General features: G+C 70.5%; 43 protein-coding genes and 1 riboswitch. Of the genes, 32 read left to right on the forward strand and 11 right to left on the reverse strand.

The features are described 5' to 3' along the window. The 3 genes from FNH08_RS05770 to FNH08_RS05775 form a co-directional block, all read right to left on the reverse strand. Positions 1 to 2,221: Tex family protein (locus FNH08_RS05770; protein ID WP_322723785.1), on the reverse strand; the 2,221-nt coding region annotated here is incomplete at its 3' end. 87 nt (positions 2,222 to 2,308) lie between these two features. After that, complete coding sequence (locus FNH08_RS50610) at positions 2,309 to 2,452, reverse strand: LPFR motif small protein (protein ID WP_194238388.1); 144 nt, start codon at positions 2,450 to 2,452, stop codon at positions 2,309 to 2,311. Positions 2,453 to 2,561: 109 nt separating this feature from the next. After that, positions 2,562 to 3,428: an SCO6745 family protein gene (locus tag FNH08_RS05775; RefSeq protein WP_152770162.1), complete on the reverse strand. Its 867-nt coding sequence runs from the start codon at positions 3,426 to 3,428 to the stop codon at positions 2,562 to 2,564. Between the two features lie 136 nt (positions 3,429 to 3,564). Between FNH08_RS05775 and FNH08_RS05780 the strand changes: the two genes are divergently transcribed. Both FNH08_RS05780 and FNH08_RS05785 read left to right on the forward strand, forming a co-directional pair. Continuing rightward, positions 3,565 to 4,524 (forward strand): GlxA family transcriptional regulator, encoded by a 960-nt coding sequence (locus FNH08_RS05780; protein ID WP_152770163.1) that lies wholly within the window; start codon positions 3,565 to 3,567, stop codon positions 4,522 to 4,524. Positions 4,525 to 4,563: 39 nt separating this feature from the next. After that, positions 4,564 to 5,199, forward strand: coding sequence for a DJ-1/PfpI family protein (locus FNH08_RS05785; protein WP_152770164.1), 636 nt, complete (start codon positions 4,564 to 4,566; stop codon positions 5,197 to 5,199). A gap of 11 nt (positions 5,200 to 5,210) precedes the next feature. Here FNH08_RS05785 and FNH08_RS05790 read toward each other — a convergent pair whose 3' ends face one another. Beyond that, complete coding sequence (locus FNH08_RS05790; protein WP_152770165.1) at positions 5,211 to 5,948, reverse strand: enoyl-CoA hydratase/isomerase family protein; 738 nt, start codon at positions 5,946 to 5,948, stop codon at positions 5,211 to 5,213. A 65-nt stretch (positions 5,949 to 6,013) separates the two neighbouring features. Between FNH08_RS05790 and FNH08_RS05795 the strand changes: the two genes are divergently transcribed. Continuing rightward, on the forward strand, positions 6,014 to 6,634 hold the full coding sequence (locus FNH08_RS05795) for an HdeD family acid-resistance protein (RefSeq protein WP_152770166.1): 621 nt from the start codon (positions 6,014 to 6,016) through the stop codon (positions 6,632 to 6,634). A gap of 174 nt (positions 6,635 to 6,808) precedes the next feature. Beyond that, entirely contained in the window at positions 6,809 to 7,342 is a 534-nt protein-coding gene (locus tag FNH08_RS05800; protein ID WP_152770189.1) for an ATP-binding protein, read from the forward strand. A 13-nt stretch (positions 7,343 to 7,355) separates the two neighbouring features. Here FNH08_RS05800 and idi read toward each other — a convergent pair whose 3' ends face one another. The 3 genes from idi to galE all read right to left on the reverse strand — a co-directional run bounded on the left by idi (position 7,356) and on the right by galE (position 10,122). Beyond that, a complete protein-coding gene (idi, locus tag FNH08_RS05805; RefSeq protein ID WP_152770167.1) occupies positions 7,356 to 7,949 on the reverse strand; it encodes an isopentenyl-diphosphate Delta-isomerase in 594 nt (197 codons plus the stop codon). Positions 7,950 to 8,080: 131 nt separating this feature from the next. Further along, complete coding sequence (locus FNH08_RS05810) at positions 8,081 to 9,019, reverse strand: cation diffusion facilitator family transporter (protein WP_152770168.1); 939 nt, start codon at positions 9,017 to 9,019, stop codon at positions 8,081 to 8,083. Between the two features lie 134 nt (positions 9,020 to 9,153). Beyond that, positions 9,154 to 10,122 carry a UDP-glucose 4-epimerase GalE gene (gene galE, locus FNH08_RS05815; protein ID WP_152770169.1) on the reverse strand — a complete coding sequence of 323 codons (969 nt, stop codon included), beginning with the start codon at positions 10,120 to 10,122 and terminating at the stop codon, positions 9,154 to 9,156. A gap of 289 nt (positions 10,123 to 10,411) precedes the next feature. Here galE and FNH08_RS05820 point away from each other — a divergent pair, with 289 nt between their 5' ends. The 20 genes from FNH08_RS05820 (at position 10,412) to FNH08_RS05910 (ending at position 31,751) form a co-directional block, all read left to right on the forward strand. Beyond that, the gene (locus tag FNH08_RS05820) at positions 10,412 to 12,235 is read left to right on the forward strand and encodes a DUF5941 domain-containing protein (protein WP_152770170.1); all 1,824 of its coding nucleotides are present in this window, start codon (positions 10,412 to 10,414) and stop codon (positions 12,233 to 12,235) included. Then, complete coding sequence (locus FNH08_RS05825) at positions 12,232 to 12,984, forward strand: phosphocholine cytidylyltransferase family protein (protein WP_152770171.1); 753 nt, start codon at positions 12,232 to 12,234, stop codon at positions 12,982 to 12,984. Before FNH08_RS05820 ends, FNH08_RS05825 begins: the two co-directional genes overlap by 4 nt. After that, complete coding sequence (locus FNH08_RS05830) at positions 12,972 to 14,033, forward strand: iron-containing alcohol dehydrogenase family protein (protein ID WP_322723788.1); 1,062 nt, start codon at positions 12,972 to 12,974, stop codon at positions 14,031 to 14,033. The genes FNH08_RS05825 and FNH08_RS05830 overlap by 13 nt, the downstream gene beginning before the upstream one ends. 28 nt (positions 14,034 to 14,061) lie before the next feature. Further along, positions 14,062 to 14,790, forward strand: coding sequence for a CDP-alcohol phosphatidyltransferase family protein (locus FNH08_RS05835; RefSeq protein WP_407704338.1), 729 nt, complete (start codon positions 14,062 to 14,064; stop codon positions 14,788 to 14,790). A gap of 8 nt (positions 14,791 to 14,798) precedes the next feature. Beyond that, on the forward strand, positions 14,799 to 15,671 hold the full coding sequence (locus FNH08_RS05840; RefSeq protein ID WP_152770190.1) for a glycosyltransferase family 2 protein: 873 nt from the start codon (positions 14,799 to 14,801) through the stop codon (positions 15,669 to 15,671). 102 nt (positions 15,672 to 15,773) lie between these two features. Beyond that, on the forward strand, positions 15,774 to 16,703 hold the full coding sequence (locus FNH08_RS05845) for an ABC transporter permease (protein WP_322723790.1): 930 nt from the start codon (positions 15,774 to 15,776) through the stop codon (positions 16,701 to 16,703). Continuing rightward, complete coding sequence (locus FNH08_RS05850; protein ID WP_322723792.1) at positions 16,696 to 17,463, forward strand: ABC transporter ATP-binding protein; 768 nt, start codon at positions 16,696 to 16,698, stop codon at positions 17,461 to 17,463. The genes FNH08_RS05845 and FNH08_RS05850 overlap by 8 nt, the downstream gene beginning before the upstream one ends. A gap of 419 nt (positions 17,464 to 17,882) precedes the next feature. Beyond that, positions 17,883 to 18,785, forward strand: coding sequence for a squalene synthase HpnC (gene hpnC / locus FNH08_RS05855; protein ID WP_322723793.1), 903 nt, complete (start codon positions 17,883 to 17,885; stop codon positions 18,783 to 18,785). Continuing rightward, positions 18,782 to 19,744 (forward strand): presqualene diphosphate synthase HpnD, encoded by a 963-nt coding sequence (hpnD, locus tag FNH08_RS05860; protein ID WP_322723794.1) that lies wholly within the window; start codon positions 18,782 to 18,784, stop codon positions 19,742 to 19,744. The genes hpnC and hpnD overlap by 4 nt, the downstream gene beginning before the upstream one ends. Next, positions 19,744 to 19,884 carry a DUF6380 family protein gene (locus FNH08_RS53925; protein ID WP_228033926.1) on the forward strand — a complete coding sequence of 47 codons (141 nt, stop codon included), beginning with the start codon at positions 19,744 to 19,746 and terminating at the stop codon, positions 19,882 to 19,884. The genes hpnD and FNH08_RS53925 overlap by 1 nt, the downstream gene beginning before the upstream one ends. Continuing rightward, on the forward strand, positions 19,881 to 21,308 hold the full coding sequence (gene hpnE / locus FNH08_RS05865; RefSeq protein ID WP_152770173.1) for a hydroxysqualene dehydroxylase HpnE: 1,428 nt from the start codon (positions 19,881 to 19,883) through the stop codon (positions 21,306 to 21,308). Before FNH08_RS53925 ends, hpnE begins: the two co-directional genes overlap by 4 nt. After that, positions 21,308 to 22,444: a polyprenyl synthetase family protein gene (locus tag FNH08_RS05870; protein WP_152770174.1), complete on the forward strand. Its 1,137-nt coding sequence runs from the start codon at positions 21,308 to 21,310 to the stop codon at positions 22,442 to 22,444. Before hpnE ends, FNH08_RS05870 begins: the two co-directional genes overlap by 1 nt. 136 nt (positions 22,445 to 22,580) lie before the next feature. Beyond that, entirely contained in the window at positions 22,581 to 24,671 is a 2,091-nt protein-coding gene (shc, locus tag FNH08_RS05875) for a squalene--hopene cyclase (protein WP_152770175.1), read from the forward strand. Position 24,672: 1 nt separating this feature from the next. Continuing rightward, positions 24,673 to 25,317 (forward strand): phosphorylase family protein, encoded by a 645-nt coding sequence (locus tag FNH08_RS05880; protein WP_322723796.1) that lies wholly within the window; start codon positions 24,673 to 24,675, stop codon positions 25,315 to 25,317. A 5-nt stretch (positions 25,318 to 25,322) separates the two neighbouring features. Next, positions 25,323 to 26,345 (forward strand): adenosyl-hopene transferase HpnH, encoded by a 1,023-nt coding sequence (hpnH, locus tag FNH08_RS05885; protein WP_152770176.1) that lies wholly within the window; start codon positions 25,323 to 25,325, stop codon positions 26,343 to 26,345. A 4-nt stretch (positions 26,346 to 26,349) separates the two neighbouring features. Continuing rightward, positions 26,350 to 27,507 (forward strand): flavodoxin-dependent (E)-4-hydroxy-3-methylbut-2-enyl-diphosphate synthase, encoded by a 1,158-nt coding sequence (gene ispG / locus FNH08_RS05890; RefSeq protein WP_152770177.1) that lies wholly within the window; start codon positions 26,350 to 26,352, stop codon positions 27,505 to 27,507. 57 nt (positions 27,508 to 27,564) lie between these two features. Continuing rightward, the gene (gene dxs, locus FNH08_RS05895; RefSeq protein ID WP_322723798.1) at positions 27,565 to 29,478 is read left to right on the forward strand and encodes a 1-deoxy-D-xylulose-5-phosphate synthase; all 1,914 of its coding nucleotides are present in this window, start codon (positions 27,565 to 27,567) and stop codon (positions 29,476 to 29,478) included. Continuing rightward, positions 29,475 to 30,884: an aspartate aminotransferase family protein gene (locus tag FNH08_RS05900; RefSeq protein WP_152770178.1), complete on the forward strand. Its 1,410-nt coding sequence runs from the start codon at positions 29,475 to 29,477 to the stop codon at positions 30,882 to 30,884. Before dxs ends, FNH08_RS05900 begins: the two co-directional genes overlap by 4 nt. Positions 30,885 to 30,951: 67 nt before the next feature. Continuing rightward, positions 30,952 to 31,632, forward strand: a complete 681-nt coding sequence (locus FNH08_RS05905; RefSeq protein ID WP_152770179.1) for a helix-turn-helix domain-containing protein — start codon at positions 30,952 to 30,954, stop codon at positions 31,630 to 31,632. Further along, positions 31,629 to 31,751 (forward strand): DUF6126 family protein, encoded by a 123-nt coding sequence (locus FNH08_RS05910; protein WP_322723800.1) that lies wholly within the window; start codon positions 31,629 to 31,631, stop codon positions 31,749 to 31,751. Before FNH08_RS05905 ends, FNH08_RS05910 begins: the two co-directional genes overlap by 4 nt. A gap of 18 nt (positions 31,752 to 31,769) precedes the next feature. On the opposite strand, the gene FNH08_RS05915 is transcribed toward FNH08_RS05910, so the two are convergent. Continuing rightward, a complete protein-coding gene (locus FNH08_RS05915) occupies positions 31,770 to 32,567 on the reverse strand; it encodes a tyrosine-protein phosphatase (protein WP_322723801.1) in 798 nt (265 codons plus the stop codon). A 202-nt stretch (positions 32,568 to 32,769) separates the two neighbouring features. Between FNH08_RS05915 and FNH08_RS05920 the strand changes: the two genes are divergently transcribed. The 4 genes from FNH08_RS05920 to FNH08_RS05935 all read left to right on the forward strand — a co-directional run bounded on the left by FNH08_RS05920 (position 32,770) and on the right by FNH08_RS05935 (position 38,104). Next, entirely contained in the window at positions 32,770 to 34,842 is a 2,073-nt protein-coding gene (locus FNH08_RS05920; protein WP_152770181.1) for an alpha-galactosidase, read from the forward strand. 301 nt (positions 34,843 to 35,143) lie between these two features. After that, a riboswitch (cyclic di-AMP (ydaO/yuaA leader) is annotated at positions 35,144 to 35,304 on the forward strand. A 2-nt stretch (positions 35,305 to 35,306) separates the two neighbouring features. Beyond that, a complete protein-coding gene (locus FNH08_RS05925; protein WP_152770182.1) occupies positions 35,307 to 36,260 on the forward strand; it encodes a M23 family metallopeptidase in 954 nt (317 codons plus the stop codon). Between the two features lie 196 nt (positions 36,261 to 36,456). Continuing rightward, positions 36,457 to 37,173 (forward strand): DUF6250 domain-containing protein, encoded by a 717-nt coding sequence (locus tag FNH08_RS05930; protein ID WP_152770183.1) that lies wholly within the window; start codon positions 36,457 to 36,459, stop codon positions 37,171 to 37,173. A 145-nt stretch (positions 37,174 to 37,318) separates the two neighbouring features. Then, positions 37,319 to 38,104, forward strand: coding sequence for an SGNH/GDSL hydrolase family protein (locus tag FNH08_RS05935; RefSeq protein WP_322723803.1), 786 nt, complete (start codon positions 37,319 to 37,321; stop codon positions 38,102 to 38,104). A gap of 84 nt (positions 38,105 to 38,188) precedes the next feature. On the opposite strand, the gene FNH08_RS05940 is transcribed toward FNH08_RS05935, so the two are convergent. The 3 genes from FNH08_RS05940 to FNH08_RS05950 form a co-directional block, all read right to left on the reverse strand. Next, the gene (locus FNH08_RS05940) at positions 38,189 to 39,616 is read right to left on the reverse strand and encodes an alkaline phosphatase family protein (RefSeq protein ID WP_152770184.1); all 1,428 of its coding nucleotides are present in this window, start codon (positions 39,614 to 39,616) and stop codon (positions 38,189 to 38,191) included. A 317-nt stretch (positions 39,617 to 39,933) separates the two neighbouring features. After that, positions 39,934 to 40,554, reverse strand: coding sequence for a TetR/AcrR family transcriptional regulator (locus FNH08_RS05945; protein WP_322723805.1), 621 nt, complete (start codon positions 40,552 to 40,554; stop codon positions 39,934 to 39,936). Positions 40,555 to 40,596: 42 nt separating this feature from the next. Then, positions 40,597 to 41,787, reverse strand: a complete 1,191-nt coding sequence (locus tag FNH08_RS05950) for a glutamate dehydrogenase (RefSeq protein WP_152770185.1) — start codon at positions 41,785 to 41,787, stop codon at positions 40,597 to 40,599. 140 nt (positions 41,788 to 41,927) lie between these two features. On the opposite strand from FNH08_RS05950, the gene FNH08_RS05955 reads away from it, so the two are divergent. The 4 genes from FNH08_RS05955 to FNH08_RS05970 form a co-directional block, all read left to right on the forward strand. Then, positions 41,928 to 43,154, forward strand: coding sequence for an MBL fold metallo-hydrolase (locus tag FNH08_RS05955; RefSeq protein ID WP_322723810.1), 1,227 nt, complete (start codon positions 41,928 to 41,930; stop codon positions 43,152 to 43,154). A gap of 398 nt (positions 43,155 to 43,552) precedes the next feature. After that, entirely contained in the window at positions 43,553 to 44,344 is a 792-nt protein-coding gene (locus FNH08_RS05960) for a GNAT family N-acetyltransferase (RefSeq protein WP_152770187.1), read from the forward strand. After that, the gene (infA, locus tag FNH08_RS05965) at positions 44,341 to 44,565 is read left to right on the forward strand and encodes a translation initiation factor IF-1 (RefSeq protein WP_010981942.1); all 225 of its coding nucleotides are present in this window, start codon (positions 44,341 to 44,343) and stop codon (positions 44,563 to 44,565) included. Before FNH08_RS05960 ends, infA begins: the two co-directional genes overlap by 4 nt. Positions 44,566 to 45,186: 621 nt before the next feature. Then, positions 45,187 to 46,495 (forward strand): sensor histidine kinase (locus FNH08_RS05970; protein WP_152770188.1); only part of this gene is annotated, 1,309 nt, incomplete at its 3' end.

Consider the following 46,495-nt stretch of genomic DNA (forward strand, 5'->3'; position numbering starts at 1 on the left):
GGGGACGCCCGGAGCCCTGCCCCGCCTTCCCCTGCGGAGCAGCCTCGTCGTCCAGCCGCAGTGTCAGCGAGATCCGCTTGCGCGGGATGTCGACGTCCAGCACCTTCACCTTGACGATGTCCCCGGGCTTCACCACGTCCCGCGGGTCCTTGACGAACGTCTTCGACATCGCGGAGACGTGCACGAGCCCGTCCTGGTGGACACCGACGTCCACGAACGCCCCGAAGGCCGCGACGTTCGTGACGACGCCTTCCAGCACCATCCCGGACGACAGGTCGGAGATCTTCTCGACGCCCTCCTTGAAGGTGGCCGTCTTGAAGGCGGGCCGCGGGTCACGCCCCGGCTTCTCCAGCTCCTTCAGGATGTCCGACACGGTCGGCAGACCGAACGTCTCGTCCACGAAGTCACCCGGCTTCAGCGACCGCAGCACCGACGTGTTGCCGATCAGCGACGCGACCTCGCTGCCCGACTGCTTCACCATCCGCCGGACCACCGGATACGCCTCGGGGTGCACGCTGGAGCCGTCCAGCGGGTCGGTACCGCCCCGGATCCGCAGGAAGCCCGCGCACTGCTCGTACGCCTTGGGACCGAGCCGCGCCACGCCCTTCAGCTCCGAGCGGGACGTGAACGGCCCGTTCGAGTCGCGGTGCGCCACGATGTTCTCCGCCAGCCCGGACGAGATGCCGGAGACCCGGGCGAGCAACGGCGCGGAGGCCGTGTTGACGTCCACGCCCACGCCGTTCACACAGTCCTCGACCACCGCGTCCAGCGACCGCGACAGCTTCACCTCGGACAGGTCGTGCTGGTACTGCCCGACACCGATCGACTTCGGGTCGATCTTCACCAGTTCGGCGAGCGGGTCCTGGAGCCGCCGCGCGATCGAGACGGCACCGCGCAGCGAGACGTCCATGCCCGGCAGTTCCTGCGAGGCGAACGCCGACGCCGAGTACACGGACGCTCCCGCCTCGGACACCATCACCTTCGTGAGCTTCAACTCCGGGTGCCGGCCGATCAGTTCCCCCGCGAGCTTGTCCGTCTCGCGCGACGCCGTGCCGTTACCGATCGCGATCAGCTCGACGGCGTGCTCCTTGGCGAGCCGCGCGAGCTTGGCGAGGGCCTCGTCCCACTTGTTGGCGGGGACGTGCGGGTAGATCACGTCGGTGGCGACGACCTTGCCGGTCGCGTCGACCACGGCGACCTTCACGCCTGTACGGAAGCCCGGGTCGAGCCCCAGCGTCGAGCGCGTCCCCGCCGGGGCGGCGAGCAGCAGGTCCCGCAGGTTCGCCGCGAACACGTCGACCGCCTCGTCCTCGGCGGCCGTACGCAGCCTGAGGCGCAGGTCGATACCGAGGTGCACGAGGATCCTGGTGCGCCAGGCCCAGCGGACCGTGTCCGTCAGCCACTTGTCGGCGGGGCGCCCGCGGTCGGCGATCCCGAAGCGGTGCGCCACGATCCCCTCGTACGACGACGGGCCGTCCGTGGGCTCCTCGGGCTCCAGGACCAGGTCGAGGACATCCTCCTTCTCGCCGCGCAGCATGGCGAGGATGCGGTGGGAGGGCAGCTCGGTGAAGGGCTCGGCGAAGTCGAAGTAGTCGGCGAACTTGGCGCCCGCCTCCTCCTTGCCCTCCTTGACCTTCGCGGCCAGCCGCCCGCGCACCCACATGCGCTCACGCACCTCGCCGATCAGGTCGGCGTCCTCCGAGAACCGCTCGGTGAGGATCGCCCGGGCGCCGTCCAGCGCGGCCTGCGGGTCGGCGACCCCCTTGTCGGCGTCCACGAACGCCGCGGCCGCGGCGAGAGGCTCCACAGTCGCGTCGCCCAGGAGCCCCTCGGCCAGCGGCTCGAGCCCCGCCTCGCGAGCGATCTGCGCCTTGGTGCGCCGCTTCGGCTTGAACGGAAGATAGATGTCCTCCAGCCGCGCCTTGGTCTCGGCACCACGGATCTGCGCCTCGACCTCGGGCGTCAGCTTGCCCTGCTCACGCACCGAGTCGAGGATCGCCGTCCGCCGCTCCTCCAGCTCCCGCAGATAGCGCAGCCGCTCCTCGAGCGTGCGCAGCTGCGCGTCGTCGAGCATCTCGGTCGCTTCCTTGCGGTAGCGGGCGATGAAGGGCACGGTCGAACCGCCGTCGAGCAGCTCTACCGCGGCCTTCACCTGCCGCTCCCGTACGCCGAGCTCCTCGGCGATCCTGCCTTCGATGGACCCTACGAGGGGTGTCGTCACGATCCCGTACCGCCTTCTTCACTGAGGTTGCGCGGCAATTGTGGCAGGCGGCACCGACAACGGAGGAGCAGGGCGTGGTGACAGCCGTCAGACGCGGCGAGCCCGTCCACCGCGTCGCGCGGACCCCGAGAGCCCGCTGAGGAGCCGGGCAACGGCGCGGAACGGCAGCGTCACCACGGTGGCGATCGCCGCCCCGATCTGCCGCAACACGTCTGCGATCGCACGGAACACGTCAAACCCCTTTCGTCTCCCGGCCGTTACGGCCGGAAGGACACCGGGTACCGCGGATCGTCCCGGCCATGCCCGAGAGCCCGCCGCAAGAGGCCGGCTCTCCGCCGCCTCAGCCCTTGCCGACCATGCCCTCCGGGAACGCGCCCGCGGCGAGCACCGCCGTCAGGAGCCCGCCGGCCAGCTCGGTGAGCCGTTCGACGCCCGCCGCGCCCAGGTGCTCGTACGGCGCCCGGTCGAGCCGGTCCGTCTCGGTCTCGATCTCCTGGCGCAACGCGACGCCCGCCTCCGTCAGCTCGCCCTCGGAGTCCAGCACGCCCCGTTCCCGCAGCCGCGCCACGGCCGTGTCCCAGTCGTGCCGCGCCCAGCCGCGCGTCCTCAGCGCCCACTTCGGCGCCATGCCCTTGCCCGTCGCCGTATGGCTCACCAGGGCCTCCACCGGGTCGAGGCCCGCGTCGAGCAGTACCGCCAGATGACCGTCGCCCCGGTGCTCGCGCAGCAGCGTCGCCCCGTGCCACAACGCGAGGTGCGGCTCGTCCGGCACCGGCAGATCGGCGTGCGCGGCATACAGGGGGCGCGCGGTCCTGCCGCACGCTTCGGCCGCACGCAGCGCCAGCTCCGCCGCCTCGGCCACCTCCTTGGAGGCGAGTACCTCCTCGCCGAGCAGCCTCCGCAGCGTGGCGTCCACGGCACGCGCGCGTGCCGCGAGCACGACCGACGGGGACGCGCTCTCCCACACCGCGGGAACGTGCCGCGCCACCAGCTCGTGCCGGAAGTTGTAGAACGTGGCCGTCACGACGCCCGCGGTCACCGGCCCCATCGCGGCGGCCCGCACCGCGAAGTACGCCGCGCCGGGGTCCTCGACCCCGACAGCGGCCAACTCGCGCCCGAGATCCGGTGAGAAGTAGTGCGTGGAGTGGAGGGGGTTGAGGACGTTGTGACAGCGCCGGCCCGCTCGTTCAGGGAGAGGTGTGGTCATACGCCAAGGCTACCGACTGGTTGGTATGTCAGTAAACACCGGCAAACACATGGCAGGACACCTGGCAGAACACATGGCAGAAAAGGTGGGGAACTCGTCATTGCGGCCATGACCCCGCCCGCCAACAATCGAAGGCATGCGAACCGTGCTGGTCGTCCTCTTCGACGACGTACAGAGCCTCGACGTCACGGGCCCCGTCGAGGTCTTCAACGGCGCCGAACTCCACCACCCCGGGACGTACCGCATCACGACGGCCTCGCTGGACGGCGCCCCCGTACCCACCACCAGCGGCCTCACGCTCGTCCCGGAGCACGCCCTCGCCGACGCCCCCGTCCCGCACACCCTGCTCGTCCCCGGCGGCCAGGGCACCCGGCGCCCCGCACCCGAACTCGTCGCGTGGCTGCGCGAGCACGGCCCGCGCGCGGAGCGGCTCGTCTCGGTGTGCACCGGCGCGATCCTGCTCGCGGAGGCGGGCTTCCTGGACGGGCGCCGCGCGACGACCCACTGGGCGTACTGCGACAAGCTCGCCCGGGACCACCCGGAGATCGAGGTCGACCCGGACCCCATCTACGTACGCGACGGAAACGTCGCCACCTCCGCGGGCGTCACCTCGGGCATCGACCTCGCCCTCGCGCTCGTCGAGGAGGACCTCGGCCGGGACACCGCGCTCTCCGTAGCTCGTCACCTTGTCGTCTTCCTCCGGCGGCCCGGAAACCAGGCCCAGTTCAGCGCCCAGCTCGCGGTGCAGACGGCCCAGCGGGAGCCGTTGCGCGAGGTGCAGCAGTGGATCACCGAACACCCGGGCGGCGATCTGTCCGTCGAGTCGCTCGCCGCCCGCGCCCGTCTCTCGCCGCGCCACTTCGCGCGCGCGTTCCAGGCCGAGACCGGTATGACGCCCGGCCGGTACGTCGACCGCGTCCGCCTCGAACACGCCCGCCGCCTCCTGGAGGACACCGCCGACGGCGTCGAGGAGATCTCCCGCGCCTGCGGCTACGGCACGCCCGAAGCCATGCGGCGCGCCTTCCTCAGGACGCTCGGGGCGGGCCCGGCGGAGTACCGGCGCCGCTTCCGCCCGGCACCCGCACCCACCCTCTGAAGCTCACCGAAGCACATCGAAGCTCACGGAAGGAACCCCATGCAGATCGCGATCGTCCTCTTCGACCGCTTCACCGCTCTGGACGCCGTCGGCCCGTACGAGATCCTGAGCCGTGTCCCGGACGCGGAGACCGTCTTCGTCGCCGAGGAGGCCGGCCCGGTCCGTACCGACACCGGATCCCTGGCGATCACGGCCGACAGGAGCCTCGCGGACGTGCCGAACCCCGACATCGTGCTGGTCCCGGGCGGCCCCGGCCAGAGCGACCAGATGGAGAACGAGACCCTTCTGAACTGGCTGCGCGCCGCCGACGGCTCCAGCACCTGGACGACCTCCGTGTGCACCGGTTCCCTGCTGCTCGCCGCCGCAGGGCTCCTGGAGGGCCGCCGGGCGACCTCGCACTGGCTGGCGCTGGAGCAGCTCACGAAGTTCGGTGCCGAGCCCACGGGGGAGCGGGTGGTCTTCGACGGCAAGTACGTCACCGCGGCCGGCGTCTCTTCCGGCATCGACATGGGGCTCACCCTGCTGGGCCGGATCGCGGGCGACGAACACGCCCAGACCATCCAGCTGGTGACGGAGTACGACCCGCGGCCGCCCTACGACGCCGGGTCCCCGCAGAAGGCACCCGCGCACATCGTCGACGCCCTGCGCGCGAGGAGCCGCTTCGTCCTCACATAGGAAACCGGAGTTCACAGGCTCCAGGTGAACCGCGGCGCCCGGCGCTCCAGGAACGCGGCGACGCCCTCCGCGGTGTCGCCGCTCCCGCGCGCCTGCTCGGCCCAGTGGGCGTCCCGGTCCGTCCGGCCGTTGGCGAACTCCTTGGCCGCCGCCTGTGTCAACTGTGAGCGGGAGACCAGTACCCGGGCGAACTCCCCGACCCGCTTGCCGAGTTCGCCCTCCGACAGCACCTCGTCCACCAGGCCGGTCCGCAGTGCCCGCGCCGCGTCGATCAACTCTCCCGAGAACAACAGGTACTTGGCGGCCCCGGGCCCCACCAGCGACACCAGCCGCCGTGTGGAGGACGCCGGATAGACGATCCCCAGCTTCGCCGGAGTCACCCCGAACAGTGAGCCCTCCTCCGCGAACCGCAGGTCGCAGGCCGCCGCGAGCTGGGACCCGCCGCCCACGCAGTACCCGCGGATCGCCGCGAGGGAAGGCTTCGGGAAGGCGGCGAGCGCCTCCTCCGCGAGCTCGGCCAGCCCCTGCGCCTCGTCCGGTGAGCCCCGCAGCGTCGATATGTCGGCACCGGCGCAGAAGGTGTCACCCTCGCCGGTGAGCACGAGCGCCCGTACGGCGCGGTCCGCGGCCAGCTCGTCGAGCAGTGGCGGCAGCGCCCGCCACATCCCGGCCGTCATGGCGTTGCGCTTGGCCGGATGGTGGATGACGACGGTGGCGACCCCGTCCGTGACGCTGTGCAGCAGCTCCATACGCGGATGCTATCCGGCACCCGCGCACGTACGATCAAGGAGGGGCCCGGCGTGAGGAGGCCCCGATGACACGGACGAAGCATGACGAGGCCGCCGGTCTGCGCCGCGGCTTCAGCTGGATCGGCGCACTCGGCGTGATCCTGGTAGCCGCGGGACTCGTGGGACTCCTCTACACCGCTTTCGCCACCCTGACCACGATGCTCCTGTTCGGCTGGCTGCTGCTGGCCGGCGGCGTGGTCGGCCTGCTGCACGCGGTCCAGGCCCGCGGCACCAATTTCTTCTGGCTCGGCGTGGTGGTCGCCGCCCTGAACATCGCGGCCGGTGTGGTCCTCATCCGCAGGCCCGAGGCGGGTGCCGAGGCCCTCGCCATGTTCGGCGCGCTGCTGTTCCTGGCCGGCGGGCTGTTCCGGGTGGTCGGCAGCCTCATCGTGGTGCGTGGCCCGCAGTTCGGCTGGACCCTGGTCCAGGGCGCCTTCGGGCTGCTCCTCGGCATCGTGGTGCTGGCCTCCTGGCCGAGCAGCAAGTACGTCATGGGTACGTTGTTCTCCCTCGCGCTGCTCTTCGACGGGCTCGGCCTGATCGCGACCGGGTTCGGCGGGCGGCGCCTCGTCGGCATGGTCTCGGACCGGCTGACCGCCGAGAAGAAGACGGACGACCCCGGCGCCAAACGCGTACAACCCGAATAACTCCAAAGGCGGCACGAGGCGAACAGGTGCGGTCGCGGCGCCGACTGTGCCGTTCACAGACGGGTGGAAAGCCGTCGATACACGCTGACTTCTGTTCAGTGTCCCGGTCTGCCTTTATGCGTTCCCAACACTCGACGTGTGGTGACAATCGAGCGCAAGGGTGGCGACCGGACGATGGACGACCAGGGGCGAGGGCCGAGCCCGCGCCCTGAGGGCGGCGGGGTACCGACCCCCGACCGCCGATCGCCGGGACCACTGCCGTACGAAGGGGTCTGGCGGTTCACCGCTCCGGCCGTCGACGCCTCGGTGCCGCAGGCGCGGCGCGCCGTCCGTGACCTGCTCGCCCGCCAGGGCGTGCCCGTCACGGACGACCTGGGTCATGGGCTGCTGCTGATCGTCTCCGAGCTGGTGACCAACGCGGTCAAACACGCGGCGGTGCTGTCGCCGACGATCGCCGTGGAGGTCGCCGTCGGAGCCGACTGGGTGCGCGTCGCGGTGGAGGACAACCACCCCTACCGCCCGACCGCCCTGGAGACGGACCACGCCCGCACCGGCGGCCGGGGACTGCTGCTCGTCCGGGAGATCACCCGGGAGGCGGGCGGCGTGTACGACGTGGAGCACACGGCCGGCGGCGGCAAGGTGATCTGGACCACCCTGCCGCTGCACCCCGTACGCCTCGTCCCTCCAGGGCCCGAGGGCCTGTTCTGAGGGCCGGTCCGGCTCACCAGCCCGCGGCCGCGCCCGTCAGTTCCCTGACCGCCGGGCGGGCCGCGTCCAGGACGGTCATGAACCAGGCGGAGAAGGGGTCCTTCGCATGCCGCTCCGCCAGCTCGGTGGGCGTCACGAAGGCCGTCTCCCCGACCTCCTCGGGATCGGGCCGCAGCGGGGACTGCACCAGTCCCACGAAGAGGTGGTTGAACTCCTGCTCCACCAGGCCCGAGTGCGGGTCCGGGTGGTTGTAGCGGACGGTGCCCGCCTCGGCGAGCAGCGACGGGGAGACCCCGAGCTCCTCGTACGTCCGCCGGGCCGCCGCCGCGAAGGGCGCCTCGCCCGGGTACGGGTGGCCGCAGCAGGTGTTGGACCAGACACCGGGGGAGTGGTACTTGCCCAGGGCGCGTTGCTGGAGCAGCAGCCGCCCGCGTTCGTCGAAGAGGAAGACGGAGAACGCCCGGTGCAGTTGCCCGGGCGGTTGGTGGGCGGCGAGCTTCTCCGCCGTGCCGATGGTGGTGCCGTCCTCGTCGACCAGTTCCAGCAGGATCGCTTCCGTGGTGCTGTTCTGTGAACTGTGCATCGCGGTGGCAGGTGTGATCGGCATACCCATCCTTCGCCTCGTACGTCGAACCTCAAGTCTGCCGTACGAAACCGGCACACCCGGCACTTCGCGCCGCTCCGCATGTCCCGCCGAGCCGGATGCCGTACACCGGATGCCCGAGAACATGCATCAACTCAGTGGCAGAGCTTCGCCTCGTGCTCCGCGTGACCGCTCGGTTCCAGCTGGAAGGTGCAGTGCTCGACGTCGAAGTGGTCGCCGAGGCAGCCCTGGAGCTCGTGCAGCATCTTCTCGTGGCCGATGGCGCCCAGCGTCTCGAAGCTGACGACCACGTGCGCGGAGAGGACCGGCATACCGGAGGTGATGGTCCAGGCGTGCAGGTCGTGGACGTCCTCGACGCCGGGCAACGCCAGGATGTGCGTACGCACCTCGGCCATGTCGACGTTCTTGGGCGCCGACTCCAGCAGCACGTCGAGGGTCTCGCGCAGCAGCTTCACCGTACGGGGGACGATCATCAGGCCGATGACGAGCGAGGCGATCGGGTCGGCTGCCTGCCAGCCGGTCGTCAGGATGACCAGTCCGGCGACCAGCACCGCCACGGAGCCCAGCGCGTCCGCCACCACCTCCAGGAACGCGCCCCGCACGTTCAGGCTCTCCTTCTGTCCCCGCATCAGCAGCGTGAGCGAGATCATGTTCGCCACCAGACCCACCAGCGCGAACGCGATGGCGAGCCCGCCCTTGGTCTCGGCCGGTGTGACGAAGCGCTCGACGGCCTCGAACAGGAGGAAGCCGCCGACACCGAGCAGCAGCACGCAGTTGGCGAGCGCGGCGAGGATCTCGGCGCGTGCGTACCCGAACGTGCGCCGGTCGCTCGCCGGGCGGCCCGCGAAGTGGATCGCGAGCAGTGCCATGGCCAGCCCCACGGCGTCGGTGGCCATGTGGGCCGCGTCCGCGATGAGCGCGAGCGAATCGGCGAGGACGCCGCCGACGATCTGGAGCACCATGACGGTGAGCGTGATCGACAGCGCGACCCGCAGCTTCCCGCGGTACGCCGCCGTCGCCGTACCGCCGGCGGGCGCTCCGTGCGCGTGCCCGTGATCGTGCCCTGCCCCCATGATTCCGCCCTTCCGTGTTCGTTCGGGATCACCAGTGAACTACGGGTGGGGGGTATGAGGCAACGCGGCACTGAACACCGTTGTCATGTGCCCTGACCTGCGGAAACGAATCGCAGGTCAGGGCGTCGTAGAGATCATCCGCCGTGGTGCAGGCGCCATCCGGCCCAGGCCGATTCGACCATCTCGCGTACCCCGCGCCGGGCCGTCCAGCCCAGCTCCCGGGCGGCCAGTTCGGCCGAGGCGACCGCGCGCGGCGAGTCCCCCGGGCGGCGCGGCTCGACGAGCGGGGGCCGGCGGTCACCGCTCACCTCGCCGATGAGCGTGATGAGTTCGCGGACCGAAACGCCCTCGCCGCGGCCGATGTTGACCGTCAGATCGCCCGTGGCGCCCCCGGTCAGCCGCCGGGCCGCCGCGACGTGCGCGTCGGCGAGGTCGGCGACGTGGATGTAGTCGCGGACGCAGGTGCCGTCCGGCGTCGGGTGGTCGTCGCCGAAGATGCGCGGAACCTCACCGCGGGTGAGCCGGTCGAAGACCATCGGGACTATGTTGAGGACACCGGTGTCGGCCAGCTCCGGCGCCGCCGTGCCCGCCACGTTGAAGTAGCGCAGACACACGGTCGCGATGCCGTGGGCCCGGCCCGCCGCCCGCACCAGCCACTCCCCGGCGAGTTTCGTCTCGCCGTACGGGTTCACCGGCGCGCACGGGGTGTCCTCGGTGATGAGCTCCACATCCGGGTTGCCGTACACCGCCGCGGACGAGGAGAACAGGAACCGCCTGACGCCCGCCTCGGCCACCGCTTCCAGCAGTGTCGCGAGACCGCTCACGTTCTCCTGGTAGTAGCGCGTCGGCTGCGTCACGGACTCACCGACCTGCTTGCGGGCCGCGAGATGCGCCACACCCGTCACGGAGTGCTCGGCCAGCACCCGCTTCAGCAGGTCGCCGTCCAGCGCCGAACCCCGCACCAGCGGAATGTCCTCGGGGAGCCGGGTGGGCACCCCGGTCGACAGATCGTCGAGCGCGACCACGCGTTCCCCGGCACCGGCCATGGCCCGCGCTACGTGTGCCCCGATGTACCCGGCTCCGCCTGTGATCAGCCACGTCATGGCTCCCCACCCTATGCCGCGGCCCAAGCGCCGTACGCAATGCCACATATTGCCCTGATCTGCGATGACATGTGCGACGGCGGTTTGTCGCGCGGGGCCGGAATCCCCGATGATGATCGCAGCGGAGGTCCAGCAGACCGGGTTGAGCAGGCCATGAACGGCCGGTGAACGCTCCATTCCCATCATCCGATAGCCTCTGCCGACACGCCGCCCGGCCGCAGTGGGCCAGGGATGCCCCCACACGCACACGCCCGGCGCCACCGCGTCGGCACCCAGGGAGTGAGTTCGTCTGTCGACCGCCATCCTCACCGGTCAGCCGGTCCCCGGATCGTCGCTGGAGGGCGATCTGCGGTCGCTCGGCTTCGACGTGCGGGTCGCCTCCGACGCCGGTGACGCCGAGACGCTCCTCGCCCAGGTCCCCGCCGGACACCGGGTCGCCCTCGTCGACGCCCGCTTCGTGGGCCACGTCCACGCGCTGCGCCTGGGCCTGACCGACCCCCGCTTCCCGGCCGCCGCACTGCCGGGCGCCGTGACCGTCCAGCCCGCCGCCCGGCAGGCCCTGACCCGTGCGGTGGCCCGCGAGAGCTCCGCGACCACGGGCAGCACGGCCCTCGCCGTGGACAACCTCGCCGACGGCCTCGCCACCGCCCTCGACGCGGACGGCGTCCCCGTGCACCGCCCCGACCTCGGCACCCTCGTCGCCACGGTCCCCACCGACCCCCAGGCCCGCAACGAGGCTCGCCAGGCCGTGGCCGCCGTCGACGACGAGGCCGTCCGGCTGCGTACGGCCGTGAAGTCCCGCGACGGCTTCTTCACCACGTACTGCATCAGCCCGTACTCCCGCTACATCGCGCGCTGGTGCGCCCGCCGCGGTCTGACCCCGAACCAGGTCACCACCGCGTCCCTGCTCACCGCCCTGATCGCGGCGGGCTGCGCGGCCACCGGCACCCGCGGCGGCTTCGTCGCGGCCGGCGTGCTGCTCCTCTTCTCCTTCGTCCTCGACTGCACCGACGGACAGCTCGCCCGCTACTCGCTGCAGTACTCGACGCTCGGCGCCTGGCTCGACGCCACCTTCGACCGGGCCAAGGAGTACGCCTACTACGCCGGTCTCGCCCTCGGCGCGGCCCGCGGCGGCGACGACGTGTGGGCGCTCGCACTCGGCGCGATGGTCCTGCAGACGTGCCGTCACGTCGTCGACTTCTCCTTCAACGAGGCGAATCACGACGCGACCGCCAACACCAGCCCCACGGCGGCCCTTTCGGACAAGCTCGACAGCGTCGGCTGGACGGTGTGGATACGCCGGATGATCGTGCTGCCGATCGGCGAACGCTGGGCGATGATCGCCGTGTTGACGGCGGCCACGACTCCTCGTATCACCTTCTACGCACTGCTCATCGGGTGCGCGTTCGCTGCGACTTACACCACAGCGGGCCGTGTGCTGCGGTCACTTACGCGCAAGGCGCGGCGCACGGACCGCGCGGCCCAGGCCCTGGCGGACCTCGCGGACTCGGGACCGCTCGCCGAAGCGGTGGCGCACGCTCTGCGTCGCATCGGCGTCAAGGGGGAGAAGTTCGGCTCCGGGCTCTCGGGCGCGGCGGGTGCTGTCGTCCTCCTGGGCTTCTGGACCTGGGCGGAGTCCTACGGGAGTTGGCTGCCCGTCGTCTTCGCGGTGATCTACGTCCTCAACGCGGGCGCCGCCGTCGTGCGTCCCCTCAAGGGCGCCCTCGACTGGCTGATTCCGCCCTTCTTCCGTGCCGCCGAATACGGCACCGTCCTGCTACTGGCGGCCAAAGCCGATGTGAACGGGGCGCTTCCCGCGGCTTTCGGGCTGGTGGCGGCCGTCGCCTACCATCACTACGACACGGTGTACCGCATCCGCGGCGACGCCGGCGCGCCGCCGCACTGGCTGGTGCGGGCGATCGGCGGGCACGAAGGCAGGACGCTGCTGGTCACCGTCCTGGCCGCGCTGCTCGCGCCCACAGAGTTCACCGTCGCGCTCACGGCTCTCGCCGTGGCCGTGGCACTGGTGGTGCTCGTCGAGAGCATCCGCTTCTGGGTGACCGCCCATAAAACCGGCGCACCCGCCGTACACGATGAAGGAGAACCCGCATGATCGGCCTCGTGCTGGCGGCCGGCGCCGGACGGCGTCTGCGCCCCTACACCGACACGCTGCCCAAGGCACTCGTGCCGGTGGGACCGGAGGGCAACGAGGACAGCATCACTGTGCTCGACCTCACCCTCGGCAACTTCGCCGAGATCGGCCTGACCGAGGTCGCGATCATCGTCGGGTACCGCAAGGAGGCCGTGTACGAGCGGCGCGAGGCCCTGGAGCAGAAGTACGGCCTCAAGATCACCCTCATCGACAACGACAAGGCCGAGGAGTGGAACAACGCCTACTCCCTGTGGTGCGGCCGTGACGCCATCAAGCACTCGGTGATCCTCGCCAACGGCGACACCGTGCACCCGGTCTCCGTCGAGAAGACCCTGCTCGCCGCCCGTGGCGACGGCAAGAAGATCATCCTCGCCCTCGACACGGTGAAGTCCCTCGCCGACGAGGAGATGAAGGTCGTCGTCGGCCCTGAGGGCGGCATGACGAAGATCACCAAGCTGATGGACCCGGCCGAGGCGACCGGCGAGTACATCGGCGTCACCCTCATCGAGGGCGAGGCCGCCGACGAGCTGGCCGACGCGCTGAAGACCGTCTTCGAGACCGACCCGCAGCAGTTCTACGAGCACGGCTACCAGGAGCTCGTGAACCGCGGCTTCCGCATCGACGTCGCGCCCATCGGCGACGTCAAGTGGGTCGAGATCGACAACCACGACGACCTCGCCAAGGGACGCGTGATCGCGTGCCAGTACTGACGAGGCTCATCCCCTCGCCGATCGTCGTCGACATCCGCGCGGGCGCGCTCGACGACCTGGCGACGGTCCTCGCGGACCAGCGGATCTCGTCGTCCGGCCGGCTGGCCGTCGCGATCAGCGGCGGCTCCGGCGCCGTGCTGCGCGACCGGATCTCCCCGGCGCTGCCGGACGCCGACTGGTTCGAGGTCGGCGGCGGCACCCTGGACGACGCGATCAAGCTGGCCGACGCCATGAAGCGCGGCCGCTACGACGCGGTCGTGGGCCTGGGCGGCGGCAAGATCATCGACTGCGCCAAGTTCGCCGCCGCCCGGGTCGGGCTGCCGCTGGTCGCCGTCGCGACGAACCTGTCGCACGACGGCCTGTGCTCGCCCGTGGCGACGCTCGACAACGACGCGGGCCGCGGCTCCTACGGTGTGCCGAACCCGATCGCGGTCGTCATCGACCTCGACGTCATCCGCGAGGCCCCCGTCCGCTTCGTGCGCTCCGGTATCGGCGACGCCCTGTCCAACATCTCAGCGGTCGCGGACTGGGAGCTCGCGGCCCGCGAGAAGGGCGAGGCGATCGACGGTCTCGCGGCCGCCATGGCCCGCCAGGCCGGCGAGGCCGTACTGCGCCACCCCGGCGGCGTCGGTGACGATGGCTTCCTCCAGGTGTTGGCCGAGGGCCTGGTCCTCACCGGTATCTCGATGTCGGTCGCGGGCGATTCGCGTCCCGCCTCGGGTGCCTGCCACGAGATCAACCACGCCTTCGACCTGCTCTTCCCCAAGCGCGCCGCCAGCCACGGCGAGCAGTGCGGACTGGGCGCGGCCTTCGCGATGTACCTGCGCGGGGCGCACGAGGAGTCCGTGTTCATGGCCCAGGTGCTGCGCCGGCACGGTCTGCCGGTGACGCCGGAGGAGATCGGCTTCACGGTGGACGAGTTCGTCCAGGTCGTGGAGTTCGCCCCGCAGACCCGGCCCGGCCGCTACACGATCCTCGAACACCTCGACCTGTCCACCGACCAGATCAGGAACGCGTACGCCGACTATGCCAAAGCCATCGGTAGCTGAACTCCGGCCGGTCGTTCACCCCCCGGGTGTGAAGGACCGGCGGAGCGGCGAGCACTGGGCCGGCCGGCTCTACATGCGCGAGATCTCCCTGCGCATAGACCGGCACCTGGTGAACACGCGGGTCACGCCCAACCAGCTGACCTACCTGATGACCGTCTTCGGTGTCCTCGCGGCCCCGGCACTGCTGGTGCCGGGGATCCCGGGCGCCCTGCTCGGTGTGCTGATGGTTCAGCTCTATCTGCTGTTCGACTGTGTCGACGGCGAGATCGCGCGCTGGCGGAAGCAGTACTCGATCGCCGGGGTCTACGTGGACCGCGTCGGCGCCTACCTCTGCGACGCCGCCGTGCTGGTCGGCTTCGGCCTGCGCGCCGCCGACCTGTGGGGCACCGGGCGGATCGACTGGCTGTGGGCCTTCCTCGGCACCCTCGCCGCCCTCGGCGCCATCCTGATCAAGGCCGAGACGGACCTCGTCGGGGTCGCCCGGCACCAGACCGGGAAGCCGCCGGTCCAGGAGTCGGCCTCCGTGCCGCGTTCCTCCGGCGTGGCGCTGGCCCGCAAGGCCGCCGCCGCGCTGAAGTTCCACCGGCTCGTCCTGGGCGTCGAGGCGTCCCTGCTCATCCTGGTCCTCGCGGTCCTGGACCAGGCCCGGGGCGACCTGTTCTTCTCGCGGCTCGGCGTCGCCGTACTGGCCGGCATCGCGCTCCTGCAGACGCTGCTGCACCTGGTGTCGATCCTCGCCTCCAGCAGGCTCAAGTGAGCAGCGGCATGAAGGTCGGCGCGGTCATCATCACCATGGGCAACCGCCCCGACGAGCTGCGCGCCCTCCTCGACTCGGTCGCCAAGCAGGACGGCGACCGGGTCGAGGTGGTCGTCGTCGGCAACGGCTCTCCCGTGCCGGAGGTCCCCGAGGGCGTACGCACCGTCGACCTGCCCGAGAACCTCGGCATACCCGGCGGCCGCAACGTCGGCATCGAGGCCTTCGGCCCGGGCGGGACCGACGTCGACATCCTGCTGTTCCTCGACGACGACGGCCTGCTGGCCCGCAACGACACCGCCGAGCTGTGCCGCGGGGCCTTCGCGGCCGACCCCGAGCTCGGGATCGTCAGCTTCCGCATCGCCGACCCGGACACCGGCGTCACCCAGCGGCGCCACGTGCCCCGCCTGCGGGCCTCCGACCCGATGCGCTCCTCCCGGGTGACCACGTTCCTCGGCGGCGCCAACGCCGTTCGTACGAAGGTTCTCGCCGAAGTCGGCGGACTTCCGGACGAATTCTTCTACGCCCACGAGGAAACCGACCTGGCATGGCGGGCCCTCGACGCGGGCTGGATGATCGACTACCGGTCCGACATGGTGCTGAACCACCCCACGACCGCGCCCTCCCGGCACGCGGTCTACCACCGCATGGTCGCGCGCAACCGGGTCTGGCTCGCCCGCCGTAATCTCCCCGCGCCCCTGGTGCCGGTCTACCTGGGCGTCTGGGTGCTCCTGACACTGCTCCGCAGGCCCTCACGGCCCGCACTGAGGGCCTGGGTCGGCGGCTTCAAGGAAGGCTGGACGACCGCGTGCGGTCCCCGCCGGCCCATGAAGTGGCGTACGGTGTGGCGTCTGACCCGACTGGGCCGGCCTCCCGTCATCTGACAACCTCGACATCTGTCTGAGAGCATTCGGCGGTACCCGGGAACCGGGTTTCTGCCTGGGCCCGACCAGCCTGCGCACTTTTGAGGACGAAAGTTTCCACTTGTGAGTGAGACAACGCATGACGGCGGAGTCGCCGTGAGCGACCGACCGTCGCCCGATGAGGGACTCTCCGCCGCCGAGCTGGCCGCCAAGTACGGACTCGCGGTCAGCGGAGCCCGGCCCGGGCTCGGCGAGTACGTTCGCCAGCTCTGGGGGCGGCGCCACTTCATCCTCGCTTTCTCCCAGGCGAAGCTCACCGCCCAGTACAGCCAGGCCAAGCTCGGCCAGCTCTGGCAGGTGGCGACCCCGCTGCTGAACGCGCTGGTGTACTTCCTGGTCTTCGGGCTGATCCTCGGTGCGGACAAGGGCATGGGCCAGGAGGTCTACATCCCGTTCCTGGTCACGGGTGTCTTCGTCTTCACCTTCACGCAGAGCTCGGTGATGGCGGGCGTCCGCGCCATCTCCGGAAACCTCGGACTGGTGCGCGCGCTGCACTTCCCGCGCGCCTCACTGCCGATCTCGTTCTCGCTCCAGCAGCTCCAGCAGCTGCTCTTCTCGATGATCGTGCTGTTCATCGTGGCGGTTGCCTTCGGCAGCTACCCGCGCCTGTCCTGGGTGCTGATCCTCCCGGTCCTCGCCCTGCAGTTCCTCTTCAACACCGGTCTGGCGATGATCATGGCCCGGATGGGCGCCAAGACCCCGGACCTGGCGCAGCTGATGCCGTTCGTGATGCGCACCTGGATGTACGCGTCCGGTGTGATGTTCTCCATCCCGATCATGCTCAAGGGCAAGCCCGAGTGGATCGCCGACGTCCTCCAGTGGAACCCCGCCGCCATCTACATGGACCTGATGCGCTTCGCGCTCATCGACGGATACGGCTCCGAGAACCTGCCCCCGCACGTGTGGGCGGTCGCGGGCGGCTGGGCCGTCCTCGTCGCGCTCGGCGGCTTCGTGTACTTCTGGAAGGCGGAGGAGCGGTACGGCCGTGGCTGAGGCACTCATTCCCACCGTCATCGCGGACGAGCTGCACATCGTCTACCGCGTCAACGGCGCCAAGACCGGCAAGGGCAGCGCCACCGCCGCCCTCAGCCGCATCATCAAGCGTGGCGAGGAGCGCGGCGTACGCAAGGTGCACGCCGTCCGGGGCGTCTCCTTCACCTCCTACCGCGGCGAGGCCATCGGCCTGATCGGCTCCAACGGCTCCGGCAAGTCCACCCTGCTGCGCGCCATCGCCGGACTGCTCCCCGCCGAGAAGGGCAAGGTCTACACCGACGGCCAGCCCTCGCTCCTCGGCGTCAACGCCGCCCTGATGAACGATCTGACGGGCGAACGGAACGTCATATTGGGCGGGCTCGCGATGGGCATGTCCCGCGAGCAGATCAGGGAGCGCTACCAGGAGATCGTCGACTTCTCGGGCATCAACGAGAAGGGCGACTTCATCACGCTGCCCATGCGCACGTACTCCTCCGGCATGGCGGCCCGTCTGCGCTTCTCCATCGCGGCCGCCAAGGACCACGACGTCCTCATGATCGACGAGGCCCTCGCCACCGGTGACCGCAAGTTCCAGAAGCGCTCCGAGGCCCGCATCCGCGAGCTGCGCAAGGAGGCCGGCACGGTGTTCCTGGTGAGCCACAACAACAAGTCGATCCGCGACACCTGCGACCGCGTCCTGTGGCTGGAGCGCGGCGAGCTGCGGATGGACGGGCCCACGGAGGACGTCCTGAAGGAGTACGAGAAGTTCACCGGCAAGTAGTAGCCGGTACCTCTCACCACCAGCGCATACTCGACCCCGCCGGAACGCCTCCGGCGGGGTCCGCCGTGCGCAGGACGGCCAGGAGGAGCTGCAAGGAACGGCCCGGTACGGCAAAGAAGAGGCCAACTCCGGTTCCGCTTAGGAACCTTGGGGCCAATCGGTGTGTTGTTGTGATGTGCAGGACACCCCGACGGAACCTGTCACGTTGTACAACGTAAGCTGTACCGGTGCCGAATCACGGCAAGTAGGGCCATAATGCGCGACACCCGGCACCCGCCGCACCGAGCCGACAGCCGGGCGGCGTGTCCGAAATAGTGTGTATTGGTTCGGCAGTGTAGAACGGGAGATGTGACGGCAATGGCTACGGAAACTCCCCACCTCCGCGACGCTCGTGCCGTCCCCGCGCCGGGTGACGAGCGGTGACCGAAGCCGGGACGGCGCGCACCGGCGACCCGGAGCGCGACACCCTCGACAAGGCCACGTCCGAGAACTTCCCCGTGGCACCGTTCTTCCTGCCCAGGGCCTGGCGCGTCGACCTCATGGCCGTCTACGGCTTCGCCCGCCTCGTCGACGACATCGGTGACGGCGACCTCACGCCCGGCGGCGCCGACGCCCGACTGCTGGGCGTGTCCCCCGGGGAGGCGGAGGACCGGATGGTCCTGCTGGACGCCTTCGAGGCCGACCTGCGCCGCGTGTTCGACGGCAGCCCCCGTCACCCGCTGCTGCGCCGCCTCCAGCGCACCGTCCGTCGCCGCTCCCTGGCACCCGAGCCCTTCCTCGGCCTGATCGCCGCCAACCGTCAGGACCAGGTCGTCCAGCGGTACGAGACGTACGACGACCTCCTCGCCTACTGCGAACTGTCCGCCAACCCCGTCGGCCACCTCGTCCTCGCCGTCACCGGCACCTCCACCCCCGAGCGCGTACGCCGCTCCGACGCGATCTGCACGGCCCTGCAGATCGTCGAACACCTCCAGGACGTGGCCGAGGACCTCGGCCGCGACCGTGTCTATCTGCCCGCCGAGGACATGAAGCGCTTTCATGTCCAGGAGGCGGATCTCGCCGCGACCACGGCAGGCGCATCGGTGCGCGCACTGGTCGCATACGAAGCAGAACGCGCCCGTGACCTGCTGAATGAAGGCACCCCCCTGGTGGGTAGCGTCCACGGCAGGCTGAGGCTGCTGCTTGCGGGGTTCGTGGCGGGGGGAAGGGCGGCGATCCGTGCGATCGCCGCCGCCGAATACGACGTACTTCCCGGCCCGCCCAAGCCCGGCAAGCTCCGACTGCTGCGCGAGGTGGGCGTGACTCTGCGAGGAGAGGGGTGATCCGGACGGTGGAGCCAGAGCCACACGCGTCCGCACCGGTACTCGCCGCCTACAGCTACTGCGAGGCCGTCACCGGACAGCAGGCCCGAAACTTCGCGTACGGCATCAGACTGCTGCCGACGCCCAAGCGCCGCGCGATGTCCGCGGTCTACGCGTTCTCGCGACGCGTCGACGACATCGGCGACGGCGCGCTCTCCCCCGACGTCAAGGTGGCCCGACTCGAGGACACCCGGGCGCTGCTCGGCAGAGTCCGCGAGGGCGGTGTCGACGAGGACGAGACCGACCCCGTCGCGGTCGCCCTCGCGCACGCGAGCGAGCAGTTCCCGATCCCGCTCGGCGGCCTCGACGAACTCATCGACGGCGTCCTGATGGACGTCCGCGGCGAGACCTACGAGACCTGGGACGACCTCAAGGTCTACTGCCGCTGCGTGGCCGGAGCCATCGGCCGTGTCTCGCTGGGCGTGTTCGGTACGGAACCGGGAGCGCGCGGCGCCGAGCGCGCGCCCGAGTACGCCGACACGCTGGGCCTCGCGCTGCAACTCACCAACATCCTCAGGGACGTTCGCGAGGACGCCCAGGGCGGGCGCACCTATCTGCCCGCCGACGACCTCGCCAAGTTCGGCTGCTCGGCAGGATTCAGACGGCGGATCCCATCGCCCGACTCCGACTTCGCGGGCCTCGTCCACTTCGAAGTGCGCCGGGCCCGCGCTCTCTTCGCCGAGGGCTACCGGCTGCTGCCCATGCTCGACCGGCGCAGCGGCGCCTGTGTCGCCGCCATGGCCGGCATCTACCGCCGCCTCCTCGACCGTATCGAGCGCGAGCCGGAGGCCGTGCTGCGCGGCCGCGTCTCGCTGCCCGGGCGGGAGAAGGCGTACGTCGCCGTGCGCGGGCTGTCCGGGCTCGACGCCCGCCATGTGACCCGCCGGACCGTCAGCCGGGCCGTCAGGAGGCGCGTCTGATGGACAATCCGGTCCAAGGTGACTCCAGCGGTGAAAAGCGGCACGCAACCCTCCGCTGCCCGGCCGCGTCCCAGACTGCGACGGCCTGCCGTGGAGCGTTCACGCACCACGGTCGCGCCGCGGGGGAGGGCGCACGATGACCGACGGCACACGGCCCGAGGGGCCGCTCGACGCGGACAGCCCGGCCCGTCCCGTGAGGACGGCCGTGGTGGTCGGCGGCGGGCTCGCCGGGATCACCGCCGCGCTGTCGCTGGCGGACGCCGGAGTGCGGGTCGCCCTGCTCGAAGGGCGGCCACGGCTCGGCGGGCTCGCCTTCTCCTTCCAGCGCGGCGACCTGACCGTCGACAACGGACAGCACGTGTACCTGCGCTGCTGCACCGCCTACCGCTGGTTCCTCGACCGCGTCGACGGGAGTGCGCTCGCTCCCTTGCAGGACCGTCTCGACGTGCCCGTCCTCGATGCCGGGGCCCGCCCCGGGCGGCGGCTCGGGAGACTGCGGCGCGACGCGCTGCCCGTACCGCTGCATCTGGGGCGCAGCCTCGCCACGTACCCGCACCTCTCGCTCGCCGAGCGCGCCAGTGTGGGGCGTGCCGCACTGGCGCTCAAGGCGCTCGACCTCGCGGATCCCGCGCTGGACACGCAGGACTTCGGCAGCTGGCTGGCCGCGCACGGTCAGTCGGCGCGTGCCGTCGAGGCACTGTGGGACCTCGTGGGGGTCGCCACCCTCAACGCGGTGGCCGAGGACGCCTCCCTCGGGCTCGCCGCGATGGTGTTCAAGACGGGTCTGCTGTCCGCCCCGGGCGCGGCCGACATCGGCTGGGCACGCGTCCCACTGGGCGAAGTGCACGACCGCCTGGCCGGCAAGGCGCTCGACTCGGCGGGCGTCCGCACGGAACTCCGTACACGCGTCACCTCCATCTCCTCTCACGGAAACGGGCGTTGGGCGGTTCAGGTTCCCGGCGAGACCCTCGACGCGGACGCCGTCGTCCTCGCCGTACCGCAGCGCGAGGCGCACGACCTGCTGCCCGCGGGCGCACTGGACCACCCCGGGCGGCTGCTGGAGATCGGCACGGCGCCGATCCTCAACATCCATGTGGTGTACGGCCGGAAGGTGCTCGACAAGCCGTTCTTCGCGGCGCTCGGCACCCCGGTGCAGTGGGTCTTCGACCGGACCGCGGCGTCCGGGCTGAGCGAGGGCCAGTACCTGGCGCTGTCGCAGTCGGCGGCGCGGGACGAGATCGACGCACCCGTGTCCGTCCTGCGGGAGCGGTACCTGCCGGAGCTGGAGCGGCTGCTGCCCGCCACGCGCGGCGCGGGTGTGCGGGACTTCTTCGTGACCCGGGAGCGCACGGCGACGTTCGCTCCCACTCCCGGCGTCGGGCGGCTGCGGCCCGGCGCCCGCACCAAGGCCCCCGGTCTGTACCTGGCCGGAGCGTGGACCGCCACAGGGTGGCCCGCGACCATGGAGAGTGCGGTCCGCAGTGGCGTCAGCGCGGCGGACGCCGCACTGGGCGCCCTGGGCCGGCCTCGCGATCACCTCTTCGACGCAGAGGAGGCAGCTTGATGCTCGACGAGCGAAGCGAGGCAGACCCCCGCACCTTCCGCACCGCAACAAGAGGAGAGACTGTGCCCACTGTGCCCCCGGCCTCCACGGCCGCGCGAGAGACCGCGGTGGACGTGACCGCGCTCCTGGAGCGCGGCCGGACCCTGGCCACCCCGGTGCTGCGGGCGGCCGTCGACCGACTGGCGCCGCCCATGGACACGGTCGCCGCCTACCACTTCGGCTGGATCGACGCCGAGGGCAACCCCGCCGACGGCGACGGCGGCAAGGCCGTACGTCCCGCGCTCGCCGTGCTGTCCGCCGAGGTCACCGAGGCGGCCCCCGAGGTCGGCATCCCCGGCGCGGTCGCGGTCGAGCTGGTGCACAACTTCTCGCTGCTGCACGACGACCTGATGGACGGCGACGAGCAGCGCCGCCACCGCGACACCGTCTGGAAGGTGCACGGCCCGGCCCAGGCCATCCTCGTCGGCGACGCCCTCATGGCGCTCGCCAACGAGATCCTCCTGGAGCTCGGCACCGTCGAGGCCGGGCGTGCCACCCGTCGGCTGACCACGGCCACCCGCGCCCTCATCGACGGCCAGGCCCAGGACATCTCCTACGAGCACCGCGACCGCGTCAGCGTCGCGGAGTGCCTGGAGATGGAGGGCAACAAGACCGGCGCCCTCCTCGCCTGTGCCTGCTCGATCGGCGCGGTCCTGGGCGGCGCCGACGACCACACGGCCGACACGCTGGAGAAGTACGGCTACCACCTCGGCCTCGCCTTCCAGGCCGTCGACGACCTGCTGGGCATCTGGGGCGACCCGGTGGCCACCGGCAAGCAGACCTGGAGCGACCTGCGCCAGCGCAAGAAGTCCCTGCCGGTGGTGGCCGCGCTCGCGGCGGGCGGCCAGGCCTCCGAGCGGCTCGGTGAGATCCTCGCCGCCGACGCCAAGAGCAGCGACTTCGAGAACTTCTCCGAGGAGGAGTTCGCCGCCCGCGCGGCCCTCATCGAGGAGGCCGGAGGACGCGACTGGACCGCCGAGGAGGCGCGCCGCCAGCACCGGATCGCCCTCGACGCCCTGGACGAGATCCGGATGCCGGACCGCGTGCGAGCCCAGTTCGTCGCGCTGGCCGACTTCGTCGTCGTACGAAAGAGATGAGCACTACGGGGGAAGAGATGATCCCTATCGGTCGAATAAGCCTCGCGTAGTCGCCGGCCGGTGCCTCGGGCACGGGAAGAGCATCGGCCGACGGCGGACCCACAGCAGAGACATGCCACTGCACGAAGGGGAAGCCATGACAGCGACGACCGACGGAAGCACCGGGGCACCACCGCCCCGAGCTGCCTCGGCCAGCGAAACCGACTCCGAAACCGACATCGACCCCCCGGAGGCGGCAGGGGTCCCGGATGCCGCCGAGCGCGCCATGGGGCGCGCCACCGACTTCCTGCTCTCGCGCCAGGACGCCCAGGGCTGGTGGAAGGGCGACCTGGAGACCAACGTCACCATGGACGCCGAGGACCTGCTCCTCCGTCAGTTCCTGGGTATCCGCGACGAGAAGACCACGCACGCCGCGGCCCTCTTCATCCGCGGTGAGCAGCGCGAGGACGGCACCTGGACCACCTTCTTCGGCGGCCCCGGGGAACTCTCCACCACCATCGAGGCGTACGTCGCCCTGCGCCTCGCCGGAGACGCCCCGGACGCCCCGCACATGGCGAAGGCGTCCCAGTGGATCCGCGACCAGGGCGGCATCGCCGCGTCGCGCGTCTTCACCCGGATCTGGCTCGCCCTGTTCGGCTGGTGGAAGTGGGAGGACCTGCCCGAACTCCCGCCGGAGCTCATCTACTTCCCGAAGTGGATGCCGCTCAACATCTACGACTTCGGGTGCTGGGCGCGGCAGACCATAGTGCCTCTGACCGTCGTCTCGGCGAAGCGGCCGGTGCGGCCCGCGCCCTTCCCGCTCGACGAGCTCCACACCGACCCCGGCCGTCCGAACCCGATCAAACCCCTCGCCCCCGCGGCGAGTTGGGACGGCGTCTTCCAACGCCTCGACAAGGTCCTGCACGGCTACCACAAGGTCGCCCTGAAGAGACTGCGCAAGGCGGCCATGAACAGCGCGGCCCGCTGGATCATCGAGCGGCAGGAGAACGACGGCTGCTGGGGCGGCATCCAGCCCCCGGCCGTGTACTCGGTCATCGCCCTGCACCTGCTCGGCTACGACCTCCAGCACCCCGTGATGCGCGCGGGGCTGGAGTCCCTGGACCGGTTCGCCGTGTGGCGCGAGGACGGGGCCCGCATGATCGAGGCCTGCCAGTCGCCGGTGTGGGACACCTGCCTCGCGACCATCGCGCTCGCCGACGCCGGGCTGCCCGCCGACCACCCGCAGCTGGTGAAGGCCGTGGACTGGATGCTCGGCGAGGAGATCGTCCGGCCCGGCGACTGGGCGGTGAGGAGACCTCAACTCCCGCCGGGCGGCTGGGCTTTCGAGTTCCACAACGACAACTACCCCGACATCGACGACACCGCCGAGGTCGTCCTCGCGCTGCGCCGCGTCAAGCACCCCGACCCGGAGGGTGTCGACAAGGCCATCGCGCGCGGAGTGCGCTGGAACCTCGGCATGCAGTCGAAGAACGGCGCGTGGGGCGCCTTCGACGTCGACAACACCAGCCCGTTCCCCAACAAGCTCCCGTTCTGCGACTTCGGTGAGGTCATCGACCCGCCGTCGGCCGATGTCACCGCGCACGTCGTGGAGATGCTGGCCGTCGAGGGGCTCGCCCACGACGAGCGCACCCGCCGCGGCATCGAGTGGCTGCTCGCCGAACAGGAGCCGAACGGCTCGTGGTTCGGGCGCTGGGGCGTCAACTACGTGTACGGCACCGGGTCGGTGGTCCCGGCGCTGGTGGCCGCGGGGCTGCCCGCCTCGCACCCCGCGATCCGCCGGGCTGTCGCCTGGCTGGAGACCGTGCAGAACGACGACGGCGGCTGGGGCGAGGACCTGCGCTCCTACCGCGACAGCGCCGGGTGGAGCGGCAAGGGCGCCTCCACCGCCTCCCAGACCGCGTGGGCCCTGCTCGCGCTGCTGGCGGCGGGGGAGCGGGAGGCCAAGACCGTGGAGCGCGGGATCGAATGGCTCGCGGGCACGCAGCGGGAGGACGGCTCCTGGGACGAGCCGTACTTCACCGGGACCGGCTTCCCCTGGGACTTCTCGATCAACTACCACCTCTACCGGCAGGTCTTCCCGCTGACCGCGCTGGGCCGGTACGTCCACGGGGAGCCGTTCAGCGAGAAGACCGACCACAGCGACGGCTCCGACCGCAGCGACGGCTCCGACCGCAGCGACGGCACCGGCAAGGCCGACACGACAAGCGCTCCGGCCCAGGGGAGCTGACGTGAGTGACGCTCCCGCCCCGGCCCCGCTGCTGATCGCCTGCGCGCTCGGCATCGAGCGGCTCGCCCTGCGCGGCGCCGACCGCGGCAGCGCCGGGGGCCCGGTCACCGTGCTGCGCACCGGCATGGGGCCCAGGGCCACCGAACGCTCGGTCACCCGGGCGCTCGGTGATCCGGCGCTGCGCGGCGCCGTCGTCCTGGCCACCGGCTTCTGCGCCGGACTCGCGCCGGGCATGCACCCCGGTGACCTGGTCGTCGCCGAGGAGACCCGGGGCCCGGACGGCGCCACCACGCCGTGCGAGGGCACCGACCTGCTGGTCAAGGAGCTGGTGCGGGCCGTGCCCGGGCGCACCGTGCACACCGGTCCGCTCACCGGTTCGGACCACGTCGTACGCGGGCACGAACGGTCGGAGATGCGCGCGACCGGCGCGATCGCCGTCGACATGGAGTCCGCCGCCACGCTCCACAGCGCCCTGCGCCAGGGAGCACGCCCGGTTGCGGCCGTCCGGGTGGTCGTGGACGCTCCAGAACATGAACTCGTCCGGATCGGCACGGTGCGCGGTGGAATATCAGCTTTCCGTGTTCTTCGTGCCGTCGTTCCCGCTTTCTTCGAATGGCACCGATCTTTGCCGCTCCCCAGGAGGTGAGCCAGATGGCCATGCCGCTCCGACAGTCCATCAAGGTCGCGACATATCTCTTTGAACAGAAAGTCCGTCGGCGGGACAAGTTTCCCCTCATCGTCGAACTGGAACCGCTCTTCGCCTGCAACCTGAAGTGCGAGGGCTGCGGCAAGATCCAGCACCCGGCCGGAGTCCTCAAGCAGCGCATGCCGGTGGCGCAGGCTGTGGGAGCGGTGCTCGAGTCCGGGGCGCCGATGGTGTCCATCGCGGGCGGCGAGCCCCTGATGCACCCTCAGATCGACGAGATCGTGCGGCAGTTGGTGGCCAGGCGGAAGTACGTCTTCCTGTGCACCAACGCGCTGCTGATGCGCAAGAAGATGGACAGGTTCGAGCCGTCGCCGTACTTCGCTTTCGCCGTGCACATCGACGGGCTGCGCGAGCGGCACGACGAGTCGGTGGCGAAGGAGGGAGTGTTCGACGAGGCCGTGGAGGCCATCAAGGAGGCCAAGAAGCGCGGCTTCCGGGTGACCACCAACTCGACCTTCTTCAACACCGACACCCCGCAGACCATCATCGAGGTGCTCAACTACCTCAACGACGACCTCAAGGTCGACGAGATGATGATCTCGCCCGCCTACGCCTACGAGAAGGCGCCCGACCAGGAGCACTTCCTGGGCGTGGAGCAGACCCGCGAGCTGTTCAGGAAGGCCTTCGCGGGCGGCAACCGGCGCCGCTGGCGGCTGAACCACTCGCCGCTGTTCCTCGACTTCCTCGAGGGCAAGGTCGACTTCCCGTGCACGGCGTGGGCCATCCCCAACTACTCGCTGTTCGGCTGGCAGCGGCCCTGCTACCTGATGAGCGACGGGTACGTGCCGACGTACCGGGAGCTCATCGAGGAGACCGACTGGGACAAGTACGGCCGCGGCAAGGACCCGCGGTGCGCCAACTGCATGGCCCACTGCGGCTACGAGCCGACCGCCGTCCTCGCCACCATGGGGTCCCTGAAGGAGTCGCTGCGCGCCATGCGCGAGACCGTCTCCGGAAGCAACGGGTGATGTCATGACTGCCGTATCCCTGGGCGTTCCCGAAGTGCCCGTCCGGCCGATCGCCGAGCGCCGCGTCTCGCGGCAGATCCAGGTCGGTCCGGTGGCCGTGGGGGGCGGGGCCCCGGTGTCGGTGCAGTCGATGACGACGACGCGTACGTCGGACATCGGCGCCACCCTGCAGCAGATCGCGGAGCTCACCGCGTCCGGCTGCCAGATCGTGCGCGTGGCCTGCCCCACGCAGGACGACGCGGACGCGCTCGCCACGATCGCCCGCAAGTCGCAGATCCCGGTGATCGCGGACATCCACTTCCAGCCGAAGTACGTGTTCGCCGCGATCGAGGCGGGCTGCGCGGCGGTGCGGGTGAACCCCGGCAACATCAAGCAGTTCGACGACAAGGTGAAGGAGATCGCGCGGGCCGCCAAGGACCACGGCACCCCGATCCGCATCGGTGTCAACGCCGGCTCGCTCGACAAACGGCTGCTGAAGAAGTACGGCAGGGCCACGCCCGAGGCGCTGGTCGAGTCCGCGCTGTGGGAGGCGTCGCTCTTCGAGGAGCACGACTTCCGGGACATCAAGATCTCGGTCAAGCACAACGACCCGGTGGTGATGGTGGGCGCCTACCGGCAGCTGGCCGCCCAGTGCGACTACCCGCTGCACCTGGGGGTGACCGAGGCCGGTCCGGCGTTCCAGGGCACCATCAAGTCGGCCGTGGCCTTCGGGGCGCTGCTCAGTGAGGGCATCGGCGACACGATCCGGGTGTCGTTGAGCGCGCCGCCCGTCGAGGAGGTCAAGGTCGGGATCCAGATCCTCGAGTCCCTGGGCCTCAGGCAGCGGCGGCTGGAGATCGTGTCGTGTCCGTCGTGCGGGCGCGCGCAGGTCGACGTGTACCGGCTGGCCGACGAGGTCACGGCCGGTCTGGAGGGGATGGAGGTGCCGTTGCGGGTCGCGGTCATGGGCTGCGTCGTGAACGGTCCAGGAGAGGCCCGTGAAGCGGACCTGGGGGTGGCCTCCGGCAACGGCAAGGGTCAGATCTTCGTGAAGGGCGAGGTCATCAAGACCGTGCCCGAGTCGAAAATCGTGGAGACCCTGATCGACGAGGCGATGAAGATTGCGGAGCAGATGGAGAAGGACGGCGTCGCGTCGGGGGAACCGGCCGTCACCGTGAGGTGAACAAGCACGGGTTGAACAGCACGGGTTGAACAGCACCAACCGAGAGGGGGCCCGAGCGTGACGATTCTGGAGACCATCCGGGGACCACGCGACCTGAAGGCGCTGTCCGAGGCGGAACTCGGTGAACTGGCCGACGAGATCAGGGAGTTCCTGGTGCACGCGGTCGCCAGGACTGGCGGGCACCTGGGGCCCAACCTGGGGGTGGTGGAACTGTCCATCGCCCTCCACCGGGTCTTCGAGTCACCCGTCGACCGCATCCTGTGGGACACCGGCCACCAGAGCTATGTGCACAAGCTGCTGACCGGCCGTCAGGACTTCTCCAAGCTGCGCGGCAAGGGCGGCCTGTCCGGCTACCCCTCCCGCGAGGAGTCCGAGCACGACGTCATCGAGAACAGCCACGCCTCCACCGCCCTCGGCTGGGCGGACGGCCTCGCCAAGGCCCGGCAGGTGCAGGGGGAGAAAGGCCATGTCGTCGCGGTCATCGGCGACGGCGCCCTCACCGGCGGCATGGCGTGGGAGGCGCTCAACAACATCGCGGCCGCCAAGAACCGACCGCTGATCATCGTCGTCAACGACAACGAGCGGTCCTACGCCCCGACCATCGGCGGCCTCGCCAACCACCTCGCGACCCTGCGCACGACCGACAGCTACGAGAAGGTCCTGGCCTGGGGCAAGGACGTGCTGCTCGGCACACCGGTCATCGGCCACACCCTCTACGAGTCGCTGCACGGCGCGAAGAAGGGCTTCAAGGACGCCTTCGCCCCCCAGGGCATGTTCGAGGACCTGGGCCTGAAGTACGTCGGCCCGATCGACGGACACGACACCGGTGCCGTGGAATCCGCGCTCAGGCGCGCCAAACGCTTCCACGGGCCCGTCCTCGTCCACTGCCTGACCGAGAAGGGCCGCGGGTACGAGCCCGCGCTCGCCCACGAGGAGGACCACTTCCACACCGTCGGCGTGATGGACCCGCTCACCTGCGAGCCCCTCGCTCCCTCGGGCGGCCCCTCCTGGACCTCGGTGTTCGGCGACGAGATCGTCCGGATCGGCGAGGAGCGCGAGGACGTCGTGGCGATCACGGCGGCCATGCTGCACCCGGTGGGACTGGCCAAGTTCGCGGAGCGGTTCCCGGAGCGGGTGTGGGACGTGGGGATAGCCGAGCAGCACGCCGCGGTGTCGGCCGCCGGACTCGCCACGGGCGGCCTGCATCCGGTCGTCGCCGTCTACGCCACCTTCCTCAACCGGGCCTTCGACCAGCTCCTGATGGACGTCGCTCTGCACCGCTGCGGGGTGACCTTCGTGCTGGACCGCGCCGGGGTCACGGGGGCCGACGGCGCCTCGCACAACGGCATGTGGGACATGTCGATCCTCCAGGTCGTCCCGGGGCTGCGCATCGCGGCGCCCCGCGACGCCGACCAGCTGCGCGCGCAACTGCGCGAGGCGGTCGCCGTCGACGACGCGCCGACGCTCGTCCGCTTCCCCAAGGAGTCGGTGGGCCCTGAGATCCCCGCGGTCGACCACGTGGGCGGCATGGACGTGCTGCACCGCTCGCCGAACCGCCCGGAGGTGCTGCTGGTGGCCGTCGGCGTCATGGCGCCGGTCTGCCTCCAGACCGCCGAACTGCTCCAGGCCCGCGGCGTCGGCTGCACCGTCCTCGACCCGCGCTGGGTCAAGCCCGTCGACCCCTCGCTGCCCGGACTCGCCGCCGAGCACCAGGTGGTGGCCGTGGTGGAGGACAACAGCCGGGCGTCCGGCGTCGGCGCGGCGGTCGCCCTGGCCCTCGGGGACGCCGACGTGGACGTGCCCGTACGGCGGTTCGGCATCCCGGAGCAGTTCCTCGCGCACGCCAAGCGGGGTGAGGTGCTGGCCGACATCGGCCTCACACCGGTCGAGATCGCCGGGCGGATCAGCGCCTGCCTGGCCGCCAAGGACGAGCTCGCCAAGGAGAAACTCGCCAAGGAGAAACAGGAATGACCACCGCGGAACCCGCAGCCGGGACCGAGGAGTTCGATCTCGGCAGACTCCTGGCCGAGCGAGGTGCCGAGCGCTACGAGCTCCATGCCCGGCACCTCAACCACCAGCTCCCGCGCATGCTGCACACCATCGGCTTCGACAAGGTCTACGAGCGGGCCGAGGGTGCGCACTTCTGGGACGCGGACGGCAACGACTACCTGGACATGCTCGCCGGGTTCGGGGTGATGGGCCTGGGCCGCCACCACCCCGTGGTCCGCAAGGCGCTGCACGACGTCCTCGACGCCTCCCTCGCCGACCTCACCCGCTTCGACTGCCAGCCGCTGCCGGGGCTCCTGGCCGAGAAGCTCCTCACCCACAGCCCGCACCTGGACCGGGTGTTCTTCGGCAACAGCGGTACGGAGGCCGTGGAGACCGCGCTGAAGTTCGCCCGGTACGTGACGGGGAAGCCGCGGATCCTGTACTGCGCCCACGCCTTCCACGGGCTGACGACCGGCTCGCTGTCCGTGAACGGCGAGTCGGGCTTCCGGGACGGGTTCGCGCCGCTGCTGCCCGACACGGCGGTCCCGCTCGGCGATCTCGACGCCCTGGCACGGGAGCTGAAGAAGGGCGACGTCGCCGCCCTCATCGTCGAACCGATCCAGGGCAAGGGCGTGCACGAGGCCCCGGCCGGCTATCTGCGCGCCGCCCAGGAACTGCTGCACAAGCACAAGGCACTGCTCATCGCCGACGAGATCCAGACCGGGCTCGGACGCACCGGTGACTTCTACGCCCACCAGCACGAGGAGGGTGTGGAGCCGGACCTGGTGTGTGTGGCGAAGGCGCTCTCCGGCGGCTACGTACCGGTCGGCGCCACCCTCGGCAAGGACTGGATCTTCAAGAAGGTCTACTCGTCGATCGACCGCGTCCTCGTCCACTCGGCGAGCTTCGGCTCCAACGCCCAGGCCATGGCGGCGGGCCTCGCCGTGCTGTCGGTCATGGAGAACGAGCAGATCGTCGCGGGCGCCCGCGCGACCGGCGAGCAGCTGAAGTCCCGGCTCGCGGCGCTCGTCGACAAGTACGAGCTGCTCAGCGACGTACGCGGCCGGGGTCTGATGATCGGCATCGAGTTCGGGAAGCCGAAGTCGCTGGGCCTGCGCAGCCGGTGGACCATGCTGCAGGCCGCGCGCAAGGGACTGTTCGCGCAGATGGTGGTCGTACCGCTGCTGCAGCGGCACCGCATCCTCACCCAGGTCTCCGGCGACCACCTGGAAGTCATCAAGCTGATCCCGCCGCTCGTCATCGGCGAGCGGGACGTCGACCGCTTCGTCGACGCCTTCACCGACGTGATGGACGACGCGCACAGCGGCAGCGGGCTGATGTGGGACTTCGGGAAGACGCTGGTGAAGCAGGCGGTGGCCAACCGCTGAGTCACCCCCCCCCGCGTGCTTTGCCTCTGGGGCAATAAATTTGCCCCAGAGGCAATCATTCGGCTGAATGGACGGCATGAGCCTCATCGAGCCGGAGCCGTCCACCGGGGCCGAACACCCGCCCACGGGGGCCGAGCAGTCGTCCGCCGGGGCCGGCCCCGCCGACCTCCCCGCCGTCGCCCCACAACTGCGCACCCTGCGCCGACGCGCCTCCCTGACGCTGGAGGCCGCGGCGCGGGCGGCCGGGCTGTCACCCGCGCACCTCTCCCGGCTGGAGACCGGACGCCGCCAGCCCTCCCTGCCGATGCTGCTCGCGCTGGCGCGCGTCTACGGTACGACGGTGTCGGAACTGCTCGGCGAGACGGTCGCCGAACGGGACGCGGTCGTCCGCGCCGCCGACATGGAGCCGACGCCCGCGGGCGGCTGGACCTACTGGCAGGCGGGCGCCTCAGGGCGCGGCATGCAGGCCCTGCGCGTGCACGTGCCGTACGGCTCACAGGGCGACATCGTGCGCGTCCACCCCGGCGAGGAGTGGCTGTACGTCCTGAAGGGCCGGCTGCGGCTGCGCCTCGCGGACACCGCGCACGTGCTCGCGCCCGGGGACAGTGCCCACTTCGACTCGCTGACCCCGCACCGCCTCGCGGCCGCCGACCACGACGGCTCCGATCTGCTCTTCGTCCACACCCTGCTGCAGAGCCCGACGGCCACGCTGTGCCTCGGGCCGACGACCACCGGAGAAGCCCCGTGAGCGACATGGAAGAGAAGTTCCCCCGTGCCCTGTGGGTGCGGCTGATCATCTACATCGCGGTGGGCCACCTCTTCGCGGCCTTCATCTATCTGCTCTTCGAGGCGGGCGCGAAGCAGTGAGCCGCGGGGGCGTTCCGCTCAGTCCAGCAGCCGTTCGCGCAGCCGCTCCCGGATCTCCGGCGTGACCTTCAGGCCCTGCTCCAGGTACGCGTCCACGTCGCCCCAGGTCTGCTCGATCGTCTCGAACGCCGCATCCAGGTACTCGGCCCGCGCGTCGAACAGTGGGTTGAGCAGCTCCATGACCTCGGGGGAGTAGGCACTTGCCGACGTGCTGCTGCGGTGCACCTTGTAGCGGCGGTGGGTGGCGGCCGACTCCAGGTAGTCGGCCACGATGGCGTCGCGCTCCACACCCAGGGAGAGGAGCGTCACGGCTATCGACAGGCCCGCGCGGTCCTTGCCGGCCGCGCAGTGCATCAGGGCGGGCACGCTGTCCTCGGCCAGCGCGTGCAGCACCTGGGAGTGTTCGGCCGTGCGGTGTTTGATGATCGTGCGGTACGAGCCGATCATGCGTCCGGCCGCCTTACCGTCCGAGAGCAGGGCGCGCAGCTGGTCCAGGTCGCCCTCGCGGACCATCTTCCAGAACTCGGCGCCGTCCGCCGGGTCCGTCAGCGGCAGGTTGACGTTCCGTACGCCCGGCAGGTCGACGTCCGGGCCCTCCAGCTTCTGGTCGGCCGCGTTGCGGAAGTCGAAGATCGTGTGCAGTCCCAGAGAGGACAGGAACGCGGCGTCCTCGCCGGTCGCGTGCGCGAGGTGACCGCTGCGGAACAGCCGCCCGTGGGCCACACGCCGGCCGTCCACGGTGGGCAGACCCCCCACGTCACGGAAGTTCCGCACTCCGGTCAGCTCCGGCTCGGTCGACGGGACCTGCTGCGTCACGGGGGCTCCTCCCATCCGGCCGCCGGCGGTGCTCGGCTCCGCACACCGACGTTGCGTCCTCGACCATACGACATGGCTTCGTAGGCCACGGAGTTGTCCACAGGTTGCCCATAGCCGTTTGCCAAGGGGCCCCGCTGACTTGATGATGTCGGAGCCTGATGTTGATGCCTGATCGCACGTGTTCGAATATGTTGGAGGCTTGATGCTGGAGATCGGCGGAGACGGTCGCACGTGGCTGCTCTCGGGACCCACGAGCAGCTACGCGCTGTCTCTCACCGAGGACGACACCCTCCTGCACCTCCACTGGGGCCCGCGGATCGGGCTCGCCGACGCCGAGGTCCTCGCGGACCGGCCGCTGCCCCCGTACCGGGGGTTCGAGTCCCAGCTCGACGGACTCGAGGAGTACCCGGTCGAGGGCGGCCCCCGCTTCGTACGGCCCGCGCTGTCGGTCCGTACCGACGGCATCCGCGGCACCGAGTGGACCTTCAGCGCGTACGAGGTCGAGGACGACGAACTGCGGCTGCGGTTCGCCGACGGCGGGCTCGGTATCACGCTGCACTACCGGATGCGCCACGACGTCGTCGAGCGCTGGGTGACCCTCGCCAACGAAGGCTCCGCGGTGGAGGTGCTGCGCGCCGACTCCGCCACCTGGACGCTGCCGCTGCGCGAGGACTGGCGGCTGTCCCAGGTGCACGGCCGGTGGGCCGCGGAGTCGCAGCTCGTCCGCACGGACCTCACCTACGGTGAGCAGGTGATCGGCAGCCGGCGCGGCCACACCGGCCACCAGCACCTGCCCTGGGTCGCGCTCGACACCGAGGGGGCGACCGAGGAGCGCGGCGAGGTCTACGGGTGCGCGCTCGCCTGGTCGGGCACCTGGCGCGTCTGCGTGGCCCAACTCCCCGACGCGCGCGTGCAGATCACCGGCGGTATCGGCTACGACGACTCCGGTCTGCTGCGCCTGGAGGCGGGCGAGTCGTACACCACCCCCGTCTTCGCGGGACTGTGGAGCGACGGCGGCTTCGGCGGGGCGAGCCGTGCCTGGCACGCGTACCAGCGGGCGTACGTCATCCCGCACGCGGAGCAGGACCGGCCGGTGCTCTACAACTCCTGGGAGGCCACGGAGTTCGACATCTCCGAGGACCAGCAGCGCGAACTGGCGCGGCGGGCCGCGGCCATGGGGGTCGAGCTGTTCGTGGTCGACGACGGCTGGTTCGGCAAGCGGACCAGCGACCGTGCGGGACTCGGCGACTGGACACCCAACCCCGACCGTTTCCCGGCCGGACTGAAGCCGCTCGCCGAGGACGTGCGCGCGCTCGGCATGCAGTTCGGGATCTGGGTCGAACCCGAGATGGTCAACGCGGACAGCGACCTGTACCGGGCGCACCCGGACTGGGTGCAGTTCCAGCCGGGACGAAAGCGGACGGAATTCCGCAATCAGCTCGTACTGAACCTCGCGCGCGAGGACGTCCAGGAGTACCTCTGGGAGAAGCTGGACAACCTGCTCTCCGGTGCGCCCATCGACTACGTGAAGTGGGACTTCAACCGCTGCTTCACCGACGCCGGGTGGCCCGGTGAGCCGTACCCGCAGAAGCTGTGGGTCGAGCACGTGCACGCCTTCTACCGCCTGCTCGACCGGCTGCGGGCCGCGCACCCGGGCGTCGCCTTCGAGTCCTGCTCGGGTGGCGGCGGGCGTATCGACCTCGGGGTCATGGCGCGCACGGACCAGGTGTGGACCTCCGACAACACCGACCCGCTCGACCGGCTCGCCATCCAGCACGGCTTCAGTCAGATCCATCCGGCGCGGGTCATGGCTGCCTGGGTGACCGACAGCCCGAACACTCAGCTCAACGACCGGGTCAGCTCCCTGCGCTTCCGGTTCGTCAGTGCCATGGCGGGGGTGCTCGGCGTCGGCGGTGACCTCGCGAAGTGGAGTGAGGAGGAGCTCGCCGAGGCCCGCGAGTGGGTCGAGCTCTACAAGGAGATCCGGTCCGTCGTGCAGCGCGGCGACCTCTTCCGGCTGCGGCCGCCGGCCGGCGGGCTGAGTGCGGTGCAGTACGTCCTCGACGACGAGGTCGTCGTCCTCGCCTGGCTCCAGGCCCAGCACTACGGAGAACCGGTGGCTCCACTCCGGCTGCAGGGTCTTGAGCCGACGAAAACTTACGAATGCCGCGAATCGGGCGAAGTTCACCGAGGTGCGGTGCTGATGCATCACGGGATGCCCGCGGGGTTGCGTGGTGACTTTGATGCGGCAGTTATCCGGCTGCGTCGTATCTGAGTGTTCTGTCCGAAATGAAGCCTTGAGTCCAAGTAGCCCTGGAACAAAGCAGGGTGGGTCGAAGATGCGTGACCAGCGTCATATCCGTGACGCTGTGTCGCCGTCATGTTCACGTAATGCGCGCGGATTCTCTGGACGTTTGAGAAAGGAGGAAGATCGCTCGTTTACGGAGAGTGACGGCGAATTCCTGAAAGGGCCGGGGGAGAAGACGCACAGGAAAGCCCAAAGGTTGTCCGGATGTCCCTAAGTCGCTTACGTTCCCCTCAATCCGGACGGACGCCCAATCCTGCCGCCGCCCGGAGCCGCATACTCACCCGTGCACGGCAGGAGCGGGGGACCCACAGGCAGTACCGCCTGTTCCGGTCTCCGGAACAGGCTTGGGGTTAAGCCGTGCGCGAGTACGGCCGGGCATCTCCAGTCCGAACCCGACAGCTCACCTCGTAGGCGCCGGAGAGGAATTAGTCATGCCCGCGAGGGGTAAGCATCGCCGCCCGAAGTCCCAGCGTTTCACCCGTTCGATAGCCGCCGCCGGAACCGGTGGCGCCGCACTCGCGCTTCCGCTGATCGGGGCCACCGGAGCCCATGCCGCGACCGCGGACTCCGTTTCCCAGAAGACGACGGCGGTTTCCCAGAAGACCGTCACCGAGAAGAGCCAGAAGGCCGCCGCGGAGCAGGCGAAGAAGTCGGCAGCCACCAAGGAGACCGCGAAGCGGACCTATTCGGTGCGCCGCGGAGACTACCTCGCCAAGATCGCCGAGGAGCAGGACGTCACCGGCGGCTGGAAGAGGATCTACGCGGACAACCGCGAGGCCGTCGGCTCCGACCCGTCGCTGATCCACCCGGGCCTGAAGCTCACCCTCGGCGGCAAGGCGCCCGACAGAACCGCGTCCTCGCCGAAGACGGCCGAGTCGAAGAAGAGCGCACCGAAGGCCGCGCCGAAGAAGGCCGAGACGCCCGCGAAGGAGTCGACCTCCACCACGTCGACCACCCAGAGCGCGGACACCGGCGGCTCCGGCTTCACGCTTCCCGTCCAGGGCGCCACCGTGGGCACCCCCTACAAGACCCCGGGCAGCATGTGGTCCAGCGGCTACCACACCGGTGTCGACTTCGTCGTCCCGACCGGCACCAGCCTCAAGGCCGTCGGCGCGGGCACGGTCGTCTCCGCCGGCTGGGGTGGCGCGTACGGCAACCAGGTCGTCATCCAGCTCGCCGACGGCCACTACGCGCAGTACGGCCACCTGTCCTCGCTCTCCGTCTCGGCGGGCCAGAGCGTGAGCGAAGGCCAGGAGATCGGCCTCTCCGGCGCGACCGGCAACGTCACCGGTCCGCACCTGCACTTCGAGATCCGCACCGGCCCTGACTACGGCTCGGACATCGACCCGGTGGCCTACCTGCGCTCGAAGGGCGTCAGCATCTGACGCGGCCGGCGCTCCGCTTTCGCTGACGGCACCGGAAGGCCGGACCCCATGATCTGTGGGGTCCGGCCTTCCGGCGTGGCCGGTCGGTGTATCGACAGTGGCACCACGGGCAGGGGACAGTGATCCTTTGCAAGCGCTTTCCGTGCGCTTTCTACGCGCTGCGTGCCAGGTGTCAGTGCCGAACCGAAGGAGCGTCATGACCACCCGCAGAGCCTTCACAGCCCTCGCCGCCGGTGCCGCCCTCGCGGCCCTGGCGCCGGTGCCGGCGGCGAGCGCCATGTCCCGCCACCGCCGTGGACGGCTGATGGCGGCCGACGACTTCCGGCACGGACTCGGGCAGTGGGTCACCGAACTGCAGGAGGGAGGCACCGTCACGGCCTCGCGCGGCGTCCTGGAGATCGACGTGCCCAGCGGCGCCACGGTCTGGTTCCGGAAACGGCTCGAAGGCCCGTACGTCATCGAGTACACCGCCACGCCGGTCTCCGCGGGCGGCGCCAACGACCGCGTGTCCGACCTCAACAACTTCTGGAACGCCGTCGACGTCCGGTCACCCGACGACATCTTCGCCACCGAACGGCGCGGCGCACTCGCGGAGTACGACTACCTCAGGACCTATTACGTGGGCTACGGCGCCAACACCAACACCACGACGAGGTTGCGCCGTTACGTCGGAGAGGCCGGTGTACGGCCGTTGGTCTACGACTACACGGAGCCCCTGCTGGTCGCGGGCGAGCCCCACCATGTGCGGATCGTCTCCGACGGCTCCACCGTCCGGTGGTGGAACAACGGGCGACTGGTCTTCGACTACGAGGACCCGGAGCCGTACACGAGCGGGCACTTCGCCTTCCGGACCACGTGGAGCCACTTCAGGATCACCGGGTTCCGGGTCTGGCGGCTCGCTCAACGCCCCTGACGTGAGGCTTATTCCGCAGTTGACCAACGCTTGACGAGTGGCCTATCTCACCGCCCGTCAACCCCTTCCTACGGTCGCGTAGCTCACAACCCGCGGTGAATCATGGCCCGATGTGGCACACGATTCGAAGAATGACAGCAGATCAGTGATCGGGTCGTACGTGGCGGTGGGGGACAGCTTCACCGAGGGCGTCGGCGACCCCGGCCCCGACGGGGCGTTCGTCGGCTGGGCCGACCGGTTCGCGGTACTCCTCGCGGACCGGCGCCCGGAAGGCGATTTCGACTACACCAACCTCGCCGTACGCGGGAAACTGCTCGACCAGGTCGTCGCGGACCAGCTCCCGCGCGCGAGGGAACTCGCCCCGGACCTGGTCTCCTTCTGCGCCGGCGGCAACGACATCATCCGGCCCGGCACCGACCCCGACGAGGTCGCCGAGCGCTTCGAGCGTGCCGTCGCCGACCTCACCTCCACCGTCGGCACGGTGATGGTGACCACCGGCTTCGACACCCGGGGCATACCCGTCCTCAAGCACCTGCGCGGCAAGATCGCCACGTACAACGGTCACGTGCGGGCCGTCGCCGACCGGTACGGCTGCCCCGTCCTGGACCTCTGGTCGCTGAAGACCGTCCAGGACCGGCGCGCCTGGGACGACGACCGGCTCCACCTGTCGCCCGAGGGGCACACGCGGGTGGCGCTGCGGGCCGGACAGGTCCTGGGCATCGAGATCCCCGCCGACCCCGACCAGCCCTGGCCTCCCCTCCCACCGCGCGGCACCTTCGAGGTCCGCCGTGACGACATCCACTGGGCCCGCGAGTACCTGGCCCCCTGGATCGGCCGCCGCCTGCGCGGCGAGTCCTCCGGGGACCGCGTGGTGGCCAAGGGGGCCCTGTCACCGGACGACATCAAGATGCGGATCGAGCCGGTGGTCTGAGGGGAGGGACGCGGTCTCGGCGCGTGCTCCGGGGCCGGTGTCCCGCGGCGGACTCCGCGGGACACCGGCGCGGGCACCGTGGCCTCACACGTGCGGGCGGCGGCCCCTCTCCTGGTGGGGAAACGTCTGGTCGGCGCCCGGCAGCGTCGGCTTCGGCAGTGTGGCCACTTCCTCCTTCGCCTTCTCCAACTGCTCCGCGGTGTCGTCGGGCAGACGGGGCGGGCGCGGGCGAGCGTGCGTGAAGCGGAACGGGGAGGTGAAGTCGCCGAACGTCGAGCGTCGCCAGTCGCTGACGTTCGACTCCTCCACGCCGGTGAACCGCTCCAGGAACTGCAGCGCGGAGGTGTGGTCGAACGCCTCGGAGGCCACCCAGCCGCCCACCGTCCAGGGCGAGACGATGATGGCCGGGACGCGGAAACCGCCGCCTATGGGAAGGCCCTGGATGAACTCGTCCGCCGTGCCCGCGGGCGGGGTCGGCGGGGCCACGTGGTCGAACAGGCCGTCGTTCTCGTCGTAGTTGAGGATGAAGGCCGTCTTGCGCCACACCTTCGGATTCGAAGCGATCGCCTCGATCTTGGAGGCGACGAAGTCGGCTCCGGCCGCCGGCAGGTAGTCCGGGTGCTCCGACTGGTAGCTCGTCGGCATGATCCACGACACCGTCGGGAGGCGGTCGTTGCGGGCGTCGTCCTCGAAGGTGCCCTCCGGCTGGGGACGGACGCCCCGCTCGTACAGGTCCGAGCCGGGCTGCGCGTTCTTGAACGTCGCGAACTGTTCCAGCATGTTGCAGCCGTAGTCGTCGTCCTGCTGGTACACCTTCCAGCTGACGCCGGCCGCCTGCAGCCGCTCGGCGTACGTCGTCCAGCGGTAGGGCGTGGGCGCGACGTTGCTGGTGATCGGCCCGCCTCGTGTGCCGCCGGGGTCGATCGTGCCGGTCATCCACATCAGACGGTTCGGCCACGTGGGGCCGAACACCGAGCAGAAGTAGTTGTCGCAGATGGTGAAGGTCTCGGCGAGCGCGAACTGGAACGGTATGTCCTCGCGGGTGTAGTACCCCATGACGTACGGGCCGTTGATGCCGTCGGCCTTGCGGTGGGCCGGCAGCCACTGGTCCATCTTGCCGCCGTTCCACGCCTCGTGCTGCACGGACCAGGCGTGGGAGGTGGACGGGATGGCCTGCGCGCTCGAGGTGCGGGTGTCGAGGTGGAAGGGCAGGAGGTAGCCCTTCGGGTTCTGCGCGTCCGGCTGGTAGAAGACGCTGCGGCCGCCCGCGAGCTTCAGGGCGTGGGGGTCGGCGAAGCCGCGGACGCCCGAGAGGGTGCCGAAGTAGTGGTCGAACGACCGGTTCTCCTGCATCAGCAGGACGACGTGCTCGATGTCGCGCAGCGAGCTGTGCTTCGGCGGCTCGGCGGCGACGGCCTTCTGGACGCTGGGCGGGAGGAGGGAGAAGGCCGCGGCGCCGCCCAGTGCGCCGGCGGCGGAACCCAGGAGTCTACGACGAGTCAACTCGGCCATGATTGCCCCTTCTGGAGGGAGAGAAGCGCTCTTCGGAGTGACGGTGGGTCCGATTGAGGAACGGACCGCCGATCACTCTCCGCCTGGCGCCGTTCAGGCCATCAGGGGCAAGGGGTGAACATGTGGCCAACGTGCGGGAAGGGGTTGGCCAAGCCGTGACCTGCATGATTCTTGCGTTGCCGGGCCGTTGCCCCGGCTTGGGAAACGAACGGCCCGCGCATGAAACAAGGCCGAGACGGCTGGGTTGCCGGGCTGCGGTGTCGGCGGGCAGTAGCCGGGGGAGTACGCCGTCCGCGGTGGCGTCTCAGTGCTTGGTGTCAGTCCTTGGCCGGCCTCAACGCCGTGCGCTCCAGATCCAGTTCGCGGGCCAGGGCGTCGTCGGCCCACTCCAGGGTGCGGGTGCGGGAGACGGCGCCCTCGTAGGCGGTGGTCTGTACGGCGAGACCGTCCAGCAGGGCGGTGAGGCGGAGGGCGACGGCCGCGGGGTCGGGGCACTGGAACTCGCCTGCCGCCACGCCCTCCTCGATGACCTCGGTGATCGCGGCCTTCCACTGCCGGTCGAGGTCACGCGTGACCTCCCGCAGCGCGGGCTCGCGCAGCGACGCGGCCCAGCCCTCGATCCACAGCCGCCAGCCCTTGGCCTGCCCGGTCGGCGCGTACCAGCGCACGGCAGCCCGCAGCCGCCGCAGCGCGGTCGTCCGGCGGCCGAGGAGCCCCCGCAGATGGGCCAAGTCGTCCTCGGCGGCGTACGTGAACGCCTCGGCCACCAGCCTCTCCTTGGTCGAGAAGTGGTAGAGCACCAGCGCGTTGCTCACGCCGAGCACCGAGGCCACGTCGGCGATCCGTACGGCCGCCACGCCCCGCACCTCGATCTGCTCGACGGCGGCCCGCAGCAATTCCTCACGCCGCTCCGCCACGCTCAACCGCACTCTGCTCACGCGGCAACCCTAATCCGAACCCCACGGACGACGGCGCCGCCGTCACCGGTACCAGCCGAAACGCTCCGCGATCACCGGCAACCGGTCGGCGGCGAGGGCGTGCGCGGCCGTACGCGGAGTCGTTCCGTCGGCCTCCGCGCGGGCCAGCACACGGTCGACGAGGGCGCGCATCGAGCTGCGGACGTGGGCGAACGCTTCCTCCGCGTCCGCCCCGATGTCCCCGAACAGCGTCCACCACCACCAGGCGTTCGTGGCGGAGTTGACCACGACGTCCGGCAGGACGGTGACCCCGCGCGCGGAGAGCGGTTCCTCCGCCGTGGGCAGGACCGGCATGTTGGCGGCCTCGACGATCCAGCGCGCCGTGACCCGCTCCTGGTTCCCGGTGTCGATCGCGTACGAGACCGCCGCGGGCACCAGCACCTCCACGTCGGCCGACAGCCACGCCTCACCCGGAAGCTCCCGGTCGCCGGGGCGCAGCACCGCGCGGTCGACCGTCCCGTACGCGTCGCGGGCGGCGAGCAGCTCCTCGACGTCGAGCCCGTCGGGGTTGCTGATCGTGCCCTTGATGTCGGCGACGGCCACGACCGTGAGTCCCGTGCGCGTGAGGAAGCGTGCCGTGGCCCCGCCCATGGTGCCCAGGCCCTGCAGCGCGACCCGTGTACCGGAGTACGGCACGCCCGCGCGGTCGAGGGCGGTCAGCACCGACTCGGCCACCCCGCAGCCTCCGACCAGCTCGTCCAGCCCGATGCCGTCGACCCGCAGCGCGAAGGCGTCCGCGAGCCGCCGCCGGGCCTCCGCCTCGTCGTCGAGCAGCGGGTACACGGCCTGGATCGAGGAGACGAGTCCCGCCTCCGCGGCGGCCCGGTCCACCAGGTCCTGGGTGAGGCCGAGGTCCTCACCCGTGGTCCAGAAGCTCTCGACGTACGGGCGCATCGCGCGGAGGTAGCGCACCAGCAGGCCGTACGCATCCGGGTCGCGCGGGTCGCAGTCGATGCCGCCCTTCGCACCGCCCAGCGGGATGTAGCGGCTGGCCGGGTGACCTTCCGGGTCGTAGTGCAGGGCCTCCTTCATGGTCATGCCCCGGGCCAGCCCCGCGACCTCCTCCGGCGTGCAGCCCGGCCGCATCCGCAGTCCGCCGCTGGCGACTCCGCGCACCAGCCGGTCCACGACGAGGAAGCCGCGGCGACCGGTGAGGTGATCGGTCCAGGTGAGCGACATGAGGGGGGCGTGCATCGGGTCTCCTCGGGAGTGCGAGCCGACGGCATTTACTGAACTGCTGTTCAGTATGGCAGCCTCCGGGGAGAGGTGGGCCCGGCGTTGTCAGAGGGGCGGACCATAATGGAATGCCTCAGCGAATTCACCAGGAGGTGACCGTGTCCGGTTTCCGTCCCACGAGCTCCGTGCTGCGCGGGCTGCGCCCCGTCGCCTTTGGCGCGGATCCGGGCGGCGCCCGCCTGGAGCGGATCCGCAGGTCGCCGAACTTCGCGGACGGCGCGTTCGTGAACCCGGAGGGCACGCGCGTGCGTCCGGCGGGTGGCGCCGCGCTCGACATGGCGAAGCGCTACCTCCGCAAGGAGGAGCGCGCCCAACGCGCCCCGACCGGCGCCGTGCCGATGCACTCCACCACCCTCGCCGACCTGGCCCGGCCGCCGGCGAGCGGGCTGCGGCTCACCTGGATGGGGCACTCCAGCGTGCTCGCCGAGATCGACGGCCACCGTGTGCTCTTCGACCCCGTCTGGGGCGACCGCTGTTCCCCGTTCGCCTTCGCGGGACCCAAGCGGCTGCACCCCGTGCCGCTGCCGCTGGCCGCACTCGGGCCGGTCGAGGTCGTCGTCATCTCCCACGACCACTACGACCACCTCGACCTGCCCACCATCAAGGCCCTGGCCGGCACGGACACGCTGTTCGCGGTGCCCCTCGGCGTCGGCGCCCACCTGGAGCACTGGGGTGTCTCCGAGACGCGGATACGCGAGCTGGACTGGACCGAGTCCACGAAGATCGGCGGCCTCACCCTGACGGCCACCCCGGCCCGCCACTTCTGCGGCCGCGGCCTGCGCAACACCCAGCACACCCTCTGGGCCTCCTGGGCCGTCGCGGGCGACGAGCACCGGATCTACCACAGCGGCGACACCGGGTACTTCCAGGGTTTCAAGGACATCGGCGCCGAACACGGCCCCTTCGACGCCACGATGATCCAGATCGGCGCGTACAGCGAGTTCTGGCCCGAGAACGACGCGGATGCCATGCCGTTGCCGGGCGCGTGGCCGGACATTCACATGAACCCCTCGCAAGGGGTCCAGAGCCACCTCGACCTGCAGCAGGGCCAGCCGGGCGGTGTCATGCTGCCGATCCACTGGGCAACGTTCAACCTCTCGTTGCATCCCTGGGCCGAGCCTGGGGAGTGGACGCTGGCCGCAGCCGACGCGATCGGACAGCCAGTCGCCGTCCCCATTCCGGGCCAGCCCTTCGAGCCCGCTGGAGACCTCCCCGCGCGCCCCTGGTGGCGGGATGTGTCCCAGCCGCTGACCCGTAAGTGGCCCGTTCCGGAGATCACTCCGAAGGCTTCCCGTGACGACCTCGATCTTGTGGGCGAGGACTGACCGGATGCGCTGAAGCGCGTGACAGAAGTCCTTGCAACCATGTCGGAGGTCGAGCGAGAGCAGGTCTAGCGGCTCATCGACGGGCCGCCGCGTCGGCAGGCCCAGGAACGGGAACGGGCGTCGGAGAGTCGAACACGCCGTGAACGCAGAGATCGAACTCCACGACTCCTTCCTCTCGTTGGCTTGCAGCCTCATCTGCTGCGAGCTCATGGGAAATGAATTGAGCGAGACGGCGCCCCGCTGCTACTTTCGCGGTGGACCGTGAAGTCGTCGTATGGAGGTGAGCCCCGTGAACACAGTTACCCGTGGGTGCTCCCTCAACCCGTCACGGTCCGGCGGCTGACGTTCGGTGTCGCCAGGAGCGCCTGAGATCGAGGCTCTCCTGGAAGGAGACTCCGATGAACACGAAGCCTTTCGCATCTGGCCTGAGCGAGAACGCGGTGACGATCACGCGCGTCGCGGACAGGCAATGGCATGCTCTGGATGACGACCTGGTGGTCGGACGCGGGCATGCGGAGCACCGGCCCGACGGACGCTTGTTCGTCAGCATCGACGCCTGGCACGACGCCACCTTCGACCGGCTCGCCGAGGCGATGCTGGCGGAACTGCCGGCGCCGCTGTACACGGTGGTCGACGAAGCCGACGCCGAGCTGACGGCCTGCTGGCGGCGGGCCGGTTTCACGATCCGGCGCCGCGAGTGGGAGTACGTCGTGCCGACCGACCCGCGGGTCACAGGGCTCGAAGCAGTCCTGCCGCCTTCGGGCGTGACGATCGTGCCCGCCGGTCAGGCGGACGAAAGTCTGCTGCGGGCGGTGGACCGCGCGATCCGTGACGAGGTCGAGGCGACCGTCGGGTGGCAGTCGATGCCCGCGGAGGTGGTTCCCCGCCCCGCGGGCGACACCATCGTCGACCCGTCGAAGTACGCGGTGGCCGCGGCACCGGACCGCTACCTGGGTCTGATCCGGGTGGTGAGGGTGATCCGGCCGCGCATCGGGCTGGTCGCGGTCCGGGCCGGCGAGCAGCGCCACGGCATCGCGCGGGCGCTGCTCGCCCACGCGCTGGGGACGCTGCACCGCTCCGGGTTCGCCGCGGCCTGGACCGAAGTCCACGAGTCCAACCAAGCGGCCTCGGCGCTGTTCGAGGGCATCGGCGCCCGGCCGACGAGCAGCAACCTGGAGCTGGTGCGATGACGAAGAACAAGAACGTCATCGAAGTCGAGGGCAAGGTCGTCGAGTGCCTGCGCAGCGCCATGTTCACCGTGGAGCTCGAGAACGGCCACCAGGTGCTCGCGCACATCAGCGGGAAGATCCGCAAGAACTACATCAAGATCATGCTGGAGGACCGGGTGCTGGTGGAGCTCCCGCCGTACGACCTGACGCGCGGCCGGATCGTGTTCCGGTACCGGAACTAGCGGCGGTCGGTACCTTCCGCGGGTAGCTGATCCTGGGGCCCCGGTCACGGCGTTTCCGTGACCGGGGCCCCGACGATGGCTGGCAACCGCTGCCCCTGGAGCGGTGCCGCCGCGGCCGTGCGAGACGGTGCCGTCCGAACCCTGGTGGTGTGAGGTCGCTGTCACTCCAATAGGTGGTTCGCCCGCTCTCGAGGGCCGGCCCGTCACCACAATGGGTGACGTCCCCGGCGGGACGACGGAGGGCACCGGGGGGCCGGAAAACGTTCCGACCGGGTGAATTTCCGATCGTTTCCGAGGGGCGAGGGCAGCATTGCCCCTCGGCCCTCGTTGTTATTTGCCGACCACTTCTGACCAGCTCTGATCGGATTATTTCCGCGCCGGGAACGAATGTCCGAAGGTTTATCGGCCTGTCGTACGAAGGCTCATACCGGAGCGGGAAGCCTTGCGGGGGACTTTGTCAACTGCGCACCGCTCCTGACACGTTGGCGACTACTGTGAGTTGCCGTCAGGCGACACAGGGCCGAATTCTTCGGTTCTCCCGACCGGCAGGCGATGGCGCATGCCCGGGTCGCGCAGACGCGGGAGCCCCCACGCCCCCGACGCACCAGTACAAGGACACCGATGTCTCAGCTTCGCGCACCGACCGCCCGTGCGGACCGCCGTGAGGGCGGTCGGCACGGACGACCGGTCGCCCGCACCACCCCCTCGCTGCCCGAGACGCCGATACGGCCGCAGTTGCTGCGCCTGGCGGTCCTGCCGCCCATCGCGGTGGCGCTCAGCGCCTGCGCTGCCGTGCTCTTCACCGTCCGTTCCACCGGAGCACGCCCCAGCCCCGTCCTGTGGGCCGTGCTCGCCGGATCCGTCGGAGTCACCATCGCGGGCATCGTGGTCGCCGCCGTGGCCGCCGACCGAGCCGCCCGGTCCGTACGCGAACGCCTCGACGCCCTGTGCCGCACCAGCGCCCGTGGTGAGGCCGACCTGCGCACGCTCGTCGAGGCGCTGCGCCGCGGCGAGAGCCCGCCCGCGCGCAAGCCGCGCGGCAAACCCGCCGCGGACGCCGACGAGTTCGAGCTGCTCACCGCGGACCTCGCGGACTCCCACGACGCAGCCGTCACCGCCGTCGTCCAGGCATCCCAGCTCTCCAGCCAGGCCGGCAGCGAACAGAAGGTCGAGGTCTTCGTCAACCTCGCCCGGCGCCTGCAGTCTCTCGTGCACCGCGAGATCTCGATCCTCGACGAGCTGGAGAACGAGATCGAGGACCCCGACCTGCTCAAGGGCCTCTTCCACGTCGACCACCTCGCCACCCGTATCCGCCGCCACGCCGAGAACCTCGCCGTGCTCGGCGGCGCCGTCTCCCGCCGCCAGTGGAGCAACCCCGTCTCCATGACCGAGGTGCTGCGCTCGGCCATCGCGGAGGTCGAGCAGTACTCACGCGTCAAACTGGTGCCGCCCATCGACGGCACTTTGCGGGGGCACGCGGTCGCCGACGTCATCCACCTGCTGGCCGAACTCGTCGAGAACGCCACGGTGTTCTCCGCGCCCCACACCCAGGTCCTGTTGCGCGCCAACATCGTCACCTCCGGCCTCGCCGTCGAGGTCGAGGACCGCGGTCTCGGCATGCCGGTGAACGAGCAGAACAAGATGAACGCCCTGCTCGCCGACCCCGACCAGGTGAACGTCGCGAGCCTCCTCCAGGACGGCCGCATCGGCCTGTTCGTGGTCTCGCAGCTCGCCCGGCGGCACGGCATCCACGTCCGGCTCCAGAACAACATCTACGGCGGCGTCCAGGCCGTGCTAGTCGTCCCCCAGGGACTGCTCGGCACGGAGCCGGGCGCCCCCGGTGACGTACCGCAGGCGCAGACGCAGCCCCCGCAGCCGACCGGCACCTGGCGGGAGCCCACCGGACCCGGGGCCCCGCAGACCGCGAGCC

Origin of the sequence: Streptomyces spongiae (genome assembly GCF_009377185.1) — a bacterium.
Taxonomy (GTDB): domain Bacteria; phylum Actinomycetota; class Actinomycetes; order Streptomycetales; family Streptomycetaceae; genus Streptomyces; species Streptomyces spongiae.

Excerpts from the sequence above, each read along its gene's own strand:
- FNH08_RS05775 (WP_152770162.1), bottom strand. The coding sequence starts at position 3,428 with ATGACCACACCTCTCCCTGAACGAGCGGGCCGGCGCTGTCACAACGTC.
- FNH08_RS05780 (WP_152770163.1), top strand. The coding sequence starts at position 3,565 with ATGCGAACCGTGCTGGTCGTCCTCTTCGACGACGTACAGAGCCTCGAC.
- FNH08_RS05785 (WP_152770164.1), top strand. The coding sequence starts at position 4,564 with ATGCAGATCGCGATCGTCCTCTTCGACCGCTTCACCGCTCTGGACGCC.
- FNH08_RS05790 (WP_152770165.1), bottom strand. The coding sequence starts at position 5,948 with ATGGAGCTGCTGCACAGCGTCACGGACGGGGTCGCCACCGTCGTCATC.
- FNH08_RS05795 (WP_152770166.1), top strand. The coding sequence starts at position 6,014 with ATGACACGGACGAAGCATGACGAGGCCGCCGGTCTGCGCCGCGGCTTC.
- FNH08_RS05800 (WP_152770189.1), top strand. The coding sequence starts at position 6,809 with ATGGACGACCAGGGGCGAGGGCCGAGCCCGCGCCCTGAGGGCGGCGGG.
- idi (WP_152770167.1), bottom strand. The coding sequence starts at position 7,949 with ATGCCGATCACACCTGCCACCGCGATGCACAGTTCACAGAACAGCACC.
- FNH08_RS05810 (WP_152770168.1), bottom strand. The coding sequence starts at position 9,019 with ATGGGGGCAGGGCACGATCACGGGCACGCGCACGGAGCGCCCGCCGGC.
- galE (WP_152770169.1), bottom strand. The coding sequence starts at position 10,122 with ATGACGTGGCTGATCACAGGCGGAGCCGGGTACATCGGGGCACACGTA.
- FNH08_RS05825 (WP_152770171.1), top strand. The coding sequence starts at position 12,232 with ATGATCGGCCTCGTGCTGGCGGCCGGCGCCGGACGGCGTCTGCGCCCC.
- FNH08_RS05840 (WP_152770190.1), top strand. The coding sequence starts at position 14,799 with ATGAAGGTCGGCGCGGTCATCATCACCATGGGCAACCGCCCCGACGAG.
- FNH08_RS53925 (WP_228033926.1), top strand. The coding sequence starts at position 19,744 with ATGGACAATCCGGTCCAAGGTGACTCCAGCGGTGAAAAGCGGCACGCA.
- hpnE (WP_152770173.1), top strand. The coding sequence starts at position 19,881 with ATGACCGACGGCACACGGCCCGAGGGGCCGCTCGACGCGGACAGCCCG.
- FNH08_RS05870 (WP_152770174.1), top strand. The coding sequence starts at position 21,308 with ATGCTCGACGAGCGAAGCGAGGCAGACCCCCGCACCTTCCGCACCGCA.
- shc (WP_152770175.1), top strand. The coding sequence starts at position 22,581 with ATGACAGCGACGACCGACGGAAGCACCGGGGCACCACCGCCCCGAGCT.
- hpnH (WP_152770176.1), top strand. The coding sequence starts at position 25,323 with ATGGCCATGCCGCTCCGACAGTCCATCAAGGTCGCGACATATCTCTTT.
- ispG (WP_152770177.1), top strand. The coding sequence starts at position 26,350 with ATGACTGCCGTATCCCTGGGCGTTCCCGAAGTGCCCGTCCGGCCGATC.
- FNH08_RS05900 (WP_152770178.1), top strand. The coding sequence starts at position 29,475 with ATGACCACCGCGGAACCCGCAGCCGGGACCGAGGAGTTCGATCTCGGC.
- FNH08_RS05905 (WP_152770179.1), top strand. The coding sequence starts at position 30,952 with ATGGACGGCATGAGCCTCATCGAGCCGGAGCCGTCCACCGGGGCCGAA.
- FNH08_RS05920 (WP_152770181.1), top strand. The coding sequence starts at position 32,770 with ATGCTGGAGATCGGCGGAGACGGTCGCACGTGGCTGCTCTCGGGACCC.
- FNH08_RS05925 (WP_152770182.1), top strand. The coding sequence starts at position 35,307 with ATGCCCGCGAGGGGTAAGCATCGCCGCCCGAAGTCCCAGCGTTTCACC.
- FNH08_RS05930 (WP_152770183.1), top strand. The coding sequence starts at position 36,457 with ATGACCACCCGCAGAGCCTTCACAGCCCTCGCCGCCGGTGCCGCCCTC.
- FNH08_RS05940 (WP_152770184.1), bottom strand. The coding sequence starts at position 39,616 with ATGGCCGAGTTGACTCGTCGTAGACTCCTGGGTTCCGCCGCCGGCGCA.
- FNH08_RS05950 (WP_152770185.1), bottom strand. The coding sequence starts at position 41,787 with ATGCACGCCCCCCTCATGTCGCTCACCTGGACCGATCACCTCACCGGT.
- FNH08_RS05960 (WP_152770187.1), top strand. The coding sequence starts at position 43,553 with ATGAACACGAAGCCTTTCGCATCTGGCCTGAGCGAGAACGCGGTGACG.
- infA (WP_010981942.1), top strand. The coding sequence starts at position 44,341 with ATGACGAAGAACAAGAACGTCATCGAAGTCGAGGGCAAGGTCGTCGAG.